The sequence below is a fragment of the Aquabacterium sp. genome (assembly GCF_036279675.1).
GTDB lineage: Bacteria > Pseudomonadota > Gammaproteobacteria > Burkholderiales > Burkholderiaceae_C > Aquabacterium.
Map to the genome: position 1 here is coordinate 1 of NZ_DASUIS010000056.1, position 55,851 is coordinate 55,851.

The window sequence follows — 55,851 nt, forward strand, 5'->3', positions numbered from 1 at the left end:
GGCATCGAACAGATCTTCGTCAATGGCGATCTGGACAAGCGAGTCGCCCACAACCTGAACGTGTCGTTCAACTATGTGGAAGGCGAGTCGCTGATCATGGGTATCAAGGGCATCGCCGTGTCCTCGGGCTCGGCCTGTACCTCGGCCAGCCTGGAGCCCAGCTATGTGCTGCGCGCACTGGGCCGCAGCGATGAACTGGCGCACAGCTCGCTGCGCATGACCATCGGCCGCTTCACCACCGAAGAAGAAGTGGACTACGTGGTCAACACGCTGAAGGATCGTGTGGCCAAGCTGCGCGAACTGTCACCGCTTTGGGACATGTACAAAGACGGCATTGACATCAGCACTATTCAATGGGCTGCACACTAGTCATGTCCGCCCCCGGTTGCAGGGTACTGCAACCACCCCCCGAGGGGGTAGCGGGGCCGGACGCTTGGGGCGGCCCGGCGCTGGCCCCGCCGCCACTAACACGGTTGTGGCGACGCAATCGACGTTCTTTGAAGGATTTGGAGTTTCATCATGGCATACAGCGACAAGGTCATTGACCACTACGAAAACCCCCGCAACGTCGGCTCTTTCGAGAAGGGCGACGAGTCTGTTGGCACCGGCATGGTCGGCGCCCCAGCCTGCGGCGACGTGATGAAGCTGCAGATCAAGGTCAACCCCAGCACCGGCGTGATCGAAGACGCCCGCTTCAAGACCTATGGCTGCGGTTCGGCCATCGCATCGAGCTCGCTGGTGACAGAATGGGTGCGCGGCAAGACGCTGGACGAGGCGCTGGACATCAAAAATACCCAGATCGCCGAAGAGCTGGCTTTGCCCCCGGTCAAGATCCACTGCTCGATCCTGGCGGAAGATGCCATCAAGGCAGCCGTCAACGACTACAAGGCCAAGCATGCAGCCTGATCAAGCTATCTCCGCATCGTGTACCGCCGGTCCCGGCAACGGGCCGCTGGCGGACATCGCTGAAGTCAACGCCAACATGACCGTGGGCCTGACCGAGGCCGCCGCACGTCACATCACCCGCTACCTGGGCCGCCGTGGCAAGGGCGTGGGGGTGCGCCTGGGCGTCAAGACCACAGGTTGCTCCGGTCTGGCCTACAAGATCGAGTTCGCCGACGAGATCGCCCCTGAAGACATCGTCTTCGAGCAACTCGGCGTCAAGATCCTGGTCGACCCGAAAAGCCTGCCCTACATCGACGGCACCGAACTCGATTTCGTGCGCGAAGGCTTGAACGAAGGCTTCAAATTCAACAATCCGAACGAGCGTGATCGTTGCGGATGCGGTGAATCCTTCCGCATCTGATCGGAACGCCGCAAGGCACGCGCCTTGCGAGGATGGAAGCCTCACCATGTGGTGGGGTTTCTCTTTTTGACGGGTTGCTGTGGCCATGAACATCGACGCTGACGACTTCACCTTGCTGGGCCTGGACAAGGCATTCGCACTGGATCGCGCCAGGCTGGACGCGGCCTGGAAAGCCTTGCAGGCGCAGGTCCACCCTGACCGTTTTGCGGCCGAGGGCGCGGCCTCGCAACGCATTGCCATGCAATGGGCCGTGCGGGTCAACGAGGCGCACCAGCGCTTGAAAGATCCGCTCAAGCGTGCCGCCTACCTGTGCCAACTGGCTGGCGTGCCGGTTCAGGCCGAGAACAACACGGCCATGCCGGGCGCCTTCCTGATGCAGCAGATGCAGTGGCGTGAAGCCCTGGAAGAAGCCGCCAGCGCCAAGGATGTGGAGGCCTTGTCTGACGAGGTCACAGGTCAGCGCAAGGCCCGCCTGGCGCGCGTCACGCAGTTGCTGGACGTGGATGCCAACCCCACCGAGGCTGCGCAGGAAGTGCGCGCCTTGATGTTCATCGATCGCCTGCTGGAGGAGATCGATGCCCGACTTGAACAATACGAAGACGCCAGCTGAGACTGCTGACCACACATGGCCCTGCTGCAAATCTCCGAACCTGGGCAATCGCCCGATCCCCATCAGCGTCGCATCGCGGTCGGCATCGACCTGGGTACCACGCACTCGCTGGTGGCCGCCGTTCGCCACGGCTCGGCCGAATGCCTGCCGGACGAGCAGGGCAGGGTGATCCTGCCGTCGGCCGTGCGCTACATGGTGGACGAGCGCGGCCAGACACGTCGCCAGATCGGCTTCGAGGCGCTCGCCGCACAGGCCGAGGATTCGCAGAACACGATCGTGTCGGTGAAGCGCTTCATGGGGCGTCGCCTGGCTGATCTGCCTGATGCCGGTCGCTTGCCCTATCAGTTCGAAGACCAGCCCGGCATGGTGGCCGTCAAGACCGTGGCCGGCGTGAAGTCGCCCGTCGAGGTGTCGGCCGAGATCCTGGCCAGCTTGCGTCAGCGCGCTGAAGACACCTTCAACGATGACCTGTTCGGCGCCGTGATCACGGTGCCCGCCTACTTTGACGATGCCCAACGGCAGGCCACCAAGGACGCGGCCCAGATGGCCGGTCTGAACGTGTTGCGCCTGCTCAATGAGCCCACGGCCGCTGCCATCGCCTATGGTCTGGACAACGGTGCCGAGGGCCTCTACGCCATCTACGACCTGGGTGGTGGCACCTTCGACATCTCGCTGCTGCAACTCAGCCGCGGTGTGTTCGAAGTGGTGGCCACGGGTGGTGATTCCGCCCTGGGGGGCGACGACTTCGATCACCTGCTGGCAGACGCCGCACTGGCTGACGCCAAGATGGAAGCGGTGACCCCGCAGGACAAGCGCACGGTACTGGTGGCTGCGCGCCGTACCAAGGAAAAGCTCTCCACCGATGGCAGCGCCCATCTGTCATGCATGCTGTCTGGCGGCATGCTGTCGGCCAGCATCACCCGCGAGCGCCTGGCTGAGCTGGCCAAGCCGCTGATCGACAAATCACTGGCTTCGGTCAAGCGCGTGCTGCGCGATGCCAAGGTCAAGCCCGATGATGTCAAGGGCGTGGTCATGGTGGGCGGCTCGACCCGGATGCCCGCCGTGCGCGATGCCGTGGGTGCCTTCTTTGGCCAGGCACCGCTGACCGACCTGAACCCCGATGAAGTCGTGGCCCTGGGCGCGGCCATCCAGGCCAATCAACTGGCCGGCAACAACGCGCAAGGCGAGTTGCTGCTGCTGGACGTGCTGCCCTTGTCGCTCGGTCTGGAGACCATGGGCGGCCTGGTCGAGCGCATCATCCCGCGCAACACGCCGATTCCATGCGCCCTGGCGCAAGATTTCACCACCTTCAAGGATGGCCAGACAGCCCTGGCTGTGCACGTGGTGCAAGGTGAGCGCGAGCAGGTCGAGTTCTGCCGTTCGCTGGCCCGCTTCGAGTTGCGGGGCATCCCGCCGATGGCCGCCGGTGCAGCACGCATCCGCGTGAGCTTCCAGGTGGATGCCGACGGCTTGTTGAGTGTGTCTGCCAAGGAGCAGCTCTCCGGCGTGGAAGCCTCGGTCGTGATCAAGCCCAGCTATGGCCTGACCGATGATCAAGTGGCGCACATGCTGCGTGAAGGCTTCACCACCGCTGCCGCCGACATGAAAGACCGTGCCTTGCGCGAAGCCCGTGTGGAAGCCGAGCGCATGCTCGAAGCCACGCGCACCGCGCTGGCAGCCGATGGCGACTTGTTGAGCGCAGAGGAACGTGTCCGCATTGATGGCCTGATGGCCCAGATCGGCCAGCGTTGCGACCGTGGCGACATCGTGGCCCTGGAGGCTGCCATCAAGGCGCTGGCAGATGGCACCGAAGCCTTTGCCGCCGAACGCATGAACCGCAGCATCCGCCAGGCCTTGGCGGGGCGCAAACTCGATCAAGTCTGAAGCTAGACCATGCCCATCATCAAGATCCTGCCCCACGCCACCCTGTGCCCTGAGGGCAAGGAAATCCAGGCTGCACCGGGTACCAGCATCTGCGAAGCCCTGCTGGAAAACCACATCGAGATCGAGCACGCCTGCGACATGAGCGCGGCCTGCACCACCTGTCACGTCATCGTGCGCCAGGGCTTCAACAGCCTCAACGAGATGGAAGAGACGGAGGAAGACCTGCTGGACCGCGCCTGGGGGCTGGAGCCCAACTCGCGCCTGAGTTGCCAGGCCATCGTGGCTGGGCAGGATCTGACGGTCGAGATCCCCAAGTACACGATCAACCACGCCAGAGAAAATCACTGACCACGGTACGCGCTACAGTTCGCACATGTCACGTCAGATCTTCCTCGATACCGAAACCACCGGCCTGAGCCCTGAATCAGGTGACCGCATCATCGAAATCGGTTGTGTGGAAATGGTCAACCGGCGCCTCACGGGCCGGCACCTGCACTTCTACATCAACCCCGAGCGCCCCAGCCACGAGGACGCCGTCAAGATCCACGGCCTGACCGATGAGTTCCTGGCCGACAAGCCCGTATTTGCCGCGCTGGCCGACGAGATCATCGATTATTGCCGAGACGCAGAGATCATCATCCACAACGCGAGCTTCGACGTCGGCTTCCTCAACGCCGAACTCAAGCGCTTGAACAAGGGCCTGTTCAAGGACTACGTGGGCGGCATCGTCGACAGCCTGGTCATGGCGCGCGAGATGTTCCCTGGCAAGTCCAATTCGCTGGACGCGCTGTGCAAGCGGTTGGAGGTCGACAACACCCACCGGACACTGCACGGTGCCTTGATGGACGCGGAGTTGCTGGCCGAGGTGTACATCAACATGACGCGCGGCCAGGATGCCTTGCTGATCGACAGCGACGCGTCCGAAGGTGGTGAGGGCAAGGGCAAGCAGGAGGTGGTGGCGGTCGACTTCAGTGCCTTTGATCTGCCGGTGATCAAGCCCACCGACGAAGAGGCGGAAGACTTCGAGAAATCGTTGGCTGCGATCGACAAAGCGAGTGGCGGAAAAACTTTGTGGAAATCGATTGAAGTTGTGCTATAGTCATGGTCTTCGCTGATTGCGACAAGCAAATCAGCAGGAATCGACAAATTCCCGAACCAGTTTCGGGCGGTTAGCTCAGCGGTAGAGCACTGCCTTCACACGGCAGGGGTCGCAGGTTCGAACCCTGCACCGCCCACCAGAACAAAGCCTCTTGCTTTCGCAAGAGGCTTTTTTCATTCGCCGGCCGCTGGACCATCCAGGCACATGACCTGTGCCCGATGGTCCATGTCAGTGACAAGTCGGCGGGTGGATCAGCGTGCGGCCCAGTCTCGGGGCGCCGGGCCCTCATGGCGCACATCCGCACATGGCGTCGGGAAGGTGGCGCCCGGCGGTTTGTCGGCGGCTTCCAGGTAGCAGGGATACATGCCGGCCAGGAAGGCGCAGAACAGTTGCATGTTGAACTCCCTGGTCGTCCAGCCAAAGTCTGCGGCAAAGGCAGACAGCAGCGAACTCAGGTTCATGCGCAGGGGGCGCCCCGTGGATTCAAAGTAGCGGTCGATGTCGAATGCCAGCTTCAGGTAGGGCCCGTCGGTCAGCCCCAGTTCCTTGGCAAGACCCAGTGTCAGCGGCATGCGCTCGTCGCTGGTCGAGATGGGGCGGCCATAGCCAGCCAGCCTCCCGCCACTGCGCAGGAAATTTTCCAGGTAGTCGGGCAGGGTGCTGCCGGCATCCAGCGCCTGCTGGGTCTTGTAGAAGAAGTCCAGCGCTCGGAACTCGTTGCCGCGACCAAAGATGGTGGCCTCCGAGATCGCCTGTGCCGCGCTGATGGCCAGGTTCGGTGTGCTGCGCGTGGTGCCGGCCAGTGCGGCCACGCGGTTGTTCCATAGCCGCGCATCGGGATAGCTGCTGTAGACGAAGGCCGACGTCATCAGCTGAATCTGCGCACGTGGTACATGTCGGCCGAAGATGCCGAAGGCGCAGAGCGAGAACCAATCCATATCCTTGAGTTCACGATGGAGGTCGTGACCGCGGAAAACGGCGCGCTGCCCCGGAAATGCCGCGCCCATGCGGGTTCGCAGGATGCCCACGTGTTCGTTCAGAGTCTGAGGGCCCGTCATGCAGCGGTCTCCTGGTGCTTGTTCAAAGGGTCGTCCAGCAGATCGACATCAGGGTAGGGGAAGTGCTTGAAGCCGTAATCGGCTTGTTCCAGTGCATGTGCAGCGGCGCCGGGCAGCCTGAGCAAGAGGAACAGCATCTCGCCTTGTCGTGCATTGAAGCCCATGTCGGCGAGTGCCGCTGCGGCGACGCCCGTCATGGCCAGCGGCAGGCGTGATGCGCGCTCCAGTGCTTCACGGTGTGTCGCCATCCACGCCAGGCGAGGGCCACGGCTCAGTGGGGCCAGGGTGTCGAGCGATTGCCGCACGATGGTGGGTGTGCTCACGCCGTTCGCATCGAAGCCCGCAGGGTGTTCAATGGCGGGCCAGCCTGCGTCATCGGGGGCCAGCCAGGTAGGCTGGCTGGCGCTGGACAATGTACCGATCCAGTCCGACGGCGTCTGTTTGTCGCACTGTGCCCAAAGCCGCATGCTCAGGTACACATCGCGTGCGCCACCACTTTGTCCTGCACCAACAGCCAGTGCGGCCATCAGGCTGGCTGCCGCCTGCGAACCACCGACGCCACCGCACATGGCAGCATGAACCATCGGGTCCCGTGGGCCGGGATTGGCCAGGGCCACGGCCAGTGCGTTCAGCATGGCCGCTTCCGATGTGGATGGCGCTTCACCTTTGATCAGCAGCCAGACAATGTCGGCCCAGCTCGCCCGCCCCAGCATCTGGCCATAGACGTCATAGCCATGGCAGCGGGCAACGCGCGTGGCGAAGGGGTTGTCCGCTTCAGGTTCTTCATGCCAGATGCGGGTATGCAAGGGTGCGCCACTCATGTCGATCCCTCCAGGGTCTGCATGCGCAGGCTCATGGGCGGCACTTCTTCGCCATCGATTCGGATGTCCAGCAAGGTGGGGCCTGGCCGCGTGAGGATCTCGGTCATGTTCAACCTGTCGAAGTCTTCGGGGCCTTCGATCACGTGTCCAGGTATGCCCATGGCTTCGGCCATGAGCGCGTAATTGACCGTTGGCAACTCGAAAGCGATGCGTTCTGCGCCGGCCAGGCGCTGCCCATGCTTGACCATGCCCAGTGCGCTGTCGTTGAGAATCACGAAGATCACGGTGAGGCCTTCCTGTGCCGCAACGGTGATTTCCTGGCCGTTCATCAGATAGCTGCCATCGCCTGTGATGCACACGACGGGGCAGTCCGGTTTGCCACGCGCCACACCCACAGCGGCGCCGATGGCCCAGCCCATGGGGGCGAAGTCCATCAGCACGCGCAGCCAGCCTGCGTGGTCGTGGCGGCGCTCTCCACTCCAGGCTTGATGGGTCTGCGTCTCGCCGGCCGGCGGCACGAGTCCCAGACGACGGTTGTTGCGAGACTCCAGGTAATGAATGGCCCAGGCCGTGGCGTTGCCCGCATCGGCCAGAAAGCGCGTGGTGGGGGGGAAGCGCTTGGACAGCTCCACCATCAACCGTTGCGGCTTGATCGGCTTGGCGTCACTTTGCAGTTTTTCAGGTTCTCGCAGTGTGACGGCCGACTTCATGGCGATGCCGCCGACGGCCGGCGCCCAGGGCATACCCAGCGCCTCCTGCTCGATGTGCATCAGATCCAGCAGGCGCTCGAAGACCGTGCGAATCCGGCCCCGCACGTGCTGCCGCGCCATCGGTGAGTGCCGCAGGTGTTCGTCAGTGGCATCGATGTGAACGAGCTTGTGGTTGAGCACGCTGTTGCTCCAGGCGCCACTGGTCCATTCACCGAGGCTGGTCCCGATGGCGAGGATCAGGTCCACGTTGTCGTTGAGCGTCTCGTTGGCCGACGTGTGGCCAGCGAACCCGAACACGCCCCGGTACAACCTGTGATGCGGGTTGATCAGGCCCTTGGCATCCGGCGTGGTGACAAAGCAGGAGTTGGTCATCTCCGCGAAGTGGATGATGGCTTCTATGGCCTCGCCGCAATCCCCGCCAATGATCAGCGCAACCCTTTGCGCGTCCTGAACGGACATGAACAGGGTATGAACCATGTCCTCGTCAAGCAACGATGGCTTGCGCATGAGGTTGTGGAGTTCTCGTGGCGACAGGCGCTGCTCGACCGTGCCTTTGAGCAGATCCAGCGGGATGGACAGGTGCACAGGGCCATGTGGCGCCTGGGATGCGCGCATCAAGGCTTGAACCAGTTTGGTCTCCAGCTGTTCGACATGGGACACCAGCGTGTTGTAGCGGGTGCAATGGCTGAACATGCCGACCGTGTTGACGCCTGTGCAGGCCGACTCCTGCAAGGCGCCTTTGCCGAATACCGGCAACGAGGGCTGCCCTGTGATGACCAGCATGGGCACGCCGTTGTCATAGGCGCAGGCCACGCCCGTGATCAGGTTGGTGGCCCCCGGTCCCGATGTGGCGCAGCACACGCCTATCTTGCCGGTCTCGCGCGCATAGCCGTCAGCCATGAACGCGGCACCTGCCTCGTGCCTGGCCACAATGGGCCTGAGACCCTGACGTCTGGCGCTCACGGCCATGGCGTTGTAGAGTGGCTCGATGGCGCCACCGGGTACGCCGAATATGTAATCGACGCCGATGGCTTCCAGGTAAGAAATGATGAGCTCGGCTGCACCAACCGTGGTGGGCGGAGGGGCCAATGAAACTACTGCCGCGGATTTCACGCCGTCTTGTCCTTGTTACACGAGGGTCGGGTTAGTCACATATTGATACATGTGGAATGTCGGCGAGGATGCCTCTCCGAGTGGCATGTCGTCATCCCCCGTGTCGCGGGGCCACCCTTGGACAAGGGGTTAAATTTGTGGCGGCTGCGCACAAGTTGCAACATTGTTGACAGACAGGCTTGAGCGGGCCCCAGAATGGGCGCCTGCGACAGGACGGAGTGGGGGATTCGGCGTGCGAAAGCCGAACAGCACATGGGGAGTTTCTTGTTCTCAGCGTGGCGTGAATGGCGGTCTGCCATGAAGTGTCTGGTGGTGGCAGTACTGAGTGGTCTCATGTACGCCGGCTTGGCCGTCGCCGCAGAAGATGACACGTCCCGTTCCGGCCTGGCCGTGGTCTACCCCGACATCGGCGAGCCTTACCGCAGCGTGTTCGCGTCCATCATTGAGGGCATTGAAGATCGAACGCGTGGCAAGGTCGCCAACTTCCCGATTGCGATGGGCGCCACGCCTCCTGCTTTGTCAGATGAGCTGAAGCATCGCAATGTGCGTGCGGTCATCGCGCTGGGTCGCAGTGGCTTGAAGGTGGCTTCCACGCTGGACCGTCAGATCAATGTGGTGGCTGGCGGGGTGTTGTCGGTCCCGGAGTCCGAAACCCAGGGCATGCTGGTGCAAAGCCTCGCGCCGGATCCGGCTCTGCTGTTTGCCCGCTTGAAGTCCTTCATGCCGGCTGCGAAGCGCGTGGTCGTGGTGTACGACCCTCGTCAGAACGACTGGCTCATCAGGCTGGCCCGTGAAGCGGCCAAGGCGCAAGGTCTGGAACTTCTGGCACTGGAGGCTGACGACCTGAAGACCGCTGTTCGACGCTACCAGGACGTGCTGGGCACACTCAATCCCAAGCGGGACGTACTGTGGTTGCCGCAGGATTCGACCACGGTCGACGAGGCGGCTGTTTTGCCACTGGTCTTGCGTGAGTCCTGGAACCAGGGGCTTGTTGTCTTCTCCAGCAACGTCATGCATGTGCGCAGAGGTGTGCTCTTTGCGCTTTATCCTGACAACGCAGAAATCGGGCGCTATCTGGCTGGCGCAGCGTTGGCCTCGTTGTCGGCCAGCAGCCCCCAGCCCCGCGGCATTCAGGCTCTCAAGCAGGTGTTGACTGCAGTCAATACCCGCACTGCCGAGCACCTCGGCATTGACCTGCGCGCATCTCAGCAGCGCATCCACTTGGTATTACCGGAGCAATGAGATGACAGGTGCACAGACCTCGCTCCCGGCACGGCAACTCAACCGATTGTTGAGGGCCATGACCTTTCAGCAGCAGCTCGGCATCGCGATGACGGTGGGGGTGTTTTGCCTGGCCTTGTTCTCGTCGATGGGCAGTGCGTGGCAGGGGAGTCGTCAGGTTCGTGACAACCTCATCCAGCAAAGCATGCGCATGGCTGCCAGCCTGGCTACGCAAAGCAAACTGGCTTTGTTGTCCGGTTCGCCGGAGAACGTGGCTGAAGCCGTTGCGGCCACCCTGGCCTTTCCGGATGTCTTGCGTGTGGAGGTGCTCAAGACGGATGGCGGCAAGTTGCTGACAAAGGGTGTGCTGCCCAAGGGGGAGGCAGACAAACCGGTGCTGATGCAGCTGGCTACGCGGGAGGCTTACCTGGAGAGCGAGTCTGACGATGCCTGGCGATTTGTGGCACCCGTCTGGTCCACGCGCCAGGAAACACCATTTGACGTTGTCGCCCCGACCGACGAGTTGCTGGGCCACGCTGTGGTCGTCATGAGCAAGAGCACCCTGACCAGGATGGTGGCCAACATCTTCCTGGTCAACATCCTGTCGTCGTTCTTCTTTGCGGCTGTCTTTCTGGTCGTGATCCGTTTGTTGAGCGCCCGCCTGACACGCCCGCTCAATTCACTGTCCAGTGCCATGGCCAGGGCGGAACAGGGCGACGTTCAGGTACGCACCTCCGTGGATGGCCCGCGCGACATCCAGACCATGGCGCAAGCCTTCAATCAGATGATCGCGGCGCTCCAGGAGCGTGGTGACGAGCTCGAGCGCCATCGGGGGCACCTGGAGGAGCTGGTGCGTGATCGCACGACAGAGTTGCGCATGGCCAAGGATCGGGCTGAAGTGGCCAGCCAGGCCAAGTCGGATTTCCTGGCGCGCATGAGCCATGAGTTGCGTACACCTTTGAACGCCATCATGGGCTACGCGCAGATCCTCAAGATGGACCGCACCTTGACGGACCGGCAACTCAATTGCCTCAACACCATCCATGGCAGTGGTGAGCATCTCCTGATGCTGATTGTGGATATTCTGGACCTGTCGCAGATCGAAGCCGGCAAGACGGACCTGAGGCCGACGCCAGTTGATCCGCGCACGCTGGCTGCCATGCTGGACGACATCATCCGCATCAAGGCGGCTGAGAAGCAGCTGACCTTCCTCACCGATTGTGGTGAAGACCTGCCGACGGCGCTGTTGGTCGATGAGAAACGATTGCGTCAGGTGCTCCTCAACCTGCTGAGCAATGCGGTCAAGTTCACGATGTCCGGCATCGTCAGCCTGAACATCAAGCTGGTTTCTCGGGATGAGGCCGGCAGGCAGGTGCGCGTGCGCTTTGAAGTCCAGGATTCAGGCGTCGGTATCCGCCAGGAAGATCAACAGCGGGTGTTCGAGCCTTTCGAGCAGGCTGGCGATGCAAGAAGCCGCGCGGCAGGGACCGGTCTGGGCTTGGCCATCAGTCGCCAACTGGTTCGTTTGATGGGCGGTGATCTGCATTTGAAGAGTGAGATCGGGGCGGGCAGCCTGTTCTGGTTCGAGCTCGACTTGCCATTGGCGGAGCAACCTGGCGCGAGTGTTGAAATGCCCATCGTCAGCGTGGCGGGCTATGAAGGGCCTCGACGTCGCATTCTGGTTGTGGACGATGTGGCGGCCAACCGCGAGATGTTGACGGAGTTGCTTGGTGCACTGGGCTTCGAGACCCAGGAGGCGGTTCACGGTCAGGATGCCCTTGACAAGGTCCTGGCCGCAGCGCCAGACCTGGTGCTCATGGATCTCGCCATGCCCGTGATGGATGGTCTGGAGGCCACCCGACGCATACGTGAGACCGAGTCTGGCAAGGCGCTCCCCATCATTGCCCTGTCGGCCAACGCTTCCCATACCCATCGTGATCAGGCCATGGAGGCCGGCGCCACCCTGTTCATGTCCAAGCCTTTTGATAACGCGGTGTTGCTGGGTAACCTGGGGCGTTGCCTGTCGTTGACATGGGTGACACAGCCTTCTGTGGATCCAAAGTTGTAGTTCGCTCGCACTGATTGGTGGAATCGCACTTCCCAAATTCCTATGGAGGACACACAATCGGCGCGGTGCAAAATTACAGGAATCGAATAATGAGCTGTTTCGTTTCCGTGCGTCGCGGCGCTGCGAATCGTTCCATCCGGCATGCCGTGACTTGCATGCTGGCACTGATGGCGACCGGGGCTCATGCGCAGGTCGCCAGCGAAGAGGACGAGTTGTCGCTGGTGTTCGGTGATAAATCCACCATCAGCATTGCGACGGGCAGTCAGCAGCCCTTGCGGCGTGCACCTGCTGTGGCGACAGTCATCACCGCTGAAGACATTGCGGCGATGGGTGCGACCGATCTGGACGAGGTCCTGGAAACGGTCCCGGGCATCCATGTCAGTCGCAATGTCCAGGGGTACAACCCACTGTACGTCTTCAGAGGCATTTACAGCGAGTTCAACGCGCAGACCCTGATGCTCCAGAACGGTGTGCCGATGACCATGATGTTCATTGGCAATCGCGGCAATGCGTGGGCGGGATTGCCTCTGGAGAACGTGGCGCGCATCGAAGTGATTCGTGGACCTGGTTCGGCACTGTATGGTGCCGATGCCTATTCGGGCGTGATCAACATCATCACCAAATCTGCGGCGGACGTGTCGGGAACGGAGTTCGGCGTCCGTGCTGGTTCGTTCAGAACCGCTGACGCGTGGGGGCTGCATGGCGGCAAGGTCGGGCCGTTTGACGTGGCCGGCTATGTGAGAGTGGGTTCGACCGAAGGCTTCACAGGCCGTGTGGATGCCGATGCCCAGACGCTCAATGACACCGCAGCCTCGACGCACGTCAGCCATGCGCCGGGATCGGTGAATTTGGGGCATGGTGCTGTAGACGGCAGCATCGACCTGGCCTATGACAAGATTCGACTGCGCGCTGGCTACCGGCTGCGCGATCGCATCGGTCTGGGTGGCGGTGCGGCGAGTGCGCTGGACCCTGTCGGGCGTGGCAAGACCGAGCGCTACAACGCGGATCTCTCGTGGAACGACATTGAGCTTTCTGCCAACTGGAAGCTGGGTTTGACCGCCAGTTACTTCGAATACATCACCACCTATCCTCAGCCGCTTCAGGTGTATCCGCCCGGAGCCGTGATCCTTGGCCCCAGCCCTGTTCTGTTCCCGGATGGGATGTTGGGTGCACCCAATACCTGGGAGCGCCAGCAACGTATCTCCGCCGTGGCTTCTTACTCCGGCTGGTCCGGACACAGGATGCGTTTCGGTGTGGGGCAGGATGATCTGAACATGTACCGGACGCAGGAGTTCAAGAACTTTGCATTCGGGCCGTCCGGGCTGGAGCTGACCAATATGGCCGAAGTACCTGTGGCCGACTCGTTTCTTGCGCCACGACGCCGTATCGTGCGCTATGTGTATGCGCAAGACGAATGGAACTTCGCCCGGGATTGGGCCCTGACGGCCGGGGTGCGTCACGACCGCTACTCGGACTTCGGTGGTACGACCAATCCGCGCGCTGCGCTGGTGTGGGATGCCAGCCTGGATTTGACGGCCAAGGTGCTGTATGGGCGTGCCTTCCGCGCGCCAGCCTTCACGGAACAATACAGTGTCAACAATCCGGTGCTGCGCGGCAATCCAGACTTGAAGCCAGAAATCATCAGTACGATGGAGGCGGCGTTTTCATGGCAGGCCGCTTCCGATACGCAGCTGCAGCTCAACCTGTTTCGCTACGACATGAAGGACATCATTCGCACGGCAGGTGCGCCCGCGACATGGAGCAACACGGGTGCGCAGCGAGGGCGAGGTCTCGAGCTGGAAGCCACGCACGATCTGCGTGGCAACGTGCGCCTGGTTGGCAACTATGCCTATCAGCGTTCCACCGATGATGCGTCCGGCAAGGACGCCGGTTATGCGCCGCATCATCACTTGTTCGCCCGTGCGGATTGGGGCTTTGCCAGCGGCTTGTTGTTCAGCGGTCAGGTCAACCATGTGGCGGACCGCGAGCGTCCGCCTGGAGACGTTCGGCCCAAAGTGCCTGATTACACGACGGTGGATCTCACCGTGCGCACGCGCCGTGGCAAAAGCGGATGGGATGTGGCGGCTTCGGTCCGCAACCTGTTCAATGCAGAAGCCCGGGAGCCTTCCCTGTATTCGCCCGGCAATCCCAACCCCGTGCTGATACCCAACGACCTGCCGCTGGCGGGCCGTTCGGTTTATCTGCAACTCACCTATCGCCTGTAATCACATCAGCAGGCTGATGCCGCCATCGATCACCAGCTCGGCACCCACGACGTAGGTCGAGGCATCCGACGCCAGATACAGGGCGGCTTCAGCCACTTCGTGTGCCGTGCCGAAGCGCTTGCTGGGTGAGCGATTGGTGAACTCCGTACGTGCCGCGTCCACGACCTCCTTGGGTACATCCCAGCGGCCAAAACCCGGTGTATCGATCGGCCCTGGGCTGATGGCGTTGACGCGAATGCCTTTGCTGGCCAACTCCAGGCTGGCGGTTTGAACCAGGGAGCGTGCGGCGGCCTTGCAGGCGGCATACACGGCGAAATTGGGGGCGCCCACCTGGTTGGTGATCGATGTCGTCACGATGATGGAGCTGCCTCGGCGCATCAGTGGCGCAGCCTTCTGAATGGCAAAAAACACGCCCTTGAACGAGATGGCCGACATGGCATCAAACTGTTCTTCCGAGGTCAGTTCGATGGGGGCAGGGCTGCCTGCCGCTGCGTTCAGAAACAACACGTCCAGATGTCCGAAGTGCTCACCGATGGTGGTCATCAGTTGATCGATCTCCTGGACCTTGCCCGCATCGCTGCGCAATGCCAGAACGTCGCTGCCCAGTGATGCGCGAGCCTGTTCGAGCGAGGCGGCATCTCTGCCCGTGATGGCGACCCTGGCGCCTTGCTCCACAAAGAGCCTGGCCGTTGCCAGGCCGATGCCGCTGTTGCCGCCCGTGATCAATGCGGTCTTGCCGGAAAGTTTCTGCATGAGGGATCCTTACTGCTGGAAGCCCCGCATGGTAGTGAAGCCCTGAGCTCAGGGGTACACCCGATCTGGGTAGAAAGGGTCTGCGGCCACCTGTTCAAAGGGGTGACTTGTTGCCTGGTGACCAGTCTTGATCGAGCCCGTGGGCACGAACGTTCGTGCCCGTTCGAGCGCAAACATCACGTCGACGCAGCATCTTCGTTCAGGTAGCTCAAGAGATCGCATGTGGCGTCGAAGAGCAGCGATGGCGGAGGCTCCGCCATATGAGCCGTTCGGCTTTCATCAACCCTGTAGACAGAGGAATCACCATGCGCATGAAAAAATGGATGGGTATCGCCTTGACTGTTCTGGCCACACAGCCCGCCTTGGCGGATGCCAGTGCCAGCAGTCCCTCTCGCTTGCCTTTGTTGTTGATCGGCGCGTCTTACGCAGAAGGCAAAACCCCCTTCAACAATGGGCTTGCGCCTTTGGGTGGCATCTCTGTTGGGTTGGGAAGTTATTTGAGCGTGGGGCAAGCGCTGACGAGAAATCCGCTGTTGCCGGGATATGTCATCAACGAAGGTCAGGCTGGCGCCACAACCTTTGCACGGTCCTACTGTGCCCCGGGCGCCAGTACATGTGGCCCCGCCACATGGGACAGCTACTCAACGCAGCTTCAGAAGGCCCTGGCGCGTGTGGCGGTACCGCCCGGCTTCAATACTTACAACGCCAGGTATGTGGTGATCATGCCGCCCAATGATTGTCTGCACGCTGATGCGTTTGGTGTGCCGCAATCAAGCACCCAGCCCTGTACTGCTGCTCAGATCAATCAGGTGGCGGATCGCTTGATCGCCGTGGGCAATCAGGCTCGCGCTGCCGGCCTGACGCCCATCTATGGATCCATGCCTGGCTACAAGCAACTGGATCTGCCCTTGTTCCGCAGCCTTTACGGCCTGGCATGGGTGATCGGGGAGGCGGACTACAACACCATGCGTGCCGTGACGAGCAGCCGAATCCGTTCTGAAGTGCCTGGCGCTGTGGTGCTCGATATCTGGCGGGACTTTGCCCATATCGGTGATGGTATTCATCCCACACCAGAGACTGCACGCAGGGCAGCTCATGCCATTGCGCAGGCCGTGCTGTTGAGGGATCACGCGCACTAAGCCGCGTGGTGAAGCCTGCAGGCCCATCTGGTGGCCTGCAGGCGCCTTGACCTCATCGACTGGGGCGGCGCACCCGAAACGCTCCCACCGTCAGCATGCCTGCGGCCATCAGGCCGATCAGGTCGGGCTCTGGCACGCTGGTGGTGTTGACCGTGAAATTGAATTTCCGGGTGGTCAAGGGATCGTAGTAGGAAGGCGCATAGGCAAACTCGTATGAGCCGGTTGCCGACGTGATGTGATCCAGTGCGGGCACCTGATCGGCATGGGCAAAGAGCTCGTCAGTGTCGCTGGTGTAGGTCAGCGTGAAGTGCTGGTACCCCATGGACCCGTGCGAGAACGCGGCCGACGTGTCCAGCGTCAGGCTGCTGCCGCCACCGGGCAGCAGGCTGCGGGTGATCACGGCGCCAGCTGGCGCGCCGTAGGAGCCAGACTGCCGGTATTCACCGGCCAGGTGCCAGTCGATCAGGCCCCATTCACCGTAGTACAGATCGAATTCCTCTTTTTGAATGATGTCCGTCTCACCAGTGGCCAGGCTGTAAGTCTGGGTCATGGCGATCTGGCCAAGGTCAATGGAGAACATGCCATTGATTGGGCCGTTGACATCACCGGTCGCCGTGGCCTGGATGACGTAGCTGCTGGGTGCGGCCAGTGCGGCCGTCATTGCGCTGGTCAGGGTGAGTACAGCCAGAATGTTGCGTCTTGATGAGGGCATGAACAAACTCCTTGGTTTTCGTGTCATTTTGCAATATGGGAATCACTTCATTCGTAAGAATGTCCCGCAGGCCGTTGCCGAATGTGACCAAGGTCAGGCCCAGGTATTGATGAAATCAGGTCTGAACCTGCCGCGGTTGCGGTGTGCGCGCCACCACCCAGGCCGACACGCTTCGCGCGCCAGCTTCGAGCAGGGCATGCGCACAGGCGTCCAGCGTGGCACCCGTGGTCATCACGTCATCGACCAGGGCAATGTGTCGGCCCTTGATGGCGGCTTGCGCAGAGGCAGGGACGTCAAACGCATGCTTGATCTGGATGGCCCGCTCTTCGGCCGAGAGGCTCATGAGGCGTTGCGTGTGTTGTCGTCGGGTCAGGATGTCCACGCTGGCGGGGATGGCCAGTTGTCGCTCCAGGTGTCTGGCCAGCAGCCAGGACTGGTTGTAGCCACGCTCTGACATGCGTTGCCGAGACAGGGGGACGGGCAGCATCAGATCGGCGCCAGCGCGACGCAGGTGGATCCGCTCGGCCAGCATGGCAGCCAGGGGGCGAGCCAGGGCTGTGCCGCCCTGAAACTTCAGCCTGGTCAGCAAGCCCGGCCATGGGCCGTCGTAATCCACGGCGGCGATGGCCCGGTCAAATTCGGGCGTGTTGTCCTCACATTGCTGGCACACGTCGTCGTGGTGTGTGCCGGGTAGCGCGATGGCGCAGCGCAGACAGCGGCGATCGTTCGTGCACCAGGCTGTCGAGCAGGCCTGGCAGATGGTGAGAGCCTGCCACTGTCGGCAGATGTGACACTGGCTGGCCTGCCACGGGGCGCCTCCGGCGAGTCGGAAGCGGGGGGCGAGGGAAGTCCTTGTGAGCCAGGCGGGAAGCATCCGGTCAATATACTGACGGACCCTGTTTTGCAATATCGCCCTCTATGGGGGCTTCTGTCCCGTTTTCCATGCTGCTCCAGCCGCCATCCGAACCTGTCGTGTCTGCTCCCGCGCCTTGTGCACCCAGCGAGCGGGCACTGTTGAGGCAGGCTGAGCGCATGGCGGCCTTGGGTGAGTCACCTTGGCTTCACCAGGAGGTGGGGCGTCGTCTGGCTGACAAGCTGGCCCCGATCAAGCTCCAGCCGCAAAGCTGGATCGACTGGTCGGCCTTTCTGGGGGGCAGCGGTGAACAGGTGCGGGCTGCTTATCCGCAGGCGCAGCGTTGGGTGGTAGAGCCCACGGCGGCTTTGCGGCAGCGCAGCCAGGAGGCCCTGGCGCAACATGCCACGCGCAGTTGGAAGACGCTCTGGCGCAAGGACGCGCCCAAGGCCTGGTTGGCGGGGGAGTTGTCAGATGCGCCCTGGCAGCCCGACGGGGTGCAGATGCTGTGGGCCAATATGTGTCTGCACGCACACGCGGATCTGGCCGGCATGATGCGCCAGTGGCATCGTCAACTGGCCGTGGGTGGCTTTCTGATGTGCTCGGGTCTGGGGCCCGATACCGCCCGGGAGTTGCGGGCCCTCTACCGCAGTCTGGGATGGGATTTGCCCACCATCGACTTCATCGACATGCACGATCTGGGGGACGAGCTGGTCAAGGCAGGCTTCGCTGATCCCGTGATGGACATGGAGCGTCTGACTTTGACCTGGGAAACACCTCAGGCCATGCTCACGGAGTTGCGCACCTGGGGCGGCAATGTTGCGTCTGGCCGCCTCGCCGGCTTGAGAACGCCCCGCTGGCAGGCTCGCTTGCTGGATCTGCTGTCGCAGCACCTCACGCGGCCGGATGGTCGCCTGGGCTTGACCATCGAGGTGGTCTACGGTCACGCCATCAAGCCAGAGCCCCGAATCAAGCTGGAGCCCGAAACCCGTGTGTCACTCGACGACATGAGGCGGATGGTCCGCAAGCAGGGCTAGCCCTGATAGGGTTGTGGCGCCGTTGTATCGGTGCTTTTTGATTTGTGTGTGAACTGCGGGTTATTCATAGCACTTCTGCCTGGATTGCGTATTGAGGTGCCTCAAGTGGCTGGCTAGAATGAATTGAAAATTTTGGATGGTGCAGCGCATCAACCAACGTTCAACCAACCATCCGGGGCAGCCCTCCGGACATTGCCTGTGTGGTCTAGGAACTCTGGCGCGTATGCCGCCACCTTGTCGCCCGTTAGGTTGATGTCTCCCTCAGCAATGAGGTTCGGGGTGTGGCGTCCCCTGCTCGGCAGGCTTCAAGCTGAAGCGCCGTCAGCCACGTCGGGAGACTGGCTGGCCGAGTGGTCTTTGCAGCGAAACGATTCGCTGATCGCCTTTTCTTCGCTCAAGGCCTATCTGCTCGTGGCGGTGGCGTCGGCCGTCGTGGCGGCAGCCAGCTGGCTGAGCGGTGTGCATGCTGTCTGGCAACTGGCTGTCTTGCAGTTCGTTTGCCTGTTGGCCTTGCTGTGGACGTTGAGCCGGCGTGCCGCGGACCGCGATGTGATCGCAATGAAGTCTGCCTTGGTGCGCGTGGAGTGTCACCGTGCCGGGCAGGTGAGCCGTGTTGATTTTCATCCGCGCTGGGTGCGCGTCGAACCTGATCTGCGTGGCGGCTCGCTGGTGCGCATCTCAGGTCAGGGGCGCAGCGTGGAGGTTGGTGGCTATCTGCCGAGAGCAGCCAGGCCGCAACTGGCTGAAGAGTTCCGCTGGGCGCTACGGCACCTGGACGATTGACGGGCTGACAGGCGCCCGGTCTGGCGTCTGGTTTCTGATGTGCCCCGCAGTAATGACCGCGTTCAATCCTAGACGAGCCAAGACATGATCAAAGATCCTGGGTACAGAGTGAGTCGGATGTCGTCTGCAGGGGGGCGTCCGTCCCGTGTGACTTCCATGGTGCAGGCGACTGCTGTGGCGTTGATGGGCCTGATGGCTCAGGCGAGCTGGGCGGTCAATGACCTGCCGGGCGGGCCTGGTGTCAGGCAGCTCGATTTGCCGAATCCGGTCACGAAGATCGCTGCCGAGCAGCAATCGCTGCACTACATGATGCTCTACATCTGTGGCGCGATTTTCGTGCTGGTGTTTGGTGTCATGTTCTATTCGATCTATGCGCACCGCAGGTCGAAGGGCCACAAGGCGGCGGATTTTCATGAGTCGACCACGGTGGAAATCGTCTGGACGGTGATTCCCTTTCTGATCGTGATCGGCATGGCCTTGCCAGCCACCAAAGTGGTGGTCGCGCAGAAGGACACCACCAATGCCGACATCACCATCAAGGCCACGGGATACCAGTGGAAATGGGGTTATGACTACCTCAAGGGTGAAGGTGAGGGCGTGCAGTTCGTCTCGACGCTGGACGCCTCCCAGCGTGCGCTGTCGGATGCCGGTACGCCTCAAGGTGACAACTACCTGTTGAAGGTGGACAACCCCCTGGTGGTGCCGGTGGACAAGAAAATCCGCATCATCACCACCGCTAACGACGTGATCCACTCCTTCATGGTGCCGGCCTTCGGGATCAAGCAGGACGCCATCCCCGGCTTCGTGCGCGACACCTGGTTCCGTTCTGAAAAGACCGGTGACTTCTATGGCCAGTGCGCCGAACTGTGCGGCAAGGAACACGCCTACATGCCCATTCATGTGAAGGTCTTGAGCGCCGAGGATTACACCAAGTGGGTGGCCGAGCGCCAGAAGGAACTGGCAGCCAAGGCCGACGATCCCAACAAGGTCTGGACGCAGGCCGATCTGCTGGCACGTGGCGAGAAGGTCTACAACGCCAACTGCGCCGCCTGCCACCAACCCAACGGCAAGGGTGGCGGCGCCATCAAGGCGCTGGATGGCTCGCCCAAGGTGCTGAGCGAAGACAAGTCGGTACAGATCCATGTGTTGCTCAATGGGCAGAACAACATCATGCCCGCGTGGAAACAGTTGTCTGACACCGAGATCGCAGCCGTGATCACCTATACCAAGAACCACTGGTCCAACAAGACCGGCCAGACGGTGCAGCCGTCGGAAGTGCTGGCTGCGCGCAAGTGAAGCGCGCTTGAACCCTACAGGATCAGAAAGGACACCACATGAGCAGCACAGTTCTTGACCACGGCGGCCACGGGCATCACGATGCGCACGGTCACGATGACCATGGGCATCCCCACGGCTGGCGGCGCTGGGTCTATGCCACCAACCACAAGGACATCGGTACCCTGTACCTTCTGTTCTCGTTGACCATGCTGATGATCGGGGGCGTGCTGGCGCTGGGCATCCGTGCCGAGTTGTTCCAGCCCGGCCTGCAGATCATGAACCCTGAACTGTTCAATCAGTTCACCACCATGCACGGCATCATCATGGTGTTCGGCGCCATCATGCCGGCCTTCGTGGGCATGGCCAACTGGATGATTCCGCTGCAGATCGGCGCTTCCGACATGGCCTTTGCGCGGATGAACAACTTCAGTTTCTGGCTGTTGATCCCTGCTTCGCTGCTGCTGGTCGGTTCTTTCTTCCTGCCCGGTGGTGCGCCTGCCGCCGGCTGGACGCTGTACGCGCCGCTGACCCTGCAGATGGGCCCCTCGATGGACGCCGGCATCTTCGCCATGCACATCATGGGTGCCAGCTCCATCATGGGCTCGATCAACATCATCGTGACCATCCTCAACATGCGCGCGCCCGGCATGACGCTGATGAAGATGCCGATGTTCGCCTGGACCTGGCTGATCACCGCCTACCTGCTGATCGCCGTGATGCCCGTGCTGGCTGGCGCCATCACGATGACGCTGACTGACCGCCACTTCGGCACCAGCTTCTTCAATCCGGCTGGTGGCGGTGACCCGGTGATGTACCAGCACATCTTCTGGTTCTTCGGTCACCCCGAGGTCTACATCATGATCCTGCCGGCGTTTGGCATCATCAGTCAGATCGTGCCGGCCTTTGCACGCAAGAAGTTGTTCGGCTACACCTCGATGGTCTATGCCACGGCCTCGATCGCCATCCTGAGCTTCATCGTGTGGGCTCACCACATGTTCGCCACTGGCATGCCGGTGACGGGGCAGCTGTTCTTCATGTACGCCACCATGCTGATCTCGGTGCCCACTGGCGTGAAGGTCTTCAACTGGGTGGCCACCATGTGGCGCGGGTCGATGACTTTCGAGAGCCCGATGCTGTGGGCCGTAGGTTTCATCTTCGTGTTCACGATGGGCGGCTTCACCGGGTTGATCTGCTCGGTCGCGCCGATTGACATCCAGATCCAGGACACCTACTACGTCGTGGCGCATTTCCACTACGTGCTGGTGGCCGGCTCGCTGTTTGCGTTGTTTGCCGGCTTCTACTACTGGGCCCCGAAGTGGACGGGCGTGATGGTGCCGGAGTGGAAGGGCAAGCTGCACTTCTGGTGGTCCTTGATTGCCTTCAACATCACCTTCTTCCCGATGCACTTCCTGGGTCTGGCTGGCATGCCACGTCGCTATGCAGACTACCCGATGCAGTTTGCCGATTTCAATGCCATTGCCTCTGTCGGTGGATTCCTCTTCGGGTTTGCGCAGGTCTACTTCATTTTCGTGGTCATGATCCCTGCCATGCGTGGCAAGGGTGAGCCAGCATCAGCGAAGCCTTGGGACGGTGCCGAGGGGCTGGAATGGGAGGTGCCATCGCCCGCGCCCTTCCACACCTACGAGAACCCGCCCAAGCTGGATGAATCCGCCACCCGTGTGATCGGTTGATGGCCTGCTGACAAAGAGGAGTGTCGTGATGAGTGAACAGCTTGTTGCCAGCGCACGTCAGCGCAATCTGAAACTGGCGCTGATACTGGCTTCCGTGGCCGTCACGTTCTTCGTCGGCTTTGTCGCGAAGATCGTGATGTTCTCGCATCATTGAATCAAGAAGGTTGACCCGTCGTGATCATTGCGGACCCCCATCACCTCGCTGAAGCTGGCCGCAAGCAAAGCTGGTTGCGCCGCGCGAATCTGGAAATGGTTGGCAAGCTGGTGGTGATCGTCGGGCTGATGTTCGGCTTTGGTTATGCGATGGTGCCCATGTACAAGCACATCTGTGCCGCACTGGGGATCAACGTGCTATCACTGACCGAGCAGCAGGTGCCAGGTGCGCTGGCCTCGGCCAAGGTCAATACGCAGGTCGACCTCAGTCGCACGGTCACCATCGAGTTCGATGCCAATGCACGCGGCCCCTGGGATTTCAAGCCCGAGACGCGATCGGTTCGCGTGCACCCGGGCGAGGTCACCACGGTCATGTACGAGTTCCGCAACATGCAGAACCGCACCATGGCAGCGCAGGCGATTCCGAGTTACGCGCCCAAGCAGGCGACCTCGCATTTCAACAAACTGGAGTGTTTCTGCTTCAGTGAGCACACGCTCAAACCCGGCGAGAGCAAGCGCTGGCCGGTTGTGTTCGTGATCGATCCCAAGTTGCCCAAGGACGTACGCACGATCACCTTGTCCTACACCTTCTTTGAAGTGGGGGGCAAGGTGCCCATGGCGCCCAAGGGTTCTGTCTGATGAGTTCGGTATGACGGATGAATTGCGCGAGGCCGCGCAGCGCAAGGGCTCTTTTGCCCAGACGCTCAAGGCGGTGGCGTGGTCGTTCTTTGGTGTGCGCAAGTCCAAGGACTATGCGCAGGACGTGGCCAAGATCAACCCGGTCCATGTGATCGTGGCAGGGGTGCTGGCGGCTGTGATTTTTGTTGTGGGGCTGGTCTTTCTGGTGCGATTCATCGTCGCGAGCGGAGTGGCCCAGTGAATGTTGTTTCTTGAGGAGCACACAGATGTCCACTGCAGTGAACAAGGGGCAGGCCCCTTACTACTTCGTACCAGGGCCTTCGCGGCACCCGATGATGGCGGCCGTGGGGCTGTTCTTTGTGGTGTTGGGTGCGGGGCAGTGGGTCAACGGCGTCGAGTGGGCGCCGTACTCGGTGCTGGGTGGCTTCATGTGGTGGGCCGTGGTGCTCAAGCAGTGGTTTGGCGATGCCATCGCGGAGAGCGAGAGCGGGCTCTACAGTGACCGCATCGACGTGTCATTCAGGTGGAGCATGGCCTGGTTCATCTTCTCGGAGGTGATGTTCTTTGGCTCGTTCTTCGGCGCCCTGTACTGGGCGAGGTTGCACGTGTTGCCCAACCTGGGCGACATCGAGAATGCGCTGCTGTGGCCTGACTTCAAGGCGATCTGGCCGTCCGAGATGGCTGGTGTAACCGGCTCACCGGCAGGCACGGTAGAGCCCTTCAAGACCATGGGTCCCTGGCCGATTCCCACCATCAACACGGCGCTGCTGCTGACCTCGGGCGTCACGCTGACCATTGCCCACCATGCCTTGCGCGAGAACCAGCGCGGCAAGACGATCGGCTTCATGTGGCTGACCGTGTTGCTGGGTGCCACCTTCATCGGCTTGCAGGCTTTCGAGTACTACGAGGCTTATCACCACCTGAACCTGAAGCTGTCGTCAGGCATCTATGGCTCGACCTTCTTCATGCTCACGGGCTTTCACGGCATGCATGTGTTTGTGGGCATGCTGATGTTGCTGTTCATTACCCTGCGTCTGATGCGTGGGCACTTCACGCCTGACAGGCACTTCGGCTTCGAGGGCGCAGCCTGGTACTGGCACTTTGTGGATGTGGTCTGGCTGGGTCTGTACGTGATCGTGTACTGGACCTGATGCATCGGGGCACGCCTGCTAGGCGTGCTGCCCATGACCCTCGAACCAAGGCGCCTGATCACCCGGTCGGGCGCTTTTCATTGGGCGCTACTTCAGCGGGACGCCCGTCGGGCGAATCCAGCCCATCTTGTAGCTCAGCAGGATGAAGAGAAACAGCGCGATCGACAAGCCCACACGCAAAGCCAGCGCATGCACCATGCGGTTGGACTTGGGTTTCCCGTCACGGCCATCCTGCAACAAGGCGCGGCCTGCGAAGGCCAATGCCATCACAATGGCCAGCAATGCAAATGCGAACACGATTTTCATGAACACGGATTATGGGTGTCGCCGCGCACTGGGAGGTGAGCAATGACCCCAGTGCAGCGTCGCGTGGTCGTCTGGCTGGCGGCATTGTTGTGTGCCGTGTTGACCGCCAGGCTGGGTGTCTGGCAGCTTGACCGGGCCGATGAAAAGCGGCGGGCCCATGCGCTCATGCAGCAACAGGGCAGTCAGGCCCCGTGGCGCAATGCCGACTGGCCTTGTGATCCTGCGTTGGACGTGTCGCGATTGCCTGTCTACAAGCCCGTTGTGCTCGAAGGCCAATGGCTTGCGAACCGCACGGTTTTCCTGGATAACCGGCCCATGGATGGCATGAGCGGCTTCGTCGTGGTGACGCCTTTGTTGCTGGATGGTGGCGAGGGGGCCTGCCGCCGTCGCATCGTGCTGGTCGAGCGAGGCTGGCTGCCCCGCGATCTCCGTGACCGCACGCGGCTGCCTGATGTGCCGCTGAGCGCCACCAGGGTGCGCGTGGTCGGGCGTGTGGTGCATGGCCTGTCCAGAACATTTCAGCTGGGCAGCGAGTCCGCATTGGCGAGTGCACCTGGCCCGCTTCTCAGGCAGAACGCCGATGTGGCGTTCTGGCGCAACTGGCTGGGGCAAGTCCCTGTGGCTGGCGCCGTGCTTCAGGTGCAAGCTGATGCCCAAATTGAACAAGGCGACGTCATGCGCCGGAACTGGCCCGAGCCGGGGCTGGGGCAGGACAAGCACCTCGCTTATGCGGCTCAGTGGTTCGCGCTGTCGGCGCTGACCATCGGGCTCACCGTCTGGTTCCAGATCATCCGACCTCGTCGAGCACGTGCCCATGTCCCATCCTGATACCGCACAGGCCGCGCCCATTCAGTTGAGCGTGCACAGCCTGCCCAAGGCTGCCAATGAGCCGCAGCAACGCACGCGCGCCGGGCGCTTGAAGATGCTGTTGGTGTGGGCCGTGTGTGCGGCACCCGTGGTGGCGTCGTACCTGACCTACTACGTGATCAAGCCGCAAGGGCGGGTCAACTATGGCACCTTGATCATGCCGCCCAAGCCTTTACCCGCCGATGCGGACTTACCGCTGAGGGATCTGGAAGGCCGCCCTGTCAAGGCAGACGCGCTAAAAGGGCAGTGGTTGCTCGTCGCCGTGGCTGGTGGCGCGTGCGATCACCAGTGCGAGCATCAGTTGTATCTGCAGCGGCAGTTGCGCGAGACCCTGGGCAAGGACAAGGACCGGCTGGACCGCGTCTGGTTGATTCCTGATCAGACGCCGGTGCGATCGGGCCTGCTGGAAGGGCTCAAGAATGCCTGGGTATTGCGCACGGATGCCAGCCAGATTCAACGTTGGCTGGCGCCAGAGGCGGGCCAGTCGATGGCCGCTCACCTTTATCTGGTTGACCCCCGTGGCGACTGGATGATGCGTTTTCCGGCTGATGCCGATCCCTCTCGCGTCAAGAAGGATCTGGCCCGGCTGATGAAGGCCAACGAGTCCTGGGACGATCCCGGTCGTTGAGATCAAACCAGGGCGCAGCATGCTCAACCTGATCAATCTGGACCCCGCGCTGGAAGTCGCGCTCATGGGGGCGCTCATCGCCCTGCTGCCCGTCAGCGTGGTGGCCTGGCGCGCGCGCCGTCAGGGCTTGCGCGGCTGGCCGGCATGGCAGCGGGTGTTGACCGTGCTCACGCTGTTCCTGACGATTGATCTGGTCGTGTTTGGCGCTTTCACGCGTTTGACGGACTCCGGCCTGGGTTGCCCGGACTGGCCCGGGTGTTATGGCGAGACCAACCCCTTCGCTGCCCACGCGCAGATCAGCGACGCACATGCCGCCTTGCCTTCCGGGCCCGTGTCGCACAGCAAGGCCTGGATCGAGATGGTGCACCGCTATCTGGCCACCGGCGTGGGGGCCTTGATCACGGCGCTGATGGTGGCGGCCTGGGCTTTGCGTCGCCGTGCCGGGGCCTTGTCGCCCTGGTGGGCCACGGCGACCATGGTGTGGGTGTGCGCGCAAGGGGCCTTTGGCGCGTTGACGGTCACGCTCAAGCTGCAACCCATCATCGTGACCGGCCATCTGATTGGCGCCATGCTCGGCGTGGGGCTGTTGACCGCGCAGGTGCGCGTGCTCGACATGGCGGGCATGCCGGTGAGGCTTCGTCAGGCCTGGGCCGCATCGCCTGTGCGCAAGCTTGGATGGCTGGTGCTGGCCTTGTTGGCGGTCCAGATCGCGCTGGGAGCGTGGGTCAGCACGAATTACGCGGTGCTGGCCTGCACGGAAGTGCCGATGTGCCAGGGGCAATGGTGGCCGGAGATGGACTTTAAGACGGCCTTTCATCTGCTGCGCCCCTTGGGTGGCGACGGGCAGGGTGCATTCATCACCTTGTCGGCACTGACGGCCATTCATGTGACGCATCGCCTGATGGCCGTGCTCGTGGTGCTGGCCTTGCTGGTTTACGGCGGGGCATTGCGTCGCTGGCGCGATGGCGATGGCACGGCAGATGCATCCACGCCCTGGCGTCGTGACGGTCAGGCTTTGTGGTGGCTGACCGGGCTGCAAGTGGTGACGGGGCTGAGCAATGTGGTGCTTGGCTGGCCGCTGGTGGCGGCACTCGTGCACACCCTCGGTGCGGCATTGATGGTCTGGCGCCTGGTTCGTGTGTTGACTTGCACTGCACTGCCTGTGGCCAGCCATGCTGCCGTGCATGGCGATGCGTACAACGTTTTGTCGGAACCGCCACATCAGGGACTTCACGCTGGCGAACCGCAGGCCTCGGCCTCATAGTGGTTCTCCAGACACCAGGGGACATGCATGTCTGACGCCATCGCTTCATCTGCCGACAACGTCGTGCTGCCCGCCGCATCGGCGCCGCCCTCGACCTTCCGCCAGTTCTACGTGCTGACCAAGCCGCGCGTGGTCCAGTTGATCGTGTTCTGTGCGGTCATCGGCATGCTGCTGGCGGTGCCGGGTGTGCCGACAAGATCCGAAGCCTTGACGGCGCTGGCCGCCTGCATCGGCATCTGGTTGGTAGCGGGGGCTGCGGCGGCATTCAATTGCCTGATTGAGCAGGGCATCGATGCGCGCATGAAGCGCACCTCCTGGCGGCCCACGGCGCGTGGCGAACTCACCCGTTGGCAGACCTTGACCTTCAGTGCGGTGCTGTGCGGCATCGGCATGGTGATCCTGGCGGTGTGGGTCAACGCGCTGACCATGTGGCTGACACTGGGCACCTTCGTGGGCTATGCCGTGATCTACACCGTGGTGCTCAAGCCGCTGACACCGCAGAACATCGTGATCGGTGGCGCATCCGGTGCGATGCCGCCCGTGCTGGGTTGGGCCGCCATGCGGGGTGCGGTCGAGCCTGAAGCCCTGATGCTGTGCCTGATCATCTTCCTGTGGACACCACCGCACTTCTGGGCCCTGGCGCTCTACCGTGTGGAGGATTACGCCCGAGCCGGTCTGCCCATGCTGCCGGTCACCCACGGCAACGCCTTCACCCGCCTGCATGTCCTGCTCTACACCCTGATCCTGCTGGCCGGCAGCGTGTTGCCCTTCATCTACGGCATGAGCAACTGGATCTACCTGTGGTCGGCCTTGCTGCTGGGTGTGATCTTCCTGGGATACGCCTTTGCCCTCTGGCGGCGTTACAGTGATGCACTGGCCCGCAAGACCTTCCGCTTCTCCATCATCTACCTGATGCTGCTGTTTGCCGCCTTGCTGGTCGACCATTACTGGACGATCTGACGATCCACAAGCGATGAGCAAACTGTTTTCTTTCACCCGCCGGGCGATGTTGCTGGCGGGGCTGGCCGCGGCCGTGTCCCTGGCCGCTTGCGACAAGGCAGGCACCTCTGCCGACCCCAAGGCCCCCGCACTCAAGTTCAACGCGGTGGACATCACCGGTGCCGCCTATGCTCGCAAGCTGGCCCTGACCGACTTCGACGGCAAGCCGCGCCAGTTGAGCGACTTCAAGGGCAAGGTGGTGTTCGTGTTCTTCGGCTTCACGCAATGCCCGGACGTGTGCCCCACGACCATGGCGGAGCTGGCCGAAGTGCGCAAGCGCCTGGGGCCGGATGGCGATCGCCTGCAAGGTGTGTTCGTGACGGTGGACCCCGAGCGTGACACGGCCGATGTGCTCAAGGCCTATCTGCAGGGCATGGACCCGAGCTTTGTGGGCCTGCGTGGCTCGCTGGCCGAAACCGAAGCCGTGGCCTCCGAGTTCAAGGTCTTCTACCAGAAGGTGCCGACCAAGAGCGGGGGCTACACCATGGACCACACCGCGGGTGCCTTCATCTTCGATACCGACGGGCAGGTGCGCCTGTTTGCGCGCTATGGCTCCAAGGTGGAAGACCTGACCGCCGACATCAAGCAGCTGCTGGCCTCAAGCAAGCGCTGAGTCGGCATCCACACGGGCCGATGACTGGCCCGTGCGAAACCCGAGGCTCAGGCTGCCGTCAGGGTGAAGCTCTGGCGGCCGCTCCAGCTCTCGTCCGGGCCCAGGGTGATGGGCTCGAAGATGCGCGCGGCTTCGATGCACAGCATGTTCAGCCAGCCATCTTCGGGCATGTCCTTGAGGGCGGCGCATTTGTCTGGGCCGGGATTCCACAGGACCACATCTGGCAGGTTGTCGGACTCGATGTCCAGCCGACGCGGGCCATCGCGCAGGAGCAGGGCGCCGGCCTCTGCGTAGATGCGGTCGATTTCGCCGTGGAAGCGCTTTTCCGGATGGTCTTCCGTGGCTTCGCCGCCCACGATGCTGTCCAGATAGCGTCGGCCCTCCAGGCCTTGCAGGCGCACCTGTGTGACGTCGGACACCGCCAGATAGGTGTGCAGGGCCGCAGCGAACGGCCAGGACGTCTTGCCCGGGTTATGGGCGTACAGCTCCAGGTCCAGTCGCTGGCCACTGATGGAGACCGTCAACTCCAGCGTGAAGCTGTGCGGCCAGATGGCCCGTGTCTCGGCACTGTCGTCAATGGCCAGGGTCAGCTGGGCGTGGTCCTTGCCTTGGCCGCTGCTGTCCACGGCCCAGGGACGGGTGCGTACCAGACCATGACGGGGCAGGCTGAAGTCAGGTCCGCGTTGTTCGAACTGGGGAAAGATCACCGGCACGCCACCGCGTACGGCCTGGCCCGGGCCGGCCACCGCCTTGGGTGACAGATACAGCTGTTCCTTGCCGCCAGCCGGAATCCAGGACACGACATGGCCGCCATGCAGCAGCACGGTAGCCTGGGCACCATCGGGTGATTGGATGCGCACGGCGGGTTGGCCGAGCACCTCGGTCATCGGGAAAATCAGTTCTTCGCTCATGCCGTGAGTATCCACCCTTCGATGGGGTGAATGCCGGGCGGCAGGCCCCAGGTGGGGGATCCCTGTTCGTGCTGGTGATGTGCCCAGCCAGCCTGCATCAGGCACAGCACGGCATCGAGCCTGTCACCCTTGTGATCGGCCACCAGTTGATCGCGTTGCGCCGGGCTGAGCTTGAGCCGCAGGCCCAGGCGCGTGCGACCTTGCTCCAGTGCATCCACCAGGTCCATGCGGGCGATCAGGCGTTCCTGGGTGGCGTCGGTCTCGCTTTTGTAGCTGCGTTTGCCCAGCAATTCGCCAGCCAGCAAGCCGGGATAGGCCTCGAACGCCATGGCTTCAGGGCGACCCTGGCGCAGGCCGGGCAGGGTCAGGTCGGCTTTCACCAGCCTGGCCATGCCTTCAAAGTACATCTTGCCCACCGGCACGTAGCGGGTCTGTAGCGGGCTGGTGCTGGAGAGGCCAGGCACGGCCTTGTCCGTGGTGCGATGCAGCAGCTTGCTGCCCTCGGGGCGATCTGGTTGCCAGGTCTGGCCCCAGTGGTCGATGAGCTGCTGGAAGCCGGCGCGGTCGCCGCAGTGCTGATGCAGCGCCTGGATCAGGCGATCTGCAGCGAAGCATTGGCGTGTAAGGGCAGGATGGTGGGCTTCGCCCAGGTCGCGCAGCAGCGCGGGCAGCTCGCCGGGGCCATGAACGCGCAGGGCATCCACGAAGGGCGAGGGCAGGCCAAAGGGGAAGTCGCAGCCCATCACGAAGCCATGGGCCAGCTCGGGCCTGGCTTTGGCGCCATCGCTGGAGATCAGCGCTTCGAGCTCGGCCAGCGTGGGCAGCTCATCCACGCGATCCAGGCGAACCACCTGGCCAGCGCGGCGCCCCCAGGCGAGCGTCAGGGGCTTGCGTTTGCTGGGCGCGCAGCTGAAATCGAGGCCCAGCAGCGTGGCGGGCGCGCTCAGCAAGGCCGGGAAACAATGGACGCCGTGGCGATCAGTTCTTCCAGCAGGGCCATGGAGACCTTGCCGGAGACCGCATACGGATCCAGCACCGGGCGCTCGGAGTACTTCAGCAGGATCGACGGGTTCACGCGCGCCAGGTTGACCTGGCCCATGGTCCAGCCGGCAAAGCGCCGTTCGGTGATCTCTTCGTACTGCAACAGCACCACATCCCGATGGCGCGGGTCCTGGCTGATGTTGTTGTAGAGCTGGCTGACGGCATCGCGGCCACCTTCGAGCACCTGCATGAAGATGTCACCGCTGTAGCACAGCAGGCCGGTGACGCCCAGCGCCGGGTTGCCCTTGCGGGAGGCGGCCAGGATGTGGTCGATGACTTCCGCCGTGAGCGTTTCCGACGCACGGCTGGCGTACAGCAGACGAACCAACATGAGGTTCAGCCTTTCTTGTGGTTGACCAGAGAAAGGAATTCTCGCCGCAGATTGGGGTCCTTCAGGAAGGAGCCGCGCATCACGCTGTTGATCATCTTGGAGTCCATGTCCTTCACGCCACGCCAGTGCATGCAGAAGTGATCGGCTTCCATGACCACGGCCAGGCCGTCGGGGTTCATGCGCGACTGCAGGATGTCGGCCACCTGGGTGACGGCTTCCTCCTGGATTTGCGGGCGGCTCATGATCCAGTCGATCAGGCGGGCGTACTTGGACAGGCCGATCAGGTTGGAGTGCTCGTTGGGCATCACGCCGATCCAGACCCGGCCGATGATGGGGCACAGGTGGTGCGAGCAGGCGCTGCGCACGGTGATGGGGCCCACGATCATCAACTCGTTGAGCCTTTCCGCATTGGGAAATTCCGTGACGGCGGGCGCCTCGTGATAGCGGCCGCGGAAGATCTCGTTGAGGTACATCTTGGCCACGCGACGGGCCGTGTCCTGGGTGTTGTGGTCACTGTCGGTGTCGATCACCAGGCTGGAGAGCACCTCGCTCATCTTGCCTTGCACCTCGTCGAGCAGCTTGTCGAGTTCGCCGGGTTCGATGAATTCGGCGATGTTGTCGTTGGCGTGGAAGCGCTTTTGCGAGGCCTTGATGCGCTCGCGAATCTTGACGGAAATCGGCGTGCCGTCGTCAGCGCCGCCGTCCTGCTGAGGGGCAGGGTCGGACTTGCTGGTGTCGATGGCTCGGAGCGAGGGAGTGGTCATGGCGCGTCCAATGACTGGGGAATGGCTGAGCCCCGATGCTATCAAGGGCTGGACAACCTTGCTGGCTGTCCGGGAAGGACGCGCGTCAAATGACGTGAACAAAGGGGGGACAGAAGGGGTTTCAGTCCTGATGGCAGGCGGCCGCGGTGGGGTTTTGCACGCAAACCCGGGCGCGGCAGGTGGCTGCTTCGGCGCCACTCAGGCTGCCGCAGCGCTGTTTGAGTTCCTCCGCCACGGACAGGGTGGCAGGCGCAGGCCGGGGGCGGGTGTGGGCGAACATGGCTTCCAGCAGTGCGACGTCTTCATCCTTGCTCTTGCTGGCCGGTGTGCGTCTGGCTGGCGGTGGCATGCTGAGCTTGGTGTCGAGGTTGCCCGCGCCGGAGGTGGAGGCCGTGGTCGCCGCGTCATGTGCCGGCGCCTGTGGCTGGGCCTTGGCGGCCGGAAGGGGCGTTGGGGTGGCTGCAGCCAGTTTCGGTGTCGCCGCTGTCGGGGCGGCCGTGGCCACAGAGGTCGTCTGTCGGCTCATGTCAACTGGCTTGATGGCAGCCGAGCCTGGTTGCATCGTGCCGGGCGCCTGCGCTGGATTGACGGCGGCCACCTTGGTATCGGTGGGAGGCATGGCAGGTGGTGTGTTGATCACGTTCTCGATCACGGCAGCCTGTTGTGGCGCGGGCGCCATGGCCGGGTGTTGAGGTGGTGCGATCAGCGCGGCCAGCGGATTGCTGGTGTCAGCCTTTACTTTGGGCGTCAGGCCACTGGTGCGTTTGATGCCCTCTGCGTTCGCGGAGGGCTTGTTGCCAGGTTGCTCTGTCCGGGCCGGACCGCTGTGGCCATCCACGATCACCATCACGAAACTGGCCAGCAGGGTCAGCACGCCAACGCCCATCAGGCCGATCAGCGCTTTGGTCTGCCAGTTGCTGCGCTTCGGCCTGGTGACCCCGTGGATCGTCATGGGCTTCTTGCGGCGGGCGGGGCGGCGTGTGGACTCCAGCGTCGATAGAATGCGCACGCGCTGCGTATCGCCGCCAAAGGTGCTGTCCTCGTTGTCCATGCCGGCGAACAGGCTGGGACGATCCAGGCTTGGTCGGCCGGGTTTGTCTGAGGTGGATTGGCGGACGAGTCGTCCACCGTGGTTCTGGCTCAAGCCGGGCTCCCTTGTTCTTGTCGGTTCTTCAGCGAATCGGGGCATTCTAAGGACGGGCGGCCCAACGCGATATGGGGCTGCAACGGGGTTGCAAATAATCGTTACAAAAAATGATGCGAACAGGGTGGGTCTGGTTGTTCTTCCTGCTGGGCTGCGTGATGCTGGCCTTGCTGGTTTTTCCTCAATGGCGTGAGCGCTTGTGGCGTAGCGCGCCGCCGTGGTCTTCGCGCTGGACTTGGGCCCTGGGTTCGGTTGTGCTGCTGTTGATGCCTGTGGCTTTGGTGCTGGCGCTTGGGCTCAAGGGGCCACGTACGCTGGAAGGCTTCGACGATCGCATTGATCCGGGCAATCAACAGGTGGCGCATCTGCTGGCGGGTGAACAACTGGTGCCGCCTCCGCCTTTGCCGCCGGATGTCTTCACGACCGTCGAGGTTGAAAGCGTTCGGCCGATGTTGTCGAGTGCCGATCGCCGCTGGGATCTGATGGATCCCGAGTTTGTTCAACGGGTGCTGATGGTCTTCAAGATCATGAAGGACGAGCATGGCTACGAGATGGCGCTGCTGGAGGGCTACCGCAGCCCCGAGCGGCAGGCCATGCTGGCGGCCAAGGGCAGCAACGTGACCATGGCGGGCGCCTGGCAGAGCTATCACCAGTACGGCCTGGCAGTGGACCTGGCCTTCTACAGGGACGGCAAGTTGGTGATCTCGGAGAAGGACCCCTGGGCCATGCGTGGCTACCAGTTGTATGGACAGGTGGCCGAGCAAATGGGCCTGACCTGGGGTGGCCGTTGGCAGATGATGGATCTGGGCCATGTGGAGTGGCGAAAACCAGGTGCCAAAGAGGCGATCAAGGCCGCTGCTGCCGGGGCAAAGGTGCAGTGATATCCGGGCACGTAACCACTGCGCGCATTTGACACAGTTGGTAACGGCGTTACCCCTCCTGCGGGGGGGCTCTCGGGTGTGTGCAGCCTTTAGACTCGCCCCGCAGCGGCGCAATCCGGCTGACACCAACACATCACAAACAGGGAAGCAGACGCCATGGGCCGTCCATTCATCGTATTGGGTGACACCACCGATCATGGTGGCACGGTCATCGAAGCCTCGGGCACGACGGACACCCAAGGCAAGCGCATCGCCCGTGTAGGCGACCAGGTGACTTGCCCCAAACGCAGTCACGGCACGACCGTCATCGTCTCGGGCGATCCCACGATGATCATCGATGGAAAGCCCGCTGCGCGGCATGGTGACAAGTGTGCATGTGGTGCCACCCTGATTGCGGCACAGGCGGTCTCCACGGGCATCTGAGTCACATCGGGTGCGCTCTTCATAAAGAAAAAAACAGGTCGGGGTCGAACATCGACTCGGTCATCAAGCAGGCAGTCAGGGCATGACCAAGGTATTGAAAGCAGGCGCTTTGTGGCTGGCGATCACCGTTGTCGTCTGGCTGTTCACGATCTGGCATTGGCAATCCAGCGGCCATCAGGCCAGCACCACCGAGATCGTCTGGCAACTGTTCGTGTTGCCGTTGGCGCTGACAGGCTTTTTCCTGCTGGTCCTGTGGGGCGCCACGCGTTTGCGCGAGCAGGCATCGGCTCCGCTGGTGACGCCGCCCAAGCTGGCTGCTGCAACGGTGCCTGCTGCGCCGACGCAAGCCGTGACCGATGACGCGCAGCGGCAGTTGTCGGCATGGGTGCTGGCCGAAGCCGTGACGCTGTCTGCAGGAACCGATGCATCGGCGGCATGGAGTGGCTTGCAGTCGCGGGCGATCCGGCCCGAGCTGGACAGCGAGTTGCAGGACGTGGATGGCTTGCCCATCTTCACCTCGCGCGTGGCCGATCTGGATGTGCGCGACTGGCTGGATGCGCATGCCGAACTGGCGCAGGATGGCGTCGAATTGCCCGATGCCGTGCTGCGCGGTCTGGCCTTGCTGGAAGCCCCTTTGCACCACATGCTGAGTGCCGTGAGCGAGCTGGTGCCTGCAGGGGGGCATGTGGCTGATACGGATCAGCAGGGGCGATCAGCCCAGGTCGGTGACATGAAGTCGCATTTGTCTGGCGTGGCGATGCCCGTCAACAAGGCCCAGTTGCAGGCGAAGGCCGCTCTGGCCCCGCACCTGACCGTGCGGCTGCTTCTGCCCACCAGTTGGGCCGACCACGAGCGCGCGGCGGCGGTGGAATGGGTGCGCAGCCAGTGCGGCAGCCTGCTGGACTGGGCCGAGGCCACCGGTGCCAAAGGTGTGCGCTGGCTGGTTGACACGGTAGAACGGCCTGAAGACCTTTGGGATGAGCTGGATCGCCAGATGGTGCAGTGGACGCGCGAGCCGCGCCCCGAGTTGTGGCTGGTCCTGGCTGTGGACAGCGCCGTCAATGAGGCGCGCGTCGAGCGCATGCAGGCGGTGGGCGAGTTGTTCACGTCCTCTCATCAAACGGGCAAGGTGCCCGGAGAGGCCGCAGCCGGCCTTCTTCTGGCCAACGAGCACTGGCCCGATCTGGCCGAGCGCGCCGAGCCGCCTGTGCGCATGTGGCGTCCAGTGCGTGTCGCACGCGACAAATCCGCCGATGCAGCAGGGCGCGTGGGCGCCACCGTGCTGGGCGCGGCCTTGCAGCATGCCTTGTCCTTGAATCAGGCGGACAAGGATCGCTTGCTGGTGGTGTCCGATGGCGACCACCGCGCCAGTCGCACCGCCGAATTATTCGAAGCCCTGCAGGACGTGATGCCGGGCGTGGACCCCATGCTGGCCGTGACCCGCGTGGGTGAATCCTGTGGCGATCTGGGTGTGGCGCGGGCATTGGTGCCTTCGGCGCTGGCCTGCACCGCCTTGCGCACAGGCGATCGGCCTGATCAGGTGGCCGTGGCCACACACGTGCAGTCTTCTCATGATCGGGTCGTGGTGGCTCTGGCGCCTTGGCGTGCCGAGCCTGTCGCGGCCTGATCGACATTGGTACAAGTCCATGCAACGAATCTGGCAGTTCCTTCTTGATCCTCGTGTGCTGGCCGTGATCGGCCTGGCCGCATTGGCTGGCTTGCTTCTGGTTGGTGCCGATGCCATGCGCATCGGCCTGGTCTGGGCCGTGGCCGTGCTGGCCTTGCTGTTGCTGGCCTGGGCGGGTGTGTGGGCGTGGCGGCGCTACAAGGCCCGTCAGGCGGCCAAGGCGCTGGAGCAAGCGATGGACGCCGATGCCGACAAGGCCTTGAAGGCCGCGGCCAAGGCAGGCAAGCAGGATGAAGTGGCGGCCGTGCGTGAGCGCATGGCAGAGGCCGTCAAGCTGATCAAGTCATCCAGGCTGGGTGAGACTTCCGGCTCTGCTGCCTTGTATGAGCTGCCCTGGTACGCCGTGATCGGCAACCCAGCCGCCGGCAAGAGCTCGGCGGTGGTCAAGTCCGGGCTCAAGTTTCCGTTTGCGGAAAGCGCTGACAACGTCATCCAGGGCATCGGCGGGACACGCCATTGCGACTGGTACTTCACCACGGAAGGCATCTTGCTGGATACCGCAGGCCGCTACGCCGTGCACGAAGAAGATCGCAGTGAATGGCTGGGCTTCCTGTCGCTGCTCAAGAAGCATCGGCCCAAGGCGCCGCTCAATGGCGTGATCATGGCCGTGAGCGTGGCAGAGCTGGGGGGCAACAAGCCCGAGTTCGCCATCGATCTGGCGCGCAAGTTGCGCCAGCGCGTGCAGGAGCTGACCGAGAAGCTGGAGGTTTTTGCGCCGGTGTACGTGGTGTTCACCAAGGCCGACCTCATTGCCGGTTTCGTTGACTTCTTCGAAGACCGTGATCGCGGCGAACGCGACAAGGTCTGGGGGGCCACCTTGCCGTATGACACGGCCGGTGGCGTGGATGCGGTGGCGCAGTTCGAGACGCACTTCGAAGCGCTGTACCAAGGCTTGAAGGATGCCTCGGTGGCGCGCATGTCCTTGCACCGAGGCGAGCAGTTGCCGCCTGGCGTGCTGACCTTCCCTCTGGAGTTCGCGGCGCTCAAGCCGGCGCTGCGCACCTTCATCAACACGCTGTTTGAAGAGAACCCTTATCAGTTCCGCCCGATCTTCCGAGGCTTCTATTTCACCAGTGCCGTACAGGAAGGGCAGTCCACCAGCCGGGCCAGCGAACGCGTGGCCGAACAGTTCGGCCTGCAGCTGCAACCGGGTACTTCGGCTGCGGTGTATTCCAACAGTGGCTTCTTCCTCAAGGAGCTGTTCTCCCGCGTGATCTTTGCCGATCGCCAACTGGTGCAGCAGTACACCAGCCGCAACAAGCTGCGCCTGCGTTACGCAAGTTTCTTTGGCGGCGTCGTGTTGCTGGGGGCCTTGCTGGCCGCATGGACCTGGTCCTACATGGGCAACCGTGAGCTGGTGGCGCATGTCGAGGCCGACCTGATCAAGGCGCAGCAGGTTCAGGACAAGCGCGTGGACCTGCAGTCCCGCCTGGAGGCGCTGGAGATCCTGCAGGATCGCCTGGAGCAGATGCAGCGCTATCGACAGACGCGCCCCTGGTCCATCGGCATGGGCTTGTATCAGGGCCAGGCCATTGAAGATCGCCTCAAGGAAGAGTACTTCAACGGGCTGCAGGTCGTGATGTTGCAGCCTGCGGCGCAGGCCATCGCCGCCTACCTGGGTGAGGTCAATGCCCATGCAGCCGATCTGCGGCCCTTGCAGTTCCTGCCGGATCCGAACGCCCAGCCGGTGGCCGCAACGGGCGCTGCCAATACCCCCGGTGTGATCACCGAAAACGCCAATGGTGATCCGGTTACCGAGGCGCCGGCGGCGGGTGCGTCGCCTTATGCCCATGCGTCCAGCACCAATGTGACCGAGGCCTACAACGCGCTGAAGGCCTACCTGATGCTGGGTGAGCGCGGCCGGCTGGAACCCGGCCACATGAGTGACCAGCTGACACGCTTCTGGCGCACCTGGCTGGACAACAACCGCGGCAACATGCCGCGTGAGCAGCTCATCCAGAAGGCCGAGCGCATCATGTCCTTTGCCATGGCGCAGATGGCGGATCCGGCCTTCCCCGAGCAGGAGCTCAATGTCAGCCTGCTGGACCAGACGCGCGACAACCTGCGTCGTGTCATCAAGGGCATGCCGGCTCGCGAGCGTGTGTACGCCGAGATCAAGGCGCGTGCCGCCACGCGCTTTGCACCGGTGACCGTGGCGCGACTGGTGTCGGATGCGGACCGCCAGGTGGTGGCCGGCGGGTATGCCGTATCCGGTGCGTTCACGCGCGAAGCCTGGGATGGCTATGTCAAGGATGCGATCAAGGATGCGGCCAACACCGAGCTGCAGTCAACCGACTGGGTGCTCAAGACGGCCTCCAGTGATGACCTCACCCTGGAAGGCAGCCCGGAGCAGATCCAGAAGTCGCTGACCCAGCTCTACAAGGCCGAGTACGTGCGCGAATGGCAGAAGTTCATGCAGAGCGTCAGCGTGCAGGACTTCGCCAGCTTTGATGCGGCCGTGGTCAACATGAACCGCCTGGGTGATCCGGCCAACTCGCCTTTGGGCGTGTTGCTCAAGAGCCTGTATGAGCAGACATCCTGGGACAACCCCTCCTTGCTGGATGACAGGCTGGGCGCAGGCAAGCGCTCTTTCATGGAGTGGTTCAAGCAGACCATTCTTGGAGGGGCACCTTCTCAGGTGGCCATCAATGTGGACATGGACCTGAGCAAGGAAAAGGCCAAGCCCATGGGGCCGATCGGCAAGGAGTTTGCGGGTGTGGGGCGCCTGATGATGCCGCGTGAAGGCAGTGAGCCCATGATCCGCGCCTACCTGGCCTCGCTCGCCAAGATTCGCTCGCGCTTCAATCAGATGAAGACGCAGGGTGATCCGGGACCGGCGTCGAAGCAGTTGATGCTGCAGACGTTGGAAGGTAGCGGCGAGCTGGCCGAGGCCCTGAAGCTGGTGGACGAGCAGATGCTCAATGGCATCGGCGATTCGGCTCGCAACACGCTGCGCCCATTGCTGGTTCGGCCCTTGATGCAAGCCTATGCCGTGATCGTCAGGCCGACCGAGGCCGAGCTCAACCGCGTCTGGATGGCGCAGGTGTTCGAGCCTTATCAGCGCGGCCTGGCCGACAAATACCCCTTTGATCGGGGCTCCCGCATGGAGGCCGCGCCGTCTGAGATCGCCAAGGTGTTCGGCACCGATGGGGTGATCGCCAAGTTCGTGGAGCAGTCGCTGGGGGCCCTGGTGCTCAAGCGCGGTGATGGCGTGTCTTCGCGTACCTGGGCGGACATGGGGGTGCGCCTGCGGCCGGAGTTCGTCTCGGGGCTGGGTGCCTGGATCGCCCCGCTCAATGGGCAAGGCCCGGGTGCGTCTGCCGGCAATGGCGCGGCGGCACCTGAGGCGCAAACGGTGTTCCAGATCATGCCCTTGTCGGCACCTGGCTTGACCGAGTACACCGTGGAGATCGACGGGCAGGTGATGCGTTACCGCAATGGCCTGGCGAACTGGGCGCATTTTGTCTGGCCGGGTTCGGGCACGCCGGGCGTGCGCATCACGGGCAACACGGTGGATGGCAAGCAGGTCGAGTTCTTCAACGAGCCTGGGCGCTTCGGGTTGGAGAAGATGATCAATGCGGCGCAACGCAAGCGCGTCGACGGACAGACCCATGAGCTGCGTTGGGCACAAGGCGGTGCATCGGTGGGCGTGCAACTGCGCATCATCTCCAACGCATCGACACCCGCACCTGCTGTCACGGCCAACAGCAACGGTAATGGCAACGGCCCGGTGGGCAAGCCAGGCGCGCTGCCATCCATCATTGCCGGTCAGGACGAGGGGGCGAGCACCGCCACCAACAACACGAATAACAACAAGGAAGGATCAGCATCATGAGCGCGGTGATCACCTCACCCACGGAACTGCTGTATTTCGGCAAGGTGCCGTCGCGAGGCGACTTCGTGCGCAGCGCCCAGCATGCCTCGCTCATTACCAGCCTGGACAAATGGCAATCCCAGACCATGGACCGCCTGGCGGCCGATCCTCGCTGGAAGCTGGTCTACGACGCGGCACCGGCCACGCAGTTTGCGATTCTGGGCACGGGCAGTTCAGTGGGCCTGGCCGGGCACTGGCTGGCCAGCCAGGATGCGTCCGGGCGTCGCTTTCCCTTCATCACCGCAGGGGCCTTCGATCTGCCTCAGCCTCGTGATTTCGTGACGGTGGGTCCGCTGGCCCTGTCTCGTCTGTGGGCGCGCCTGGAGCAGGTGGCGCGCGTGGCCCATGCCGCAGTGGAACTGGAGCACGCTCAAGCCAGCCTCAATGGCCCGCTGGACGTGGACGTGAACCTGGCCAGCGCACAGCGCGCCTTCGAGGACTTTCTGGACACGCACTCGGTGGCCAGCCTGGAGCAGATGCTGGCTGCCAACGGCACGCGCATCTCGATCCGGCAGGCCACGCTGGCCATGGGCATGTTGCTGCAGCCGGCCATGGCACAAGGTGCGGCCAAGCTCACCAAGGTGCTGTGTCTGCCCCTGGTGTCCGATCCCGCGATGAGGGGCGCCGTTGCATCCTGGTGGTTGGCCTTGATCATGGGTTTTTTCAGTCGGCATTCGGTCGAGCTGGGCCTGTTTCTCACCACGCTGGATGGGCGCCCGTACCTGGTTGTGGGGTTTCAGGGGGCATCTGCGGCCACGCTGCATGCGGTGGTTGATCAGGCCTTGCTCGCGGAGCAGGGTGTGAACCTGCTGGACGCCGAGTGGGTTGAGGATGAGGTGGACGCCGATTACGGCTTGCGCAAGTTGTCCAATTACCTGCGTGACCCGGGCTTGTCGCTGGCTCAGGCTTTGAGCACCTACCGTGAAGTGTTCCTGGGAGTGTGATGTGAACAGGTCTTTCTTGCCCATGCGACTGAGTTGGGTGCTGGTGCTGGCCGGGTTGTGGCCCACGCTGTCGCCGCTCCACGCGCAAACCGCGGCCCAGGTTCAGGGCGCCAATCAGGTCGTGGTGGCAGGCACCGTGCCGGACGAGGCCACGCGGGTGGCCGTGATCTCGCGCATGCGAGAGCTCTATGGTGCAGACCGGGTGGTGGACCAGCTCACGCTCGGTTCCGTGGTGGCGCCGCCGCAATGGAACCAGTATGTGAGCAAGCTGCTGTCACCGTCGATCAAGCAGGTCAGCCATGGGCAATTGAGCATCCAGGGCAACACAGTGAGCATCCGTGGCGAAGTGGGCAACGAAGCCGTGCGCCAGCAGATCACCAGCGACATGGCCCAGTCCCTCAACCCCACCTATACGATTCGCAACGGCCTGCGCGTGGCGGTTCAGGAGCAGGCGGTGGTCGACCAGACACTGGCCAATCGGATCGTGGAGTTCGAGCCTGGTAGCGCGGTGCTGCGCCAGACGGCCTGGCCCATCCTCGACGAGATGGCCGTGGCCATGGGCAAGCTCAAAGGCCGCAAGTTCGAGGTCATCGGGCACACGGATGCGTCCGGCGCGCGTGCGGCCAATGTGAGCCTGTCGCTGGCGCGGGCGCAGTCGGTCAAGAGCTATCTGATCGGCAAAGGCTTGCCGGCGGACAGCATGGCCATCTCGGGTCTGGGGCCCGATCAGCCTGTGGCTTCCAACGCCACCGAAGAGGGCCGGGCACGCAACCGACGCATCGAATTCCGCGTCGGCTCCTGACCCTGCCAGATGCGAGGGCAGTGCGCTTCAGGCGTCCTGGCCTGCGTTGTCGTCCAGGCCCAGCAGCTCTTCCAGATGTGACATGGCACCCTGGTCCTTGATGACCTTGCGCAGCCATTCATGCAGCGGCATTTCGCCCCATTTCACGGCCTTCTCTGCCAGGTAGGCCACAGGGCTGTGAGGCTCGGTGCGGCGGAAGAAGCTGGCCACTTCGCGTAACTGCTGGATGGCCTGAGCGCGCGTGCGCAAGGGGCCGCCCTGGCCGCAGGTACCACGGTTGGCGGCTGGGCCATCCGTACCGACGTCGTCGCTCTGGTCAGGCAGATTCCCTGACAGGTCGTCAGACAGCCCATGTGCGTCGCTGCCGCCGTCGTGCAGTGCACCGACGTCACGTGCCAGGCGCTCCAGCTCGTGGATGACCGAAGCCAGTGCCTCCTTGGCCTGCACGAAGCCAGGGCCATCGGCGCCCAGGTGGCCATCGACGATCTGTTGCCAGGCCAGCAGATGTGCTTCACAGTGGCGCGCCGATTGCAGCCTGGCCAGCAGATGGGCCGAGGGGGTTTCCTTCAAGGCGCGGTTGAACTTGTCGACCGTCAGGGCGTCGGCGCCCTGGCGCGCCGCATCGGCCTCGTCGCGATCCGACTGGGCCGCGTTCTGCCTCGCAGTGGCCAGATCACGCAGGCTGTAGGCGGCGCCTTGGCGCCCTTTGGTGAAGGGCAGGGCATCGGACAAGACCACCACACGGTGCAGCAGCCAGCCGATGTTGCCGATGCGTTCTTCGAAGTCGCTGCCATCGGCCTGTGGGTGCAGATCGTTCCAGTAGCGCTCGCACAGCTGGGCGCACAGCTGAAGACCTTGGTCCAGGCCCTCGTAGCCCTGCGTGATGGCCTGGGCTTCGGTCAGCCACATGGCCAGTCGCAGGTCCTTGGTGCGGCTGCTCAGCAAGGTGGCGCAGGCCTGGCTCACGCCTGGCCAGTCCGCTACCTTCAGCGAGGTGACCCATTCGCCTTGATCCAGCGTGGGGTCGTCCTGGCGACGCATCTCGGCGATCTGATCGAACTCGGTCGAAAACGACATGTCTTCGCCACACGGCGAGGCGCCTGCGATGGGCGCCAGCAAAGCTTCCAGTTCCATAGCTTCCCTGATTCGTAGACAGCGATCATCCCATGAAGCAGGGTGCGCTTCGGCCATGCGCGCTCCCCCAAGCTGGGGAGAAAGACGTCAGACATGGATAAGATCGCCGCTTCGAGTGCTCGCTCTGGCGCTCGTATTTGCACCGATCCCGTTCATGCCTCTCACCTTGTCACAACCCGTTACCTCAGGGCAGCTCGTCTTGCCGGCTGAGCTGACTTCGCGTCAGCGTGTCTGGCTGGTGGGCATCGTGCTGCTGCTGCATGGTCTGGTGGCTTGGCTGGTGTTGCAGGCATCGGTCAAACCCTTGGACTATCCCGAGCCTGTGGTGATCTCGGCGCAGCTGGTGCCAGAGACGCCCAGCCTGGCGCCGCCACCCCCACCCCCACCGCCGCATGTGGAGCCCCCACGCTCGCGTCACGAAGGGGTGGCGCCCATGCCTGTGCGCAACCAGGTGGCGCAGCGCAGGCAGGTTGTGGACGCACCCGCACCGCCGCCCGTTCTGGCCAGCCCCAAGTTGGCCCAGCCCACGGAGCCTGTGGTGCCAGCGACCGAAACCCGCGTGGTGCCACCCGCGCCGTCGGCGACCACCCAAGCAGCGGCAGTGCGTGCTCAAAAAGATGTGGCCGGCGATGCGCCAGCCGGTTCGGAGCGGGGCCGCAATGATCCGAAGGACCACACGATCTCGCCCGCCGACTACCTGGTCAAGCCACCCAATGACTACCCGGCCGATGCCTATGATTTCGGCGAGTCGGGTACGGTGAAGTTCGAGGTGCTGATTGACGAGAGCGGGCGCCCCGAGGACTTCAGGATCTCGCGCAGTTCGGGTTCATCTCGACTGGATCGCCAGGCCAGGCGCAATGTCATGCGCGCGCGCTTCAAGCCTCGCACGGAGAACGGCCAGCCCTGGAAGGGGTGGCTGCATGGTCAAATGACGTTCACCGCCCCCGATTGAGCCTGACAACAAGTACCCCAGCCAAGATGAACCCTTCTGCCGTCGCCGCATCCCTGCCCATGCCCGCCGACTCTGCTCAGGTGTCGACCACTGCCACCACGACCGCGGGCACGGAACTGGGTTTTGTCCACTTCATCGGCCAGACCGATGCGGTCGGGCAAGGCCTGTTCGTGATCCTGGTGCTGATGTCGCTGGTGTCGTGGATCCTGATCCTGACCAAGGGCGTGGCCTTGCTGGGCCGGCAGCAGCGCAGCCGGGCTTTCCTGAAGGCCTTCTGGAACGCGGACTCGCTGGAAGCCGTGCACAGGCAGATACAGGCGCAAGGTGCAGCCGATCCTTTCTCACATCTGACGGCCCATGCCATGCAGGCGCAGATTCACCACGCGCGCTTCGGTGCCTCCAAGCTGGAGGAAGCGGGCAGTGCCCAGGAGTTCCTCACGCGCACCATCAAGAAGGTGCTTGATGAAATCACGATGGACATGGAGAGCGGCCTGAGCGTGCTGGCCACCATTGGTGCCACCGCACCCTTTGTCGGGTTGTTCGGCACGGTATGGGGTGTCTACCACGCGCTGCTGGCCATTGGTGCGACGGGCGCGGGTACGCTGGACAAGGTGGCAGGCCCCGTGGGTGAGGCGCTGATCATGACGGGCGTGGGCCTGGCGGTGGCCATCCCGGCCGTGATGGGCTACAACTGGCTGACCCGCAGCAACCGTGTGTGGGGCGCCAGACTGGACGCCTTCGCCTTCGAGCTGTTCACCTTCCTGTCGACCGGCCAGACCCTCAAAGGGCCGGGCAAGTCGAACTGAACCGGACGAGGTGCGACATGGCTTTTGCAAGCTTCGATGACAAGCGCAACAGCGCACCGATGGCCGAGATCAACATGGTCCCGCTGATCGACGTGATGCTGGTGCTGCTGGTCATCTTCATCGTCACGGCGCCCTTGTTGAGCCACTCGGTCAAGCTGTCCTTGCCCAAGGCCAGCACGCAGGTGATGGCGATCAAGGCCGAGAAGATCGACCTGTCCATCGATGCGCAGGGTGTGCGTTTCTGGAACGGTCAGCCGGTCAGCCGCGAAGAGGCGGTGGCCCGCTTTGCCGCAGAGGGGGCCAAGGCCGTGCAACCCGAGTTGCTGCTGCGCGCCGATCAGGCCGTGCCTTACAAGGCCGTTGCGGAGGCCCTGGCCGATGCCTCTCGGGCGGGCCTCACGCGGATCAACTTCGTGACCGATCCGGAGCTGGCCGCACCCTTGGCTGCACCTGCTGCATCCGCGCCTTGATTGAACAGACATTGCCGAAGAGCCGCCCATGAACACCACGACATCGTCCATCCCGCCCCAAGCCTTGGAAGGACTCAAGGTGATCGAGCTGGGGCAGCTGATCGCCGGGCCCTTTGCCGGCAAGACCCTGGCGGACTTTGGTGCCGATGTCATCAAGATCGAGCCACCAGCCACCGATGCCGTAGCTGGCGGTGACCCGCTGCGCCAGTGGCGCATGTTGCACAACGGCACCAGCGTGTGGTGGCAGGTGCAGAGCCGCAACAAGAAAAGCGTGGTGCTGGACCTGCGCACGGAAGAAGGCCGCGACACCGTGCGCCGCCTGATCGACGAGGCCGATGTGGTGATCGAGAACTTCAAGCCCGGCACCATGGAAAAGTGGGGCATGGCCTATGAGGCGCTGAGCCAGCGCAACCCAGGCCTGATCATGCTGCGCATCAGTGGCTATGGTCAGACTGGTCCATATCGTGAGCGGCCGGGGTTTGCCGTGGTGGCCGAGGCCATGGGCGGCATGCGCTATCTGAATGCCGAGCCGGGGCATGTGCCGGTGCGGGCTGGCGTGAGCCTGGGCGACACGCTGGCAGGTCTGCACGGCGCCATCGGCATCCTGCTGGCCTTGCAGGCGCGCCAGCGCAGCATCAGCCCGGAAGCCCCCAAGGGCCGAGGCCAGGTGGTGGACGTGGCCTTGTACGAGGCCGTGTTCAACTGCATGGAAAGCCTGTTGCCCGAGTTCAGTGCCTTCGGTGCCGTGCGCCAGCCGGCGGGTTCGGCCTTGCCGGGCATCGCGCCCAGCAACGCCTATCCTTGCGCTGATGGCATGGTGGTGATCGGTGGCAATGGCGACTCGATCTTCAAGCGCCTGATGATCGCCATTGCGCGCGATGACCTGGCCACGGATGCCGAACTGGCGAGCAACCCGGGCCGTGTCAGGCGCGTGGCAGAGATCGACGCGGCCATCGGTGCCTGGACCGCCTCTCGCTGCGTGGAGCAGGTGCTGGACGTGCTCAACGCGGCCAGCGTGCCGGTGGGCCGCATCTACAACGCGCAGGACATCGCGCAAGACCCGCATTACCGTGCGCGCGACATGATCCTGCCGGTGACGACACACGATGGCCTCACGGTCGAGGTGCCGGGCATCATCCCCAAGCTGTCGGCCACACCGGGCGTGATCCAGCGCCGCGGGCCGACCCTGGGTGAGGACACCGAGGCGGTGCTGGCTTCGCTCAAGCCCGCGCAGTGAGCTTTCAGCCCGCTGCGGCCATCACGTCTTGCCCGGCGGATGCCGCCACAGGTCCACAAAGGCCTGCCACCACCATGAGCGCAGGCCGATGACCAGCGTGTAAGGCTTGCGCTTGTCGGCTGGCAGGCGTTGATCGGCCAGATGTTGCTGAGCAAAGTCTTCGGCCGTGCGTTGCAGGCGCTCGGCAAAGGCCGATGCCAGGCCGGGGCCCAGCGAGCCATGCACCAGCAGGAGCATCTCGTCTTCGCCATCGAAGCCGCCGGCAAAGTACTCGTCCACCACGTTGTCCCGGAAGAACTGCATGACCGGGCCGTTCGGGCGCCAGCGGAAGGTCTTGGCGACCTGCAGGCGGTAGCGGTTGAGCGGGCGCAGTTCGATGATGCCCAGCTTGTCGAGTTTGGTGAAGTAGCGGATGCACTCCACCTCGCTGATGTTGTAGCTGGAGATGATCTGATCGAAGTTCCACTGGCTCAGGCAGCAGATGGCCATGAGCAGCAGCTTGCGATCGGCCACCACGGCGCGCTCCTGTGCCAGCGTGAGTTCTCGTCTCAGGGGTTGGGCGTCGGCCACGCGCCTCGCCAGCTCGGCGAAATCCAGCTTGAGCGCACGGCAGATGTCGTCCACCCGTGACAAGGGCATGTCGGCTTTGGCAAAGATGCGCTTGACGCTGGATTCGGCCATGCCCAGTCGGGTGGCGAGCTGCGCATAGGTCACGCCCGCAGCCTTGAGTTCGGCTTTCAGCGCGGTGACCAGATCCTGGCTGGTGCTCATGATCCAAGGCTCCTGTGTCTGTTCAAGTATCGAAAAATGATACTTCATGAACACGATGGTGGCACTCCGTATTGTTTGATTGACCTGCCCGAGGTGCTCGCCAAGAATCGCGTCCATGTTCAACAGCCAAGGCAAGACCATCATGGCTACTGTGATTCGACGCGATACCCGGGCCTGGAAGATTCAAGTCTGGATCTCATTTTCCATCGCCGCCTTTCTGTGCGGAACGGGTCTCGCGTGGTTGCCCGGCAAGGCACTGGAGCAGGCCTTCATGGTCATGGGCTATGTGTTCTCCTTGTCCACGGTGTTCGTGCTGTCCAAGCATGTGCGTGACCAGGCGGCCGCTCAGGATGGCACGCCGATGTGGTCCTTGGTGGTGTGGGTCGGTTTCGCACTCGCCGTGGGCCTGACGGGTTGGGGCATGTGGCAGATGGCGGTTGACGCTTGCTACAAGGCCTTCCTGATGGTGTGCTGGTTGTTCTTGCTGTCTTCAGCCTTCACGCTCGCCAAGATGCTGCGTGATGCACATGAAGACGATGTGGCCGCGATGTCGGTGTCTCAGTAATCCCTTCTTCCAACTGGAGTCAGATCATGTGTGTTGATCGCGTATCGGTGTCTGTTCGTCGCGGCCTGCTGGTGTCGCTGCTGTCGGTGGCCATGGCCTTGCCTGCGGCACCCGCCCTGGCACATAACGAGGGCTTGTCGGAAGCCAGTGCCTTGTCGGCCTTGCCGGTGGCCGTGTCGGTCTCGGCGCCCATCCTGTCCGTGGCTGCGGGGTCGGTGCTGGTGCTGGCATCCATCGAGGTGGTGGCAGATGGCACGGTGTGGGTGTTGCAGCGTGCCAGCGACGGCGCGCGCATCGTGGTGAAGTGGTCGGCGATGTCCGTGGGCATGGCGTCCGTGGCCGTGGGTACTGCCATCACGGTCACGGCCATCAGTGCGGGCTGGGTCTTGTCCACGGCCGGTACCGTGCTGGCACTGATCCCCAATGCGCTGGGGCAGGCCTTGCTGCATCACGAACGCGTCATTCGCTGAACCAGGAGTCGATGATGTCTTTTGAAACCTGCATGGGGCGTGTGCGTGGCGTGCGCCGTGTTCTGGGGGCCGCCTTGCTGGCCTTGGCATGGGCGGGGTCTCAGCCTGCGTGGGCCGGGCGAGCCTGTGAGGCGCAGCCGCTCAAGTTGTCTGCTGTCACGAGCGGTCTGGCGCTGGCGGAGCGTACCGTCAAACAGCTGGATGCATCGGGTGCCAAAGTGGTGGTGCTGGCGCGCGCTGGTCAGAACCTGCGCGAATACGGCTTGCGCTATTCGCACCTCGGCCTGGCCTACAAGGATGGCGACACCTGGCGGGTGCTGCACAAGCTCAACCAGTGCGGCACGGACAAGGCCTCCGTTTACCGTGAGGGCATTGGTGACTTCTTTCTGGACACGCCTTTCGAGTACCTGGCCGGTATCGTGCCTTTGAGTCCGGATGCCCAGCAGAAGCTATGGCCCTTGCTGAAGAACCCGGCACCCGTGGCCGGCATCCACACACGCGCCTACAGCATGGTGGCCTACCCCTGGTCGCAGACGTATCAACAGAGCAACCAATGGGCGGTAGAGACCATCGCCGTGGCCATGGGGGCCGATCAGATCAGTCGCGAGTCGGCGCAGGATTGGCTCAAGGCGCATGACTACGCGCCGACCGAACTGCATCTGTCCACATTGACGCGTCTGGGGGCTCGCATGACAGCGGCCAATGTGAGCTTTGATGATCACCCCGGCTACCTCAGGTTTACCGGACGCATTCGTACCGCCACGGTGGACTCGGTCTTTGCGTGGTTGCAACGTACCGGCCTGGGTGGCGCGGAATGGGTGGTTCGTTAACCCCATTTGTGCCTGCACGGGCAGCTGATTTGTTGTCCAATGGACGCCATTCAATCCGAGAGGGCCTCACCGTGAGTGAAAGCAGCAACCCATCTGCTGGGATCCAGCACGCGCCGCAGGGCAGCCAGACGGGGCAGTTTGCCTTGTTGTCGCAGCGGCGATTTGCGCCGTTCTTCTTCACCCAGTTTCTGGGTGCGGCCAATGACAACCTGTTCAAGTTTGCCTTCACGGTGCTGGTGACGTATCAGCTGCAGATCAGCTGGCTGGAGCCGAAGATGGCGGGCCTGGTGATTGGCGCCCTGTTCATCCTGCCGTTCGTGCTGCTGTCGGCCACGGCAGGGCAGTGGGCGGACAAGTACGACAAGGCCGTCATCATGCGGGGCGTCAAGCTGCTGGAGATCGGGGTGATGGTGCTGGCAGGCTTCGGCTTCTGGATGCAGATCGTGCCTTTGCTGCTGGCCTGCGTGTTCCTGATGGGTTTGCACTCGACGCTGTTCGGGCCGGTGAAGTACGCCTACCTGCCCCAGCACCTCAGCGAGCGCGAGCTCACCGGCGGCAATGGCATGGTCGAGATGGGCACCTTCGTGGCCATTTTGCTGGGCAATGTGGGGGGCGGCCTGATGATGGGCATCCCCGAGACTGGCGTGCACTGGGTCGCAGGCAGCTGTTTCGCCGTGGCCTTCATTGGCTGGCTGGTGGCCTTGCGCATCCCGGCTTCGCCCTCGTCGGATCCCCATCTGAAGTTGAACTGGAACCCGGCATCGGAGACCTGGCGCAACCTCAAGCTGGCGGCCGAGTACCCCAGCGTGTTCCGATCGCTGCTGGGTATTTCGTGGATGTGGTTCTTCGGTGCGGTGTTCCTGTCCCAGTTCCCGTCTTTTGCCAAAGAGGTGCTGGGCGGCAATACCGAAGTGGCCTCGCTGTTGCTGGTGGTGTTCTCGGTGGGCATCGCCACAGGCTCGCTGCTGTGTGAAACCTTCTCGCACCGCCATGTCGAAATCGGTCTGGTGCCCATTGGCGCCGTGGGCATGAGCGTGTTTGCGTTTGATCTGTACCTGGCCACGCAGCATCTGTCGCATGCACCGGGTGCGGCCTTGATGACGGTGGGCGAGTTCGTGGCACGCCATGAACACTGGCGTGTGATGGCCGATCTGGCCTTGCTGGCTTTCAGCGCGGGCCTGTACAGCGTGCCGATGTACGCCCTGATCCAGCTGCGTGCCAAGCCCAGCCACCGCGCCCGCATCATCGCAGCCAACAACATCCTCAACGCCTTGTTCATGATCGTGAGCAGCCTGATGGCCGGCGCCTTGCTGGGTCATGGCTTCTCCATTCCGCAGGTGTTTGCGGCCACAGCCCTGCTCAACGTGGTCGTGGTGGGTTATGTGTTCTGGCTGATGCCCGAGTACATCGTGCGCCTGGTCATGCTGTTCGTGACCCGCATCGTCTACCGCCTCAAGGTGCGTGGTGACGAGAACCTGCCTACCGACGGTGCTGCCATCCTCGTGTGCAACCACGTGAGCTTCGTGGACGCCGTGATCCTGGGTGTGTGCAGCCCGCGCCCCATGATCTTCCTGATGGACCACCGCATCTTCAAGACGCCCGGCATGGGCTGGTTCTTCCGCGCGGTCAAGGCCATTCCGATCGCGCCACAGAAGGAAGATCCGCAAGCCTACGAGCGTGCCTTCGAACGCGCTCGGCAGGTGCTCAACGAAGGTGAGTTGCTGTGCCTGTTCCCCGAAGGGGCCATCACCAAGAATGGTCAGATGCAGCCGTTCAAGCCGGGCATCATGAAGATCCTGGAAACCAATCCGGTGCCAGTGATCCCGTCTGCGTTGCACAACCTCTGGGGCTCGACCTTCTCGCGCATTGAAGGTGCGGCGATGTCCAAGCCCTTGCGCCGTGGCTTGTTCAACCGCATCGGCCTCGTGGTGGGCGAGCCGATTGCGCCTCAGGACGTGACGCCTGAGGGGCTGCAGGTGAAGGTGCAGGCCTTGCTGGACCAACCTTCTCCCTGAGGCAACTGCGTGGCGACGGGTGCGCCGGATCAGCGGCCACATCAGATCAGGCTGCTCGGGCAGCGGCGTTTTGCGCCGTTTTTCTGGACGGTGTTTCTGGGTGCCGTCAACGATAACCTGTTGAAGTTCGCCGTTGTCCTGATCCTGACCTATCAGGTCAACGTGCCCTGGTTGCCGCCAGAAGTGGTGGGCCCGGTGCTGGGGGCCTTGTTCATCCTGCCGTCCGTGCTTTTGTCTGCCACGGCCGGTCAGTGGGCGGATCGCTCCGATCTGGCCGCTTTGATGCGCCTGGCCAAGGGGGCAGAGGTGCTCATGATGTTGCTGGCCGCCTGGGCGCTGTGGACGAAACATGTGCCGATGCTGTTGCTGAGCGTGCTCCTGTCAGGCGTGCACGTGACCTTGTTTTCCACGGTCAAGTACGCCTATGTGCCTCGGCATCTGGCCGCCAGCGAGCTCACGGGTGGCAATGGCCTGCTGGAGATGGGCACGTTCACGGCGATCTTGCTCGGCACGGTCTGTGGGGGGGTGCTGGTGGCACCGCAGTGGGGTGGCACCGTCGCCTTGATGGCCGCCATCGTGCTGCTGGCCGTGATGGGCCTGTTGGCCGTACAGGGTGTGCCCGCGACGCCGGCCGTCTCGCCTGGCTTGCGCATCAACTGGAACCCCCTTGCGGAAACCTGGCGCAACCTGGATCGCATCCACCACGACCGGGTGCTGTTCATGTGCCTGCTCGGCATCTCGTGGATGTGGTGTTTCGGGGCCTTCTTTCTGGGCATGTTCCCGGTGTTGAGCAAGACGGTGCTGCACGCGAGCGAGGACATCGCTTCCTTGCTGCTGGTGCTGACTTCTCTGGGTGTGGCGACTGGCGCCTTGCTGTGCGAGTGCTTGACTCGGGCCCGCGATGGCGACGAGCCTGAACTCGGTCTGGTGCTGGTGGGGGCCCTTGGCATGGGTGTGTTCGGCCTGGACATCGCCTGGGTGGTGCACGGCATCTCGATGGATCCGGGCATGGCGTCCGTTCAAGCCTATTCGGTGCTGGATTTCATGGCCAGGCCTTTGCACTGGCGTGGCCTGGCCGACCAGATGCTCATGTCGGTGTCGATCGGCTTGTTCAGCGTGCCCTTGTACGCCCAGATGCAATACCGCGCGGAGCCAGCCAGGCGCGCCCGGATTGTCGCGGCCAACAACATCCTCAACGCCGTTTTCATCCTGCTGAGCGCCTTGTTGACCTGGTTGCTGTCGGCCCTGGGGCTGGGCGTGGGGGGCATTTTCGCGTCAGCCGTTTTGTTGCACGGCTTTGTCATGGTGATGACGGTGCGGTGGCAGCCGCTGTTGTGGTCTCAGACCGTGGCCTGGTTGCGACGCTGGCGCTGGCGCTCGCCTGAATGAGGTGGCGGTCTGCGCCTTGCTTGCCACGACAATGGCGGGGTCCGCGGCGCCAGGATGCCGCACCTCCAACGCCATAGACCTTCAAAAATGGATAGCTTGCTCACACGCGCGGGTTGGGCCCGCGTTGTTCCGTTTGCCCTGTTCATGGTGCTGCTGGCCGTGCGCGGTTACCTGCCCCAGGACAACGCCTGGCTGGATCCTCGCTGGGTCTACGGGATTTCGGTGTTGATCGTGGGGGCGAGCATCGCGTTCTTCTGGCGCGAATACAGCGAACTGGCAGCGAATTCGCGGTTGACCTTCACGCAGGCTGTTGTCGCCGTGGTGGTGGGCCTGGTGGTCTTCAAGCTGTGGATCCTGCTGACCGAGCCATGGATGATGCTGGGGAGGCCCACGGCGAGCTTCAGGCCCGTTGATCCGGATGGCCAGCTGCAGTGGGGGCTGGTGACCGTACGGTGGATAGGGGCGGCCTTGCTGGTGCCGGTGATGGAAGAGCTTTTCTGGCGTTCATTCCTGATGCGCTGGATCGACAATCCCGACTTCGAGAAGGTGGATCCGGCCGAAGCCTCGCCCAAGGCCATGGTCCTGTCCACCCTGGTGTTCATGCTGGCGCACACACAGTGGCTGGGGGCCATCGTGGCGGGCCTGGCCTACGCGGGCCTGTATCGCTACACCCGTTCCTTGTGGGCGGCCATCCTGGCGCACGCGGTCACCAATGGTGTGCTGGGTATCTGGGTGGTCGTGTACGGCAACTGGCAGTTCTGGTGATGCTGCTCTGGAGGATGGTTGAGCCATGAGTCTTGCGCGTGGTACGGGTGGGTGGTTGATGCGCGCCTTCGTGTTGCTGGTGGCGCTGGGGGTGGCCTTCCTGTGGGCCAACCTGTCGGACAACCCGGAACGGCGTCCGGTCCTGGCCTTGTTGCAGTACCTGCCTTACCCCGTGTATCTGGGGCCGACGGTACTGGCGGTGATCATGTCTTTCTGGCTGACCTGGCCATGGCGGGTGCTGTCGGCGGCCACCTTGGCGGTGGTGCTGATCTTCGTCATGGGCTTGTGCATCGGGCAGGCTGACGAGGGCTACGGCCGCGTCCGCTTCATGACCTACAACGCCAAGGCCTATTACGCCAGCCTGAGGCCACATGGTTTTGACGAACTCGCCATGGAAATCATGCAGCACGACCCGGACGTGCTGGTGATGCAGGATTCAGCCGAGATGGTTCGCATGCAGCAGAACCGGCCCGAGATGTTCCATGCGATCGTGGGAGATCGTCACACCTACGGTTATGGTCAGTACCTCATTGCCAGCCGCTTTCCGCTCAAGGATTGTGGTCCAGGCTGGATCCCGTTCAATCAGCAGATGCACAGCTTTGCGCACTGCGTCTTGCAGGCGCACGGTCAGGAAATCGATCTGGTGACGGTGCACTTCGTTACCCCGCGCGAGGGGCTGAACGCCACGCGGCGTGAGGGGCTCAAGGGCCTGGGGGCCTGGAGCGAAAACATGAACAACCGCATGGGGCAAGCCGGCTTGCTGGCCGAGCAGATGCGGCAGTTCAAGCCCACGCGGCCACGCATTGTGGCCGGCGACCTGAACGCCCCCGAGTCTTCTGCCGTGGTCAAGACCTTGCTGCACACCGGGTTGCGCGACGCTTTCTCGTCAGCTGGATTTGGCTATGGCTACACGCACGGTCACTCGCTCAAGCCGGGGCTGTCCCTGCTGCGCATCGACCACATTCTCGTCAGCGACAGCATTGGTGTGGTGGACGCCGACGTGGGGGGCAAGATTGCCTCAGAACACCGCCCGGTGATCGCGGATCTGCTGCTCGTCAAGCAATGATGCGACTGATCCGTCGGTCAGGCTAGAAGAGATCTCTCAGGCGTTGAAAGAGGGCTTTGGCACTTGACTTGAACGCCTGCCATTGATGCCAGGCTCGGCTGGATTTGACCCGTGTCAGCACGCGGTCCTTGAAGGCCATCCACTTGCCAAAGGCACGCGCGAACCAGGCCAGCTTCATGAGCGTGGGCTGGGTGAGCATGAACAGGCGCGCCGAGATGGCCGTGCCCCCCAGCTTGGCCACAATGATGAGGCCGATGCCCAGCGCGGTGTGACCATGCCCCAGCCAGTAGAGCGCCAGCAGCTTGACCGGCAGCAGGGTCAGCAGCGGTACGGCAAACAGGGCCAGGGCCGCATAAGGGGGTAGGGCGCGGATGCGGCCCTCTATCCATCTCAGGCCGGGCAGGCGGCCAAACCACGCGACGATGGCGGCCAGGTATTCCCAGCCCCATTCTTCGAACAGCAGCACCAGCGCGATGAGCCAGATGCCCACCGTGGTGATGATGCGGCCCAGAGCGGCCATCAATGTGTTCAGCCCGCGTTTGATCACGGCCAACATGTTGTCAAGCATGTTGGCAGTATGGCGTCTGGCTGTGAAGTTTTGTTGCGCCGCGCCGCGTCAGGCAACTGAATCAGACGCCGCGTGCGCGATCCGACGCAAACTGCTTCTGGAACTCGCCAAAACGACCTGCATCCAGCGCATCACGCACTTCCTGCATCAGGTTGAGGTAGTAGTGCAGGTTGTGGATGGTGGTCAGCATGGGGCCGAGCATTTCACCGCAGCGATCCAGATGGTGCAAGTAAGCGCGGCTGAAGTTCTGGCAAGTGTGGCAGGTGCAGGTTTCGTCGATGGGGCGCTCGTCGGCCTTGTAGCGGCTGTTGCGCAGGCGCAGGTCACCAAAGCGCGTGAACAGGTGGCCATTGCGCGCATTGCGCGTGGGCATCACGCAGTCGAACATGTCGACACCCGTGGCCACGCCGGCGATCAGGTCTTCCGGTGTGCCCACGCCCATCAGGTAGCGTGGCTTGTTGGCGGGCAGCTTGGGTGTGATGTGGTTCATCACGCGCAGCATCTCGTCCTTGGGTTCACCCACGCTCACCCCACCGATGGCATAGCCAGGCAGGTTCAGGTCGACCAGGCCGGCCAGAGACTCTTCGCGCAGATTGGGGAACATGCCACCTTGCACGATGCCGAACAGGGCGTTGGGGTTCTGCAGCTTGTCGAACTCGGTGATGCAGCGCTTGGCCCAGCGCAGGCTCAGTTCCATCGACAGGCGGGCTTCCTTTTCGGTGGTGATGTGGCCCAGCGACTTGTCGCCCTTCCAGTAGGGCGTGCACTCGTCGAACTGCATGACGATGTCGGAGTTCAGGATGGTCTGGATCTGCATGCTGATCTCGGGCGTCAGGAACAGCTTGTCGCCGTTGACGGGCGAGGCAAAGCGCACGCCTTCTTCGCTGATCTTGCGCATCTCGCCCAGCGACCAGACCTGGAAGCCGCCCGAGTCCGTCAGGATGGGCTTGTGCCAGTTCTCGAATTTATGCAGGCCACCGAACTGCTTCATGATGTCCAGGCTAGGGCGCATCCACAGGTGGAAGGTGTT

The 55,851-nt window shown here is 63.0% G+C and carries 57 protein-coding genes and 1 tRNA gene (1 of these 58 only partly in view); 42 read left to right on the top strand and 16 right to left on the bottom strand.

What is annotated here, in order from left to right:
* The 8 genes from VFW93_RS06575 to VFW93_RS06610 form a co-directional block, all read left to right on the top strand.
* Positions 1-369 (top strand): aminotransferase class V-fold PLP-dependent enzyme (locus VFW93_RS06575; protein WP_329693192.1); only part of this gene is annotated, 369 nt, incomplete at its 5' end.
* A 150-nt stretch (positions 370-519) separates the two neighbouring features.
* On the top strand, positions 520-906 hold the full coding sequence (gene iscU / locus VFW93_RS06580; RefSeq protein WP_290642936.1) for a Fe-S cluster assembly scaffold IscU: 387 nt from the start codon (positions 520-522) through the stop codon (positions 904-906).
* 76 nt (positions 907-982) lie between these two features.
* Positions 983-1,306: an iron-sulfur cluster assembly protein IscA gene (gene iscA / locus VFW93_RS06585; protein ID WP_290675062.1), complete on the top strand. Its 324-nt coding sequence runs from the start codon at positions 983-985 to the stop codon at positions 1,304-1,306.
* An 85-nt stretch (positions 1,307-1,391) separates the two neighbouring features.
* Positions 1,392-1,916, top strand: a complete 525-nt coding sequence (hscB, locus tag VFW93_RS06590; protein WP_329693193.1) for a Fe-S protein assembly co-chaperone HscB — start codon at positions 1,392-1,394, stop codon at positions 1,914-1,916.
* Between the two features lie 15 nt (positions 1,917-1,931).
* Positions 1,932-3,800, top strand: a complete 1,869-nt coding sequence (hscA, locus tag VFW93_RS06595) for a Fe-S protein assembly chaperone HscA (protein WP_329693194.1) — start codon at positions 1,932-1,934, stop codon at positions 3,798-3,800.
* Between the two features lie 9 nt (positions 3,801-3,809).
* On the top strand, positions 3,810-4,148 hold the full coding sequence (gene fdx, locus VFW93_RS06600; protein WP_329693195.1) for an ISC system 2Fe-2S type ferredoxin: 339 nt from the start codon (positions 3,810-3,812) through the stop codon (positions 4,146-4,148).
* 25 nt (positions 4,149-4,173) lie between these two features.
* Positions 4,174-4,899 carry a DNA polymerase III subunit epsilon gene (gene dnaQ / locus VFW93_RS06605; RefSeq protein ID WP_329693196.1) on the top strand — a complete coding sequence of 242 codons (726 nt, stop codon included), beginning with the start codon at positions 4,174-4,176 and terminating at the stop codon, positions 4,897-4,899.
* Between the two features lie 64 nt (positions 4,900-4,963).
* Positions 4,964-5,038: transfer RNA gene (locus VFW93_RS06610), tRNA-Val, on the top strand.
* Positions 5,039-5,150: 112 nt separating this feature from the next.
* Here VFW93_RS06610 and VFW93_RS06615 read toward each other — a convergent pair.
* Genes VFW93_RS06615 through VFW93_RS06625 form a run of 3 tightly spaced genes read right to left on the bottom strand, consistent with a single transcriptional unit; the run spans position 5,151 to position 8,577 of the window.
* On the bottom strand, positions 5,151-5,957 hold the full coding sequence (locus tag VFW93_RS06615) for a hypothetical protein (protein WP_329693197.1): 807 nt from the start codon (positions 5,955-5,957) through the stop codon (positions 5,151-5,153).
* Positions 5,954-6,778, bottom strand: a complete 825-nt coding sequence (locus tag VFW93_RS06620; RefSeq protein WP_329693198.1) for a citryl-CoA lyase — start codon at positions 6,776-6,778, stop codon at positions 5,954-5,956. The genes VFW93_RS06615 and VFW93_RS06620 overlap by 4 nt, the downstream gene beginning before the upstream one ends.
* Positions 6,775-8,577 carry a thiamine pyrophosphate-binding protein gene (locus VFW93_RS06625; RefSeq protein ID WP_329693199.1) on the bottom strand — a complete coding sequence of 601 codons (1,803 nt, stop codon included), beginning with the start codon at positions 8,575-8,577 and terminating at the stop codon, positions 6,775-6,777. The genes VFW93_RS06620 and VFW93_RS06625 overlap by 4 nt, the downstream gene beginning before the upstream one ends.
* Before the next feature lie 357 nt (positions 8,578-8,934).
* On the opposite strand from VFW93_RS06625, the gene VFW93_RS06630 reads away from it, so the two are divergent.
* The 3 genes from VFW93_RS06630 (at position 8,935) to VFW93_RS06640 (ending at position 14,115) form a co-directional block, all read left to right on the top strand.
* A complete protein-coding gene (locus VFW93_RS06630) occupies positions 8,935-9,843 on the top strand; it encodes an ABC transporter substrate binding protein (protein ID WP_329693200.1) in 909 nt (302 codons plus the stop codon).
* A gap of 58 nt (positions 9,844-9,901) precedes the next feature.
* Positions 9,902-11,890: an ATP-binding protein gene (locus VFW93_RS06635; RefSeq protein WP_329693201.1), complete on the top strand. Its 1,989-nt coding sequence runs from the start codon at positions 9,902-9,904 to the stop codon at positions 11,888-11,890.
* An 89-nt stretch (positions 11,891-11,979) separates the two neighbouring features.
* Positions 11,980-14,115, top strand: a complete 2,136-nt coding sequence (locus tag VFW93_RS06640; protein ID WP_329693202.1) for a TonB-dependent receptor — start codon at positions 11,980-11,982, stop codon at positions 14,113-14,115.
* On the opposite strand, the gene VFW93_RS06645 is transcribed toward VFW93_RS06640, so the two are convergent.
* Complete coding sequence (locus VFW93_RS06645; RefSeq protein ID WP_329693203.1) at positions 14,116-14,868, bottom strand: SDR family oxidoreductase; 753 nt, start codon at positions 14,866-14,868, stop codon at positions 14,116-14,118.
* A 305-nt stretch (positions 14,869-15,173) separates the two neighbouring features.
* On the opposite strand from VFW93_RS06645, the gene VFW93_RS06650 reads away from it, so the two are divergent.
* Positions 15,174-16,007, top strand: a complete 834-nt coding sequence (locus tag VFW93_RS06650; RefSeq protein WP_329693204.1) for an SGNH/GDSL hydrolase family protein — start codon at positions 15,174-15,176, stop codon at positions 16,005-16,007.
* Between the two features lie 52 nt (positions 16,008-16,059).
* On the opposite strand, the gene VFW93_RS06655 is transcribed toward VFW93_RS06650, so the two are convergent.
* The gene (locus VFW93_RS06655) at positions 16,060-16,719 is read right to left on the bottom strand and encodes a hypothetical protein (protein WP_329693205.1); all 660 of its coding nucleotides are present in this window, start codon (positions 16,717-16,719) and stop codon (positions 16,060-16,062) included.
* 115 nt (positions 16,720-16,834) lie between these two features.
* Complete coding sequence (locus VFW93_RS06660) at positions 16,835-17,389, bottom strand: ComF family protein (protein WP_329693206.1); 555 nt, start codon at positions 17,387-17,389, stop codon at positions 16,835-16,837.
* Between the two features lie 302 nt (positions 17,390-17,691).
* On the opposite strand from VFW93_RS06660, the gene VFW93_RS06665 reads away from it, so the two are divergent.
* The 8 genes from VFW93_RS06665 to VFW93_RS06700 all read left to right on the top strand — a co-directional run bounded on the left by VFW93_RS06665 (position 17,692) and on the right by VFW93_RS06700 (position 24,304).
* Positions 17,692-18,609 (top strand): biotin synthase, encoded by a 918-nt coding sequence (locus VFW93_RS06665; RefSeq protein WP_329693207.1) that lies wholly within the window; start codon positions 17,692-17,694, stop codon positions 18,607-18,609.
* Between the two features lie 279 nt (positions 18,610-18,888).
* A complete protein-coding gene (locus VFW93_RS06670; RefSeq protein WP_329693208.1) occupies positions 18,889-19,392 on the top strand; it encodes a DUF2244 domain-containing protein in 504 nt (167 codons plus the stop codon).
* Between the two features lie 156 nt (positions 19,393-19,548).
* Complete coding sequence (coxB, locus tag VFW93_RS06675; RefSeq protein ID WP_329693209.1) at positions 19,549-20,688, top strand: cytochrome c oxidase subunit II; 1,140 nt, start codon at positions 19,549-19,551, stop codon at positions 20,686-20,688.
* 38 nt (positions 20,689-20,726) lie between these two features.
* Complete coding sequence (gene ctaD, locus VFW93_RS06680; RefSeq protein WP_329693210.1) at positions 20,727-22,361, top strand: cytochrome c oxidase subunit I; 1,635 nt, start codon at positions 20,727-20,729, stop codon at positions 22,359-22,361.
* Between the two features lie 28 nt (positions 22,362-22,389).
* The gene (locus VFW93_RS06685) at positions 22,390-22,515 is read left to right on the top strand and encodes a cytochrome oxidase small assembly protein (RefSeq protein WP_329693211.1); all 126 of its coding nucleotides are present in this window, start codon (positions 22,390-22,392) and stop codon (positions 22,513-22,515) included.
* Positions 22,516-22,538: 23 nt separating this feature from the next.
* The gene (locus VFW93_RS06690) at positions 22,539-23,153 is read left to right on the top strand and encodes a cytochrome c oxidase assembly protein (protein WP_414639610.1); all 615 of its coding nucleotides are present in this window, start codon (positions 22,539-22,541) and stop codon (positions 23,151-23,153) included.
* Positions 23,154-23,163: 10 nt separating this feature from the next.
* Positions 23,164-23,394, top strand: a complete 231-nt coding sequence (locus VFW93_RS06695; RefSeq protein WP_329693213.1) for a DUF2970 domain-containing protein — start codon at positions 23,164-23,166, stop codon at positions 23,392-23,394.
* A gap of 25 nt (positions 23,395-23,419) precedes the next feature.
* The gene (locus VFW93_RS06700) at positions 23,420-24,304 is read left to right on the top strand and encodes a cytochrome c oxidase subunit 3 (RefSeq protein WP_329693214.1); all 885 of its coding nucleotides are present in this window, start codon (positions 23,420-23,422) and stop codon (positions 24,302-24,304) included.
* A gap of 87 nt (positions 24,305-24,391) precedes the next feature.
* Here the strand turns inward: VFW93_RS06700 and VFW93_RS06705 are convergent, their stop codons facing one another.
* Entirely contained in the window at positions 24,392-24,610 is a 219-nt protein-coding gene (locus tag VFW93_RS06705) for a DUF2909 domain-containing protein (RefSeq protein ID WP_329693215.1), read from the bottom strand.
* Between the two features lie 42 nt (positions 24,611-24,652).
* Here VFW93_RS06705 and VFW93_RS06710 point away from each other — a divergent pair, with 42 nt between their 5' ends.
* From VFW93_RS06710 to VFW93_RS06730, 5 genes are read left to right on the top strand one after another with little or no spacing between them, the layout of a single operon-like run.
* Entirely contained in the window at positions 24,653-25,438 is a 786-nt protein-coding gene (locus tag VFW93_RS06710) for an SURF1 family protein (RefSeq protein WP_329693216.1), read from the top strand.
* Complete coding sequence (locus VFW93_RS06715) at positions 25,425-26,105, top strand: hypothetical protein (protein WP_329693217.1); 681 nt, start codon at positions 25,425-25,427, stop codon at positions 26,103-26,105. Before VFW93_RS06710 ends, VFW93_RS06715 begins: the two co-directional genes overlap by 14 nt.
* A 19-nt stretch (positions 26,106-26,124) precedes the next feature.
* Entirely contained in the window at positions 26,125-27,369 is a 1,245-nt protein-coding gene (locus VFW93_RS06720; RefSeq protein WP_329693218.1) for a COX15/CtaA family protein, read from the top strand.
* A gap of 27 nt (positions 27,370-27,396) precedes the next feature.
* Positions 27,397-28,329 carry a heme o synthase gene (cyoE, locus tag VFW93_RS06725; protein WP_329693219.1) on the top strand — a complete coding sequence of 311 codons (933 nt, stop codon included), beginning with the start codon at positions 27,397-27,399 and terminating at the stop codon, positions 28,327-28,329.
* A 13-nt stretch (positions 28,330-28,342) separates the two neighbouring features.
* Positions 28,343-28,981 carry an SCO family protein gene (locus tag VFW93_RS06730; protein ID WP_329693220.1) on the top strand — a complete coding sequence of 213 codons (639 nt, stop codon included), beginning with the start codon at positions 28,343-28,345 and terminating at the stop codon, positions 28,979-28,981.
* Positions 28,982-29,028: 47 nt separating this feature from the next.
* Here VFW93_RS06730 and VFW93_RS06735 read toward each other — a convergent pair whose 3' ends face one another.
* The 5 genes from VFW93_RS06735 to VFW93_RS06755 form a co-directional block, all read right to left on the bottom strand.
* Positions 29,029-29,892 (bottom strand): D-hexose-6-phosphate mutarotase, encoded by an 864-nt coding sequence (locus VFW93_RS06735; RefSeq protein ID WP_329693221.1) that lies wholly within the window; start codon positions 29,890-29,892, stop codon positions 29,029-29,031.
* On the bottom strand, positions 29,889-30,842 hold the full coding sequence (locus tag VFW93_RS06740) for a DUF429 domain-containing protein (protein WP_329693222.1): 954 nt from the start codon (positions 30,840-30,842) through the stop codon (positions 29,889-29,891). Before VFW93_RS06740 ends, VFW93_RS06735 begins: the two co-directional genes overlap by 4 nt.
* Positions 30,836-31,264, bottom strand: a complete 429-nt coding sequence (locus VFW93_RS06745; protein WP_329693223.1) for a BLUF domain-containing protein — start codon at positions 31,262-31,264, stop codon at positions 30,836-30,838. The genes VFW93_RS06740 and VFW93_RS06745 overlap by 7 nt, the downstream gene beginning before the upstream one ends.
* A 5-nt stretch (positions 31,265-31,269) precedes the next feature.
* Complete coding sequence (folE, locus tag VFW93_RS06750; protein WP_329693224.1) at positions 31,270-32,028, bottom strand: GTP cyclohydrolase I; 759 nt, start codon at positions 32,026-32,028, stop codon at positions 31,270-31,272.
* Between the two features lie 121 nt (positions 32,029-32,149).
* Positions 32,150-33,172 (bottom strand): hypothetical protein, encoded by a 1,023-nt coding sequence (locus tag VFW93_RS06755; RefSeq protein WP_329693225.1) that lies wholly within the window; start codon positions 33,170-33,172, stop codon positions 32,150-32,152.
* 110 nt (positions 33,173-33,282) lie between these two features.
* Between VFW93_RS06755 and VFW93_RS06760 the strand changes: the two genes are divergently transcribed.
* The 6 genes from VFW93_RS06760 to VFW93_RS06785 all read left to right on the top strand — a co-directional run bounded on the left by VFW93_RS06760 (position 33,283) and on the right by VFW93_RS06785 (position 41,783).
* Positions 33,283-34,053, top strand: coding sequence for a M15 family metallopeptidase (locus tag VFW93_RS06760; RefSeq protein ID WP_329693226.1), 771 nt, complete (start codon positions 33,283-33,285; stop codon positions 34,051-34,053).
* A 156-nt stretch (positions 34,054-34,209) separates the two neighbouring features.
* Complete coding sequence (locus VFW93_RS06765) at positions 34,210-34,476, top strand: PAAR domain-containing protein (protein ID WP_290674716.1); 267 nt, start codon at positions 34,210-34,212, stop codon at positions 34,474-34,476.
* 82 nt (positions 34,477-34,558) lie between these two features.
* The gene (locus VFW93_RS06770) at positions 34,559-36,103 is read left to right on the top strand and encodes a hypothetical protein (RefSeq protein WP_329693227.1); all 1,545 of its coding nucleotides are present in this window, start codon (positions 34,559-34,561) and stop codon (positions 36,101-36,103) included.
* A gap of 19 nt (positions 36,104-36,122) precedes the next feature.
* Positions 36,123-39,998 carry a type VI secretion system membrane subunit TssM gene (gene tssM, locus VFW93_RS06775; protein ID WP_329693228.1) on the top strand — a complete coding sequence of 1,292 codons (3,876 nt, stop codon included), beginning with the start codon at positions 36,123-36,125 and terminating at the stop codon, positions 39,996-39,998.
* Positions 39,995-40,981, top strand: coding sequence for a type VI secretion system-associated protein TagF (gene tagF, locus VFW93_RS06780; RefSeq protein WP_329693229.1), 987 nt, complete (start codon positions 39,995-39,997; stop codon positions 40,979-40,981). Before tssM ends, tagF begins: the two co-directional genes overlap by 4 nt.
* Before the next feature lie 22 nt (positions 40,982-41,003).
* Complete coding sequence (locus VFW93_RS06785) at positions 41,004-41,783, top strand: OmpA family protein (protein ID WP_329693230.1); 780 nt, start codon at positions 41,004-41,006, stop codon at positions 41,781-41,783.
* A gap of 27 nt (positions 41,784-41,810) precedes the next feature.
* Here the strand turns inward: VFW93_RS06785 and tssA are convergent, their stop codons facing one another.
* Complete coding sequence (tssA, locus tag VFW93_RS06790; protein ID WP_329693231.1) at positions 41,811-42,917, bottom strand: type VI secretion system protein TssA; 1,107 nt, start codon at positions 42,915-42,917, stop codon at positions 41,811-41,813.
* Between the two features lie 154 nt (positions 42,918-43,071).
* Between tssA and VFW93_RS06795 the strand changes: the two genes are divergently transcribed.
* Genes VFW93_RS06795 through VFW93_RS06810 form a run of 4 tightly spaced genes read left to right on the top strand, consistent with a single transcriptional unit; the run spans position 43,072 to position 46,382 of the window.
* Positions 43,072-43,869: a TonB family protein gene (locus VFW93_RS06795; RefSeq protein ID WP_329693232.1), complete on the top strand. Its 798-nt coding sequence runs from the start codon at positions 43,072-43,074 to the stop codon at positions 43,867-43,869.
* A 26-nt stretch (positions 43,870-43,895) separates the two neighbouring features.
* Entirely contained in the window at positions 43,896-44,675 is a 780-nt protein-coding gene (locus VFW93_RS06800; RefSeq protein ID WP_414639607.1) for a MotA/TolQ/ExbB proton channel family protein, read from the top strand.
* 17 nt (positions 44,676-44,692) lie between these two features.
* On the top strand, positions 44,693-45,145 hold the full coding sequence (locus VFW93_RS06805; protein ID WP_329693233.1) for a biopolymer transporter ExbD: 453 nt from the start codon (positions 44,693-44,695) through the stop codon (positions 45,143-45,145).
* A 28-nt stretch (positions 45,146-45,173) separates the two neighbouring features.
* Positions 45,174-46,382, top strand: coding sequence for a CoA transferase (locus VFW93_RS06810; RefSeq protein ID WP_329693234.1), 1,209 nt, complete (start codon positions 45,174-45,176; stop codon positions 46,380-46,382).
* 21 nt (positions 46,383-46,403) lie between these two features.
* On the opposite strand, the gene VFW93_RS06815 is transcribed toward VFW93_RS06810, so the two are convergent.
* A complete protein-coding gene (locus VFW93_RS06815) occupies positions 46,404-47,153 on the bottom strand; it encodes a helix-turn-helix transcriptional regulator (RefSeq protein ID WP_329693235.1) in 750 nt (249 codons plus the stop codon).
* Positions 47,154-47,268: 115 nt separating this feature from the next.
* Here VFW93_RS06815 and VFW93_RS06820 point away from each other — a divergent pair, with 115 nt between their 5' ends.
* From VFW93_RS06820 to VFW93_RS06850, 7 genes are all read left to right on the top strand, one after another.
* Positions 47,269-47,718: a YiaA/YiaB family inner membrane protein gene (locus VFW93_RS06820; RefSeq protein ID WP_329693236.1), complete on the top strand. Its 450-nt coding sequence runs from the start codon at positions 47,269-47,271 to the stop codon at positions 47,716-47,718.
* Between the two features lie 26 nt (positions 47,719-47,744).
* The gene (locus VFW93_RS06825; protein ID WP_329693237.1) at positions 47,745-48,188 is read left to right on the top strand and encodes a hypothetical protein; all 444 of its coding nucleotides are present in this window, start codon (positions 47,745-47,747) and stop codon (positions 48,186-48,188) included.
* Positions 48,189-48,202: 14 nt separating this feature from the next.
* Positions 48,203-49,018 (top strand): DUF2145 domain-containing protein, encoded by an 816-nt coding sequence (locus tag VFW93_RS06830; protein WP_329693238.1) that lies wholly within the window; start codon positions 48,203-48,205, stop codon positions 49,016-49,018.
* Between the two features lie 71 nt (positions 49,019-49,089).
* Entirely contained in the window at positions 49,090-51,033 is a 1,944-nt protein-coding gene (locus VFW93_RS06835; RefSeq protein WP_414639609.1) for an MFS transporter, read from the top strand.
* A gap of 9 nt (positions 51,034-51,042) precedes the next feature.
* Positions 51,043-52,422, top strand: coding sequence for an MFS transporter (locus VFW93_RS06840; protein ID WP_329693239.1), 1,380 nt, complete (start codon positions 51,043-51,045; stop codon positions 52,420-52,422).
* 87 nt (positions 52,423-52,509) lie between these two features.
* The gene (locus VFW93_RS06845) at positions 52,510-53,187 is read left to right on the top strand and encodes a CAAX prenyl protease-related protein (protein ID WP_329693240.1); all 678 of its coding nucleotides are present in this window, start codon (positions 52,510-52,512) and stop codon (positions 53,185-53,187) included.
* 25 nt (positions 53,188-53,212) lie between these two features.
* Entirely contained in the window at positions 53,213-54,253 is a 1,041-nt protein-coding gene (locus VFW93_RS06850) for an endonuclease/exonuclease/phosphatase family protein (RefSeq protein ID WP_329693241.1), read from the top strand.
* A 22-nt stretch (positions 54,254-54,275) separates the two neighbouring features.
* Here the strand turns inward: VFW93_RS06850 and VFW93_RS06855 are convergent, their stop codons facing one another.
* Together VFW93_RS06855 and tgt are read right to left on the bottom strand one after the other, a co-directional pair.
* Positions 54,276-54,821, bottom strand: a complete 546-nt coding sequence (locus VFW93_RS06855; RefSeq protein ID WP_329693242.1) for a hypothetical protein — start codon at positions 54,819-54,821, stop codon at positions 54,276-54,278.
* A gap of 61 nt (positions 54,822-54,882) precedes the next feature.
* Positions 54,883-55,851: the 3' portion of a tRNA guanosine(34) transglycosylase Tgt gene (gene tgt, locus VFW93_RS06860; RefSeq protein ID WP_329693243.1), read on the bottom strand. 171 nt of this gene lie beyond the right edge of the window; 969 of the gene's 1,140 nt are visible here — the last part of the coding sequence; its start codon lies beyond the right edge, outside the window — the gene reads right to left on this strand; it ends in the stop codon at positions 54,883-54,885.

Excerpts from the sequence above, each read along its gene's own strand:
- iscU (WP_290642936.1), top strand. The coding sequence starts at position 520 with ATGGCATACAGCGACAAGGTCATTGACCACTACGAAAACCCCCGCAAC.
- iscA (WP_290675062.1), top strand. The coding sequence starts at position 983 with ATGACCGTGGGCCTGACCGAGGCCGCCGCACGTCACATCACCCGCTAC.
- hscB (WP_329693193.1), top strand. The coding sequence starts at position 1,392 with ATGAACATCGACGCTGACGACTTCACCTTGCTGGGCCTGGACAAGGCA.
- hscA (WP_329693194.1), top strand. The coding sequence starts at position 1,932 with ATGGCCCTGCTGCAAATCTCCGAACCTGGGCAATCGCCCGATCCCCAT.
- fdx (WP_329693195.1), top strand. The coding sequence starts at position 3,810 with ATGCCCATCATCAAGATCCTGCCCCACGCCACCCTGTGCCCTGAGGGC.
- dnaQ (WP_329693196.1), top strand. The coding sequence starts at position 4,174 with ATGTCACGTCAGATCTTCCTCGATACCGAAACCACCGGCCTGAGCCCT.
- VFW93_RS06615 (WP_329693197.1), bottom strand. The coding sequence starts at position 5,957 with ATGACGGGCCCTCAGACTCTGAACGAACACGTGGGCATCCTGCGAACC.
- VFW93_RS06620 (WP_329693198.1), bottom strand. The coding sequence starts at position 6,778 with ATGAGTGGCGCACCCTTGCATACCCGCATCTGGCATGAAGAACCTGAA.
- VFW93_RS06630 (WP_329693200.1), top strand. The coding sequence starts at position 8,935 with ATGTACGCCGGCTTGGCCGTCGCCGCAGAAGATGACACGTCCCGTTCC.
- VFW93_RS06635 (WP_329693201.1), top strand. The coding sequence starts at position 9,902 with ATGACCTTTCAGCAGCAGCTCGGCATCGCGATGACGGTGGGGGTGTTT.
- VFW93_RS06640 (WP_329693202.1), top strand. The coding sequence starts at position 11,980 with ATGAGCTGTTTCGTTTCCGTGCGTCGCGGCGCTGCGAATCGTTCCATC.
- VFW93_RS06645 (WP_329693203.1), bottom strand. The coding sequence starts at position 14,868 with ATGCAGAAACTTTCCGGCAAGACCGCATTGATCACGGGCGGCAACAGC.
- VFW93_RS06650 (WP_329693204.1), top strand. The coding sequence starts at position 15,174 with ATGCGCATGAAAAAATGGATGGGTATCGCCTTGACTGTTCTGGCCACA.
- VFW93_RS06655 (WP_329693205.1), bottom strand. The coding sequence starts at position 16,719 with ATGCCCTCATCAAGACGCAACATTCTGGCTGTACTCACCCTGACCAGC.
- coxB (WP_329693209.1), top strand. The coding sequence starts at position 19,549 with ATGGTGCAGGCGACTGCTGTGGCGTTGATGGGCCTGATGGCTCAGGCG.
- ctaD (WP_329693210.1), top strand. The coding sequence starts at position 20,727 with ATGAGCAGCACAGTTCTTGACCACGGCGGCCACGGGCATCACGATGCG.
- VFW93_RS06685 (WP_329693211.1), top strand. The coding sequence starts at position 22,390 with ATGAGTGAACAGCTTGTTGCCAGCGCACGTCAGCGCAATCTGAAACTG.
- VFW93_RS06695 (WP_329693213.1), top strand. The coding sequence starts at position 23,164 with ATGACGGATGAATTGCGCGAGGCCGCGCAGCGCAAGGGCTCTTTTGCC.
- VFW93_RS06700 (WP_329693214.1), top strand. The coding sequence starts at position 23,420 with ATGTCCACTGCAGTGAACAAGGGGCAGGCCCCTTACTACTTCGTACCA.
- VFW93_RS06705 (WP_329693215.1), bottom strand. The coding sequence starts at position 24,610 with ATGAAAATCGTGTTCGCATTTGCATTGCTGGCCATTGTGATGGCATTG.
- VFW93_RS06710 (WP_329693216.1), top strand. The coding sequence starts at position 24,653 with ATGACCCCAGTGCAGCGTCGCGTGGTCGTCTGGCTGGCGGCATTGTTG.
- VFW93_RS06715 (WP_329693217.1), top strand. The coding sequence starts at position 25,425 with ATGTCCCATCCTGATACCGCACAGGCCGCGCCCATTCAGTTGAGCGTG.
- VFW93_RS06720 (WP_329693218.1), top strand. The coding sequence starts at position 26,125 with ATGCTCAACCTGATCAATCTGGACCCCGCGCTGGAAGTCGCGCTCATG.
- cyoE (WP_329693219.1), top strand. The coding sequence starts at position 27,397 with ATGTCTGACGCCATCGCTTCATCTGCCGACAACGTCGTGCTGCCCGCC.
- VFW93_RS06730 (WP_329693220.1), top strand. The coding sequence starts at position 28,343 with ATGAGCAAACTGTTTTCTTTCACCCGCCGGGCGATGTTGCTGGCGGGG.
- VFW93_RS06735 (WP_329693221.1), bottom strand. The coding sequence starts at position 29,892 with ATGAGCGAAGAACTGATTTTCCCGATGACCGAGGTGCTCGGCCAACCC.
- VFW93_RS06745 (WP_329693223.1), bottom strand. The coding sequence starts at position 31,264 with ATGTTGGTTCGTCTGCTGTACGCCAGCCGTGCGTCGGAAACGCTCACG.
- folE (WP_329693224.1), bottom strand. The coding sequence starts at position 32,028 with ATGACCACTCCCTCGCTCCGAGCCATCGACACCAGCAAGTCCGACCCT.
- VFW93_RS06760 (WP_329693226.1), top strand. The coding sequence starts at position 33,283 with ATGATGCGAACAGGGTGGGTCTGGTTGTTCTTCCTGCTGGGCTGCGTG.
- VFW93_RS06765 (WP_290674716.1), top strand. The coding sequence starts at position 34,210 with ATGGGCCGTCCATTCATCGTATTGGGTGACACCACCGATCATGGTGGC.
- VFW93_RS06770 (WP_329693227.1), top strand. The coding sequence starts at position 34,559 with ATGACCAAGGTATTGAAAGCAGGCGCTTTGTGGCTGGCGATCACCGTT.
- tssM (WP_329693228.1), top strand. The coding sequence starts at position 36,123 with ATGCAACGAATCTGGCAGTTCCTTCTTGATCCTCGTGTGCTGGCCGTG.
- tagF (WP_329693229.1), top strand. The coding sequence starts at position 39,995 with ATGAGCGCGGTGATCACCTCACCCACGGAACTGCTGTATTTCGGCAAG.
- VFW93_RS06785 (WP_329693230.1), top strand. The coding sequence starts at position 41,004 with ATGCGACTGAGTTGGGTGCTGGTGCTGGCCGGGTTGTGGCCCACGCTG.
- tssA (WP_329693231.1), bottom strand. The coding sequence starts at position 42,917 with ATGGAACTGGAAGCTTTGCTGGCGCCCATCGCAGGCGCCTCGCCGTGT.
- VFW93_RS06795 (WP_329693232.1), top strand. The coding sequence starts at position 43,072 with ATGCCTCTCACCTTGTCACAACCCGTTACCTCAGGGCAGCTCGTCTTG.
- VFW93_RS06800 (WP_414639607.1), top strand. The coding sequence starts at position 43,896 with ATGAACCCTTCTGCCGTCGCCGCATCCCTGCCCATGCCCGCCGACTCT.
- VFW93_RS06805 (WP_329693233.1), top strand. The coding sequence starts at position 44,693 with ATGGCTTTTGCAAGCTTCGATGACAAGCGCAACAGCGCACCGATGGCC.
- VFW93_RS06810 (WP_329693234.1), top strand. The coding sequence starts at position 45,174 with ATGAACACCACGACATCGTCCATCCCGCCCCAAGCCTTGGAAGGACTC.
- VFW93_RS06815 (WP_329693235.1), bottom strand. The coding sequence starts at position 47,153 with ATGAGCACCAGCCAGGATCTGGTCACCGCGCTGAAAGCCGAACTCAAG.
- VFW93_RS06820 (WP_329693236.1), top strand. The coding sequence starts at position 47,269 with ATGTTCAACAGCCAAGGCAAGACCATCATGGCTACTGTGATTCGACGC.
- VFW93_RS06825 (WP_329693237.1), top strand. The coding sequence starts at position 47,745 with ATGTGTGTTGATCGCGTATCGGTGTCTGTTCGTCGCGGCCTGCTGGTG.
- VFW93_RS06830 (WP_329693238.1), top strand. The coding sequence starts at position 48,203 with ATGTCTTTTGAAACCTGCATGGGGCGTGTGCGTGGCGTGCGCCGTGTT.
- VFW93_RS06845 (WP_329693240.1), top strand. The coding sequence starts at position 52,510 with ATGGATAGCTTGCTCACACGCGCGGGTTGGGCCCGCGTTGTTCCGTTT.
- VFW93_RS06850 (WP_329693241.1), top strand. The coding sequence starts at position 53,213 with ATGAGTCTTGCGCGTGGTACGGGTGGGTGGTTGATGCGCGCCTTCGTG.
- VFW93_RS06855 (WP_329693242.1), bottom strand. The coding sequence starts at position 54,821 with ATGCTTGACAACATGTTGGCCGTGATCAAACGCGGGCTGAACACATTG.